The organism is Corallococcus silvisoli (genome assembly GCF_009909145.1).
Classification (GTDB): Bacteria; Myxococcota; Myxococcia; order Myxococcales; family Myxococcaceae; genus Corallococcus; species Corallococcus silvisoli.
The window spans coordinates 394096-449981 of the sequence record NZ_JAAAPJ010000006.1; the positions used below are offsets into that span (position 1 = coordinate 394096).

Genomic DNA, 55886 nt, shown 5'->3' on the forward strand with positions numbered 1-55886 from the left:
CCCACTTCACGGAGGGCTGGTACTGCGCCGCCACCTGCGTGCGCACGGACGCGCCCAGCCGGAAGCCCTCGCGGCCTCGCGTGGGCAGGAAGCCCAGGGCGCTCGCCAGGAACGACCAGTTGCCCCGGAAGCCCTGCCACGCCAGCCCCGCCATCGGGTCCACGGAGCCGCTGCCCGGCTGCGCGTCGATGCCCAGCGCCGTCCCGTCCCGCGCGTTCAGCCGCGGGCCCGTGGGCAGCTTCAGCCCGCCCACCACGCTCACCAGGTGGTCCGGCGAGAACTGCTTGTCCTTCCACACGAACGCCTTCGCGCTCACGTCGATGTCGCCCAGCCCCCAGCCGCGCTCCCGCGCGAGGCTCACGTCCCGCACCTCGCGGGCCTGGAGCGGCAGGTTCACCGCCAGCACCAGCCAGGGCCGGGGCGCGTACGCCACCGCCACGTCCATGCGCAGCTCGCGGAGGCGCTGGGCATCCACGCCCTCCCGGCCCTCCGTGTGCCCCCAGGCGCGCAGCATGGTGGACAGCCGCAAGCGGCCCTCGAAGGGCTGCTCGCCCCCCATGGAGGTGAGCGTGGGGTCACCACACGCGCAGCTCGCGCACGCCCACGCCCTCGAGGCGGGCATGAGCAGGAGCGCGACGCACAGGACGGCCAGGGACAGGGTTCTCAAGGCGTGGCCACACTAGCCTCCCCCTCTCCTGGCGGACTGCGGCGTGTTGTCGCAGTCCGAGGGGACGTCACCCCGGGGACGGAGCCCCCGCCCCCAGGTACGGGGAGCGGGCGGGAGAGCGGGGCCGCCTGTGCGTCCCCCCGTCCATGCCTATCTGGAGAATGACACCCGCCCGTCCGCGTTGGGGCGGGGCACGCCGGAGGCATGGAGGTCATTCATGGGGTTGCTCGCGCCGCTGGGACGGCTGCTGTTCTCGGTCATCTTCATCACCAGCGGACTCAATCACTTCATCCAGCTCCAGGCGCTCACCGCCTACGCCCAGGCCTCCGGCGTGCCCGACGCGCGGCTCGCGGTGCTGGTGTCCGGTGGCGTGCTGGTGGTGGGCGGCCTGTGCGTCCTCTTGGGCGTGTTCGCCCGCCTGGGCGCCGCCATGCTCGCCGTGTTCCTGGTGGCCTCCGCCTTCATGGTCCATCACTTCTGGCGGATGGCGGATCCGGTGCAGGCGCAGAACAACCTCATCCACTTCATGAAGAACCTCTCCATGGCGGGGGGCGCGCTGCTCATCGTCTACTTCGGGCCTGGCCCCTTCAGCCTGTCGCGCAAGAAGCGCGAGGCCTCGCTCGGAGGGATGAAGCTGGGCGCGCCCCTGCGCTGAGCGTCCTCAGGGCGCCCCGACGTGGGCCGCCCGCGCGGTGCGCAGCGTGAAGAAGGCGACCTCCGGCGTGCTGCCCCGGCGCAGGTACGGGCCTCCGAAGCCGAAGCCCAGGCCCTGGTTCACGTACAGGTGGTTGCCGTTCACCCGGTAGTGGCCGCGGATGTACGGCTGCCCCGCGCGGCGGAAGAGGGCCTCCGTCAGGCCGCGCACGACGAACTGCCCGCCGTGGGTGTGCCCGGAGAACTGCACCAGCCCCGCGTGCGCCGGCAGCTTCTCCGCGGTGGGCGGCGTGTGGGCCAGCACCAGCCGCGTGCCGGACGTGGGCGCCCCCCGGAACGTGGCCTCCACGTCGTCCATGCGCGTGAGCCCGTCGTCGACGCCCAGCACCGTCACCGGCGCGCCCTTCACGTGCACCACCCGGTGCTCGTTCTGGAGCACCGTGTAGCCCAGGTCCTCGAAGCCCGCGCGCAGGTACGCCGCGTCCACCCAGTGGTCGTGGTTGCCCAGCACCACGAAGACGGGACCCTGGAGGCCCTGGAGCAGCTGGCGCACGCGCGGCAGCGGCTTGGGGCTGTGCGTGACGTAGTCGCCCGTGAGGAACACCAGGTCCGGCGCCGCCTCGTTCACCGCGGCCACCGCGCGGCGGATCCGCACGTCCGACGTCGCCTGCCCCACGTGCACGTCCGACAGCTGCGCGATGCGCAGGCCGTCATGCTCCGCGGGGATGCTGTCCAGCTGGAGCAGGTGCTCCGTCAGCACGAAGTGGTCGCGCCACCGCAGGCGCTGGTCCGGCCGGAAGGGATCCGGTCCCCGCGCCTGGAGCTCGTTGCGGCCGTGGGGCTCCAGCGCTTCGGCCTCCGCCTGGGCGACGGTGGAGGCGGCACCAGCGGCGTGGCGGCGGCGGGCGAGTCTCAGGCGCATGCTTTCGGATTCCTCCTGCGAGACGAGGGCGATTGTAGAGAACGGCGCGGACATGCGTGAAGCCCGGCCGCCCGGCCCGCCTGCTCCCTCGCGGTCAGCAGGAGGGCGGAAGCAGAACCGGGCCGGTTTCTGGAACATTTCCGCGCGCTTCCAGGCGAGCTCGCCGCGCCCCTCCGGTGCGACATGCGCCGCGCCCCGGCGCCAGGGTGGGACCCGTCTTCCGCCGGGGAGGCCCCCTCGGCGCCAGCGCGGCGTGCCGAGGGGCCCTTGATGGCGGTGGCGCGCGCCGCCGCGGTCAGTTGCCCCGCAGCACCGTCAGGCCCTCCGAGGTGAGCACCAGCAACATGCCGGGCGTCGCGGAGCCGTCGTAGACGAGCTGGAGCACCTTGCTGCCTCGCACGCCCGTTACCTTCTCCAGCGTCTTCGCGGGGGTGAGCCGGTACAGGCCGCCCGCGTTGGTGCCGATGAAGAGAGAGCCGTCGTTGGTGGACGCCAGCGAGTTGATGGCGTCCAGCGCCGACACGTCCGCGCCGATGCGGGTGCCCTTCTGGTAGGGATTGCCGGCGGAGATGATGGTCATCTGCCACAGGCCCAAGGACTTGCTGCCCAGGTAGTAGACCCCGTCGGTCGTCTGCTGGAAGCCGCGCCACGAGTCGAACTCCGCCTGCGAGTTGACCTCCGGCAGGAAGGAGGACTTCACCTTCTGCTGGTTGATGGTGGGCGTCTGCGTGTCGTCCCAGGTCTCCACCTTCGTGGAGGGCGTGACGGTGCCGAAGTTCCACTCGTTCGCGATGAGCACGTCGCCGTCCGGCGAGATGCCCAGGCTGTACGTGTAGCCCGCGTACTGCGAGCCGTGCGAGTCGAACCACACCGGGTGCCGGTGCGCGTTGTACGTCAGGCCGCGGATGCGCACGACGCCGTGGTTGGTGCCGAAGAAGACGTCGCCCTTGTTCGCGCCGCGCAGCACCGACGTGCAGCTGAGCATGGCGCGGTCTTCATCGAAGTGGTGGTCGTTGCTGTTGCGGATGCCCAGGCTGACGCCGTCCACGACGCGGGGGCCGGTCTGGAGGATGGGGTTGCCCTGCGCGTCGGTGTTGGCGCGCACCGACTGGTTGATGTGCTCCTCCAGGACGACCTGGCCGCTGGCGTCCAGCTTCACCGCGTCCACGTCGCCCTGCCGGTAGAGCTGGAGTCGACGCTCGCTGAAGGGGTAGCAGGTCTGGGTGCTCACCGGGACTTCACACGGCTTCGCCGTGACGATGAAGTTGGTGTGCAGCCCCGGGAACTCGGGATCCACCTGGAGGTCCGGCGCGCCGTAGCCCACGTAGGCCCGCCCCGCCTCGCCGCCGCAGATGACCGTGGAGCTGTTGCCCTGGGCCGCCTGGCCCACCGCGCCGGACACCCAGACCAGCTTCTGCGTGTCCGCGCGCACCACGCCGATGCGCTCTCCGTCCAGCACCCAGATGTTCCGGCCCAGGTCCATGCCCACCGACCGCACCCGGCCAATGCCATAGCGGTCCGAGTAGTTCATCACCGCGTCCGTCGGCCACGGGTCCTCGGTCGTGCCCCCGTCGCTGCCGCCGTCCGTCCCCGCGTCGGTGCCCGCGTCCGTGCCCGCATCCATCCCCGCGTCGGTGCCACCGTCCGTCCCCGCATCCGTGCCTGCGTCGATGCCACCGTCCTCCGTGCCCGCGTCGGTCCCCGCGTCAGTCTCTGGCGGAGGATCGATGGGGTCCGTGCCCTCCGCCGGGTTCGAATGCACATCCCCCCCGCCACATCCCCCCGCCGCCAGCAGCATCGCCCCCATACACACGCCCAACAATCGTCGTTTCACCATGGTCTCCCCACACAGCGGCTAAGCAAGCGGTGTACCCACCCACGGAGCGACCGGGCGTGCGGGTCTTGGTCGGTCGCGGGGCAATCCCTTTCCCAGGAGGGCGTCTCGGGTGCCCAGGCTGGGTAGCAAAAAAGCCGGGCCCGCTTCTCCGTGGAGGGGAAGCGGGCCCGGCGGTGCGTCACGAGGAGACGGTCTGTGATTACTTCTTCGGCGAGCTGGCCCTCAGCTCCAGCGCGACGGAGTCATCCCCCTGCAGCTGGAACTTCGCGCGCACGCTGGCGCCCTCCGGCAGCTCGTTCGCCTTCACCGTCTTGCCGTCCAGGGTCACGACCGTCGCGTCACGCACCTCCAGCTTCACCTCCGGAAGCGTATCGGTGCGGGTGATGGTGATGTCTCCCTTCTCCGGCTTCTTCACGGTGCCGCTCAGGCTGTAGGCGTCCTTCATCTTCCACACGCCGGTCTTGTTCGCGGCGTCCGCCTTGTCCTTGGACGTGTCCGCGCCCACCGCCGACTTCGCGGCGTCACCGATGGCGGGGCCCACCTGCTGGGCCTCCACGCCCGTGGAGGGGCCATTGTACTGCTGCGCGCTGGGCGCGGTCGGGGCCGGGTTCTGCGGCGTGCCGGTGCGCTCCTGCGCGAACGCGGCCGTTCCCAGGCACAGCACAGTCGCGACGATGAGCTTCTTCATGGTCCGCTCCCTTTCGTGGATGGAGGCGATGTCTGGCCAGAAGGGTGGGGCGGACATGCTGCCGCGCCAAGCGGCCCCTCGTGGCCAGTCCGCCCCGTCGAGGGGGGAGCAGGCAGGCGTTCAGACCGGCAGGCAGAGCTGCTTCACGGTCAAGAGCAGCGCGGACAGGTCCAGCGGCTTGCGCAGGTAGCCCGCCACGCCCATCCCGTCCACGGTGTCCCGCACGTCCAGGTCCGCGCTGGCCACCAACACCGGGATGTCCGAGCACGCGCGCTCGTGGCGCAGGGCCTCGCGGAAGGCGACGCCGTCCATGCGCGGCATCATCAGGTCCAGCAGGATGAGCTGGGGCCGGGGCTCCGAGGAGCGCAGCCGCTCCAGCGCCTCCAGGCCGTCCGCCGCCAGCTGCACGGCGTACCCTTCCAGCTCCAGCGCGTCCTGGAGCGCGTCCCGGATGTCCATGTCGTCGTCGACGACCAGCAGCGTGTGATGGGCTTCCATCAGTCCCCCCTGTGAGCCTGGGAGCCGCCGCTCCGTCCCCCGAGCCAGGACGGCGGGGCCCCGCCTTCGCCAGAACGAATCTGTGCCCGGGTCCAACGAAGCGGAAGTTCTGGTGTGGGCGTGTGCCTACCAGTGAGCACACCCTGAACGGGCGTCTCCATGCCTGGCGGGAGGGGGAGGAGGGGGGACTACTCGCAGCGGTCGCAGAGGCCGCGCAGCTGCACTTCCACGGCGCGCTGGGACACGGCGCGAGGGACGCCGCGGGCGGTGGTGAGGCGCACGGACTCCTCGGGGAGGCAGGCCACGGTGCCGCAGTCGGTGCAGGTGAAGTGGGGGTGGCTGTTGGCGTGCTCGGTGCCGCCGGCGCGCTTGAGCTCGAAGCGCCAGACGTGGTCGCCCAGGTCGGCGCGCACGACGAGGCCCGCCTCGGTGAGGTCGGTGAGGTTGCGGTAGATGGTGACCCGGTCGTAGCCCTCGCCGCCCAGCTCTTCCACCAGGTCCGCGTGGCTCATGGGCGCCGTGGCGGTCTCCAGCTTGCGCAGCACGGCCACCCGAGGCGCGGTGCTGCGCAGCCCCGCGGCGCGAATCCGGTCCTGGAACCCGGTCAGTTTCTCCTGCGCGGTGACTTTCTTGGCACCCATGCGCGGTCGAATAACACACCCACCGCGTTACGTCCCGGTGCCAGTGCAAGTCAGGTGTACCTGTAGCCCGGTTGTAGCTGTGACGCGCCGAGCCAGCCGTGGGCCGACTCCCCGGTCCGTGCCCTTCCAACTTCCAACACTTCCGCACGGTTGCCTTGACTCAGGGGGCCTGGTCCCCACACTGCGCCTCTTCCCAGCCTGGACGTGGGCCGTTGGGGTCCCACCTTTCCAGCACGACCTGTCGCCCGCGCCCGTTCTTCTGGTTCCCCGCCCCGATGAAGCCCACCCTGCTGCTCGTCGAAGCCCCCGGACCCCACCGGGAGCTCTTGTCCCTGGCCTTCCAGAGCCAGGGTTGGAGGGTGCTCCTGGCGGTGGGGCTGGAGCCGCTGGTGCGGGCGCTGCGGGAGTCCGCGCCGGTGCAGCTGGTGCTGGTGACGGCGGGCCTGCTGGCGTCCGCGGGCGGGCCGCTGACGGCGCTGCGCGAGGCGCTGGGGGCCTCTGGCGCGAGCCTCTGGGTGGAGGCGCCGCTGGCGGAGCAGGAGGCGCTGGGCCGCCTGGACGTGCCGGTGGCGGGCTTCCTCACGCCGCCCCTGTCGCTGGGCGCGCGGGTGGAGGCGGTGCGCCAGGCGCTGCCGCCCGAAGCGCGGGACGCGGGGGGCGCGCCTCCCTGGCGGGTGCTGGTGGCGGAGGACGACCCGGTCTTCCGCAAGCTCCTGCAGCTGGCGCTGGCTCCGTTCCGCTTCGAGGTCCTGCTGGCGGAGGACGGCCTGTCCGCGCTGGAGCTGGCGCGGCGGCGGCGGCCGGACATCGTGCTGGCGGATGTGTTGATGCCCCGGTTGGATGGCTTCCGACTGTGTCTGGCATTGCGCCAGGACCCAAAGCTTTCACGGGTGCCCGTCGTCCTCACGCACGCCACCGCGCCGGACGAGCTGGACCTGCGCATGGCGGCCAACGTGGGCGCCAACGGCTTCGTGCGGCGCGCGCAGGGGGATGACGCGCTGGTGGCGGTGCTGCTCCGGGAGTCCGGCGCGGAGGGGCCGCTGCCCGCGCCCGTGCCGGGCGAGCTGTCCACCGAAGCGCACCTGTACGCGATGGTGCGGCAGCTGGAGCGGCGGGTGGGACTGCTGGAGCAGGCCGAGCGCGTGGCGCGCGAGAGCGAGGAGCGCTACCGGCTGGTGGTGTCCGGCTCCTACGACGGTGTATGGGATTGGGATGTGCGCCGCCAGACGATGTACTGGAGCCCGCGCCTGCTGGAGATGCTGGGCCTGAAGCCGGAGGACTTCCCGGGCACCCCGGACGCGTTCCTCGCGCGGGTGCACCCGGAGGACCGGGACGCGGTGGCGGCCGCGTTGACCCAGCACCTGGAGCAGGGCTCGCCCTATGACGTGTCCTTCCGGCTCAAGCACGAGGCGGGGGGCTACCGCTCGTGCGTGAGCCGGGGGCGCGCGCTCCGGGACGGACAGGGGCGGCCCGTGCGCATGGCGGGCATCATCGGCGATGTGACGGAGCAGCTGCGGCTGTACCGCGAGACGCGTGAGGCGGTGCGCGCGCGGGACGAGTTCCTGTCGGTGGCCGCGCACGAGCTGCGCACGCCGCTGGCCGCGCTGCGCCTGCGCGTGCAGGGCACGGCGGCGGCGCTCAAGCACGAGCAGCACGTGGGGCCGGAGCGGCTGGAGCGCGCGCTGGTGGCGGCGGACCGGCAGGTGCAGCGGCTGGCGGACCTGGTGGAGGGGTTGCTGGACGTGTCGCGGCTCCAGAGCCACGCACCCCGGCTGAACCTGGAGGCCGTGGACCTGGGGCGGGTGGTGCGGGACGTGGTGCTGCGCTCGGAGGAGATGGCGTCGCGCGCGGGGTGCCTGCTGGTGGTGCGCGAGGCCCAGCCGGCGGTGGGCCGCTGGGACGCGCTGCGGCTGGGGCAGGTGGTGACGCACCTGTTGTCCAACGCGGTGAAGTTCGGGCCGGGCAGGCCGGTGGAGCTGGAGATCCAAGCGGACGCGGACTCGGCGCTGCTGGTGGTGCGCGACCACGGCATCGGCATCGCGCCGGACCGGGTGGATGGGCTCTTCCGCCGCTTCGAGCGCGCGGTGCCCGCGCGAAACTACGGTGGCCTGGGCCTGGGGCTGTACCGCTTGCAGCGCATCGTGGAGGCCCACGGCGGTCAGGTGACGGTGTCGAGCACCCCTGGAGCGGGCTCCGCCTTCAGCGTGCGCCTGCCGCTGGCTGGACCTCCCGTCGCCGCCGCCTGATTCACGGCCTGACGGAAGGTGTCGGGCGCCGCTCTGGGACTGGCTACAGCGAGGCCGTGATCCCGGCGAGGATGAGGTCGATGCCGGCGAGGAACTCGGCGCGGTCGTCGTGCTCGCGCAGCTGGGCCGCGACGCTCCGGGTGAACGGATACGCGTGGGCGTCGAGCTCCTTCCACTGGGCCGACACCGTCTCGAGGAAGTCAGCGCGGTCCACGGACGGCTCGAACAGGCGGCCGTTCGCGGCGTTCTGGACGCTCACGCTGATGATGTAGCTCAACAGCGCCGACGCCGACGTGAACCAGGCGCCGCGTGGGACCCGCAGCGCCTGGAGCTGGCGCCCGATGCGCTCGAAGAGCTGCAGCATCGCGGTCCGCCACGGAGCGTGAGAGAGCTGCGCGCCCACCCACGGATGCGCGTCGATCATCTCGAACACCCCGACGGCGATCCCGCGGATCGCCTTGTGCGGCGTGGCGAAGGCGGGGACCTCGCTCATCGCGCGGGCGACGACCGCGTCACTGGCGGCGACGAGCAGCTCGCTCTTGTTCGCGATGTGCCAATAGATCGCCCCGGGCCCCGTCGCCAGCCGCGTGGCCAGCGCGCGGAAGGTCAACCCGTCCTCGCCCTCGTCGTCGAGCAGCTGGATCGCCGCGTCGACGATCCGCTCGCGTGAGAGCGCGTCCTCACGTCGTTCCGACCCGCGCGTTGCCTTCGCCATGGCCTCATCTTGACAGGTCTGGAACGGCGTTCCAGTATGATTCATGGAACGGCGTTCCAGAGTCCGGCGGACGTGCCGGCGAGCGGCCTCTCCTTCGAAAGGAAGCACGATGACTTCGATTGCCATCATTGGCGCCGGCCTCGGCGGGCTGACGCTCGCGCGCGTCCTCCAGGTCCACGGCATCGCCGCCACGGTCTACGAGGCCGAGGCGTCCGCGGGGGCGCGCACGCAGGGCGGGATGCTCGACATCCACGACTACAACGGGCAGCTCGCGCTGAAGGCGGCCGGACTGTTCGACGAGTTCCGCCGGATCATCCATGAAGGCGGCGAGGCGACGCGGGTGCTCGACTCACACGGCACGGTCCTCTACGACGAGCCCGACGACGGCGGCGGCCGTCGCCCCGAGGTGCATCGCGGTGAGCTGCGGCGCATCCTGCTGGACTCGCTGCCCGAGGGAGCCGTCCAGTGGGGACGCAAGGTCACCGCCGTCCGCCCGCTCGGCGGCGGGCGTCATGAGGTGACGTTCGCGGACGGGTCGACGGTCACGACGGGCCTCCTGGTCGGCGCGGACGGTGCCTGGTCGAAGGTTCGGCCGCTGCTGTCCGACGCGAGGCCCGAGTATGTCGGCCTCTCGTTCATCGAGACCTACCTGCTCGACGCCGACGCGCGTCACCCGGCCAGCGCGAAGGTCGTCGGAGGCGGGGCCATGCTCGCCCTCGCGCCCGGCAAGGGCATCCAGGCCCACCGCGAGACCCACGGCGCCCTGCACACCTACGTCGCGGTCAGCCAGCCACGGGAGTGGATCGCGGGCATCGACTTCACCAACGTGAAGGTGGCGAAGGCTCGAATCGCGGCGGAGTTCGACGGCTGGGCGCCCGAGCTCACCGCGCTGATCACCGACGGCGAGACGGACCTCGTCCCCCGGATGATCCACACGCTCCCGGTGGGACACCGGTGGGAGCGCGTGCCCGGCGTGACGCTCCTCGGCGACGCCGCGCACCTGATGCCACCGTCCGGTGAGGGCGCCAACCTCGCGATGTATGACGGCGCGGAGCTCGGCAAGGCCCTCGCCGCGCACCGGGGTGACGTTGAAGCCGCGCTCGCCGAGTACGAGGAAGCCATGTTCGCCCGGAGCGCGAAGGAGGCTGTCGACTCCGCGAACATCCACCGGTTGTGCTTCGGAGACGACGCTCCGCACGGGCTGATCGCCTTCTTCACCGGCGCGGAGCCGACCGCGGCACCGCCCACCGCGGAGCACGGTCGTCCTGTCCCCGGCAGCGACTAAAGGCGCATCAGGCAGGCAGTCCCTTTCCCGATGGCGTCCCCCCGGAGTCTTCAGGGCGTGACACATCACGCCCGGAGGAGGCGGGGGATTCCCCCTGGCTGACTGAGCGCGGAGGACGGGGATGCGTCAGTGGCGGTTGTCGTACTGGATGCCATCCCGGACGGAGGTGATGGCCTGCTCCGTGAGGCTGATGGCCTTCACGCGGTAGCCGCCCTTGTCCGCGCTCGCGGCGCGCAGGTCGGCCAGGGCGGACTCCAGGTGCGCGAGCGCGTCGCGCATGCGCGGCTGACGCTCCGCGTACGCGTGGTTGGCGGCACAGCCCAGGAAGAAGGCGACGGTGGCGGTGGCGGCGACAATGGAGCGGCGCATGGGAACTCCGGAAGGGGCGGAGGAAAATCCGCGGGGTCTTCCAGGGTGAACACGCGACCGCCGGAAGAGTTGCGGGGCATCGTCTACGATGGGCCCCCAACCCCCGGGTTCGCCATGAATACAATCCCTTCCGGTCCCGCCTACACCGTCCAGACCGAGCACGCCCGCCTGTGCTGCTGGTCCCCGGCGGATGCGGGGCTGGCGCTGCGCGCCATCGAGTCCAGCCTGGACCACCTGCTCCCCTGGATGGAGTGGGCCAAGAGCTACCCGATGGATGTCACGCGGCAGGCCGGGCACCTGCGCCGCATGCGCGGTCTCTTCGACCTGGGGCAGGACTACGCCTATGGCGTGTTCGCCCGCGACGGCATCGAGGTCCTGGGCGGCACCGGCCTGCATCCCCGCGTGGGGGAGGGGGCCCTGGAGATTGGCTACTGGATCGCGGCCGCGCACGTGGGCCGCGGCCTCGCGACCGAGGTGGCGGGGGCGCTCACCCGCGTCGCCTTCGAGGTGGAGCGGGTACGAAGGGTGGAGATCCACTGCGACCCCCGCAACGTCCGGAGCGCGGAGGTGGCCCGCAGGTTGGGGTTCACCCACGAGGCCACCCTCCAGAAGCGCCTGGTCGCGCCCGACGGCCTGCTCCGGGACACGATGATCTGGACCTTGTTCGCGGACGCGTATCCCGGCAGCCGCGCCGCCGGGATACCGGTCCAGGCCTTCGACGTGCTGGGGCAGCCCCTGCCGGGCTTCACGACAGCCGCACGACCTCCTTGATGCCGCTGCGCTTGCGCAGCATCCCCGGCGCCTCGTCGATGGTCCGGTGCGCGGTGATGATCCGCCGCACGCTGTCGGGGAACAGCGCCATGCACTGTCCCAGCAGGCGCAGGGCCAGGGCATACGCGCTGCGGCTGGCGTTGACCGTGCCGAAGATCAGCTGGTTCTCCAGCACGATGTTCCGCATGAGCTGGTCCGCCGGCAGCGGCGAGGGGCCGCCCAGCGGCGGGATGCCCGTGAAGATGAACAGCCCGTTGGGCCCCAGCGACTCCAGCGCGGTGAACGCCAGATGAGAGCTGCCCACCGCTTCGTAGATGAGGTCGATGTTGCCCAGCCGCTTGCCCAAATCCTCCGGGGCGCAGTCCTGGCTGCAGATGTAGCCCGCGCCAAACGAGCGCACCAGGTCCGCCCGGTCGCTGTCGCCGCTCTCCATCGAATACACGTGCGTTTCGAAGTTGTTCGCCACCATCGTCATCGCGCCCAGCAGCCCCACCGGCCCGGCGCCCAGCACCACGGACCGCTGGCGCGACGGCTCCCAGGGCAGCCGCTGTTGCAGCGTCTTCACCTGCTGCATCGCCTTCGCCGCGATGGTCAGCGGCTCCGTGAGCACCGCGACGTCCGCCAGGTCCGGAGGCACCAGCGTGAGGTTCGCCTCGTCCTCCACCGTGGACTCCGTGAGGAAGCCGTGCGTCTGCTTGATGCCCCGCTCCCGGAAGTCGCCGGTGACACAGAAGTCCTGCCGTCCGGAACGGCAGGCCAGACACTCCGCGTGCAGACACGGCCGGCGCACGGAGGGGATCACCAGGTCCCCCGGCCGCAGCTTGGTCACCTCCGGCCCCACCGCCACCACCTCGCCCAGCGCCTCGTGCCCGATGATGAGGTGGTCCTCGCCCGGCGGCGGTTCGCCGTACTCGAACGCGGCGACCTCCCGGTCCGTGCCGCAGATGCCGACCTCCCGCATCCGCAGCAGCACCTCCGTGCCCCGGATCACCTGGGGCTGCGGCTCGTCAATCACTCGCACCTCATGGGTGCCCGGAAACACGGCAACGGCCTTCATGGCGGCCCTCCTCGTTCATCCATCCGTGAGCGCAACAACACACGTGCCGGCGCCCCGTCTCCATCCGCGAGCCGCAAGGGCAGACACATCATCTCGTAGTCGCCGGGCTCCACCTCCGTCAGGTCCAGCCCTTCGATGATGCACACCCCCGCCTCCAGCAGGAGCCGGTGGGTCGTCTCCCCTTCGTCCATGCCCGCGATGGACAGGTAGTCGATGCCCACCGTGCGCACGCCCGTCTCCACCAGGTAGCGCGCCCCGTCGCTCGACAGGTACGTGAAGCCCGGCTGGAAGTCCGCCGCGTGCCACGGGTGAGAGGAGTTGCGCGTCTTGAAGAGCAGGCGCTCGCCCCGCCGGGGCGCATGGGCCTTCAGGGCCTCCACCGTGATGGCCGGGCCTCGCGGCAGGGACACCACCCGCACGTCGCCGAGCAGCCGGTCGAGTGGCATCGCGTCCACCCCCATCCCGCCTGGAATGAAGTGCACGGGCGCGTCCACGTGCGTGCCGGAGTGGACGCCCAGGGACAGGTGCGAGACGTTGGCCGCGTCCCCCTTCGACAGGTCCAGGTGGTGGCGCACCTGGATGGGCGGGTTGTCCGGCCAGTGCACCATCCCGTCGTGGACGGGCACCGTCACATCCACCCAGGGGGCGGCGTTCCCGATGACCTCCAAGGTCGAATGCGTGGGCATGTCCCAAGCCTAGGCACGCGGTGTCACCGGATGGACGCGGCGGGGGATGGCGTGCTCCAACGGTTGCCCTGGACCCAGGGGACGCCCGGCCGTGCGGCCTCATCCCCCGTCCGCCTGCCCGTCCCGTCCTCGCGGAGGACGCACGTCATTGCTGGCGGCAGTGGGGCGGCCTGCGTAGGCTGTCCGCCGTGGTGACCCCGTCTCCTCGCTCCACCATCCTCATCGTCGACGACGAGCCCGACCTGCGCGAGGTCGTCGCGGAGCTGCTGGAGATGGAGGACTACACCGTGCTCCAGGCCGCCAATGGTCAGGCCGCCCTGGACGTGCTGGCCGCCACGTCCCAGCCGTGCCTGGTGCTGCTGGACCTGATGATGCCGGTGATGGATGGACATGAGTTCCTCCACCGGCTGCGGCAGGACGACCGCTACCGCGAGCTGCCGGTGCTGATGCTCACCGCCCACTTCTCCGCCAAGGCGCCTCCGGGCACGGTGGGCCTGCTGCGCAAGCCCGTGGACATCGCGGAGCTGCTGGCCACGGTGGCCCGGCACTGCCCCGCCGCCTGAGCGGGCCCGCGCGCGCGGCGTCCGCTCAGGCTCCCCCTCGCGGCAGGGTGAGGGTGAAGACCGTCCGCTTCGCGTCCGAGGCCACGTCCAGCGTGCCCCGGTGGCCGCGGATGATCTGCTCGGAGATGAAGAGCCCCAGGCCCAGGCCGGACGGCACGTGGGCGCCCGTGTGCGCGCGCTGGAAGGGGTGGAAGAGCAGGGCCAGGTCCTCCGGGGCGATGGGCTCCCCGGGGTTGCTCACCCAGGCCACCACCCGCTCCGCTTCGCCCCGGAGCGTGAGCTCCACCGTGCTCTCCGCGGGGCTGTACTGGAGCGCGTTGCCCAGCAGGTTGCTCAGCACCTGCGCCAGCCGGTCCGCGTCCCACCGTCCCGCCAGCGGCCCCATGGCCGTCACCTTCACGGTGCGGTTCGGGTGCGCCAGCTCCAGCTCCTCCACCACCTGACGCGCCACCTGCCCCAGGTCCGTGGCGCCCGGCGTCAGCGGGATGCCGCCGCCCAGCCGGCTGCGCGTGAAGTCCAAGAGCTCGGTGATCATCCGCGTCATCCGGTCCGTGCTGGTGATGATGCGGCTGGCGGTGCGCACCAGCGCGGCGGGCATCTGTTCACTGGCCAGGAGGAAGCTGGCCGCCATGCGGATGGCGTTGAGCGGGTTGCGCAGGTCGTGGCCGACGATGCCCAGGAAGCGCTCGCGGAACTCCGCGGACGCGCGCAGCTCGCCTTCCGCCTGCATGTGCCGGGTGACGTCCACCACCACCGCGCCCACGCCCAGCACCTCGCCCCGCGCGGTGCGCACCGGGTGGTAGCTGCCCATCAGGTGCAGGTCGCTTCCCGGCCCATCGGGCGGCACGCCCGGCCGCCTCTGCGTGAAGGGCAGCTCCTCGGTGGCCTCGCCCGTCTCCAGCACGCGGCGGAGGACGGGCTCCAGCCTCGGGGCCCGCAGGGGCAGCACCTCCGCCAGGGTCCTGCCTCCGTAGGCGTCCACCGACAGCCCGTCCATCCTCGCCATCCGCGCGTTGACGCGCATGAAGCGCAGGTCCCGGTCCAGCAGCGCCATGCCCACGGGCGCGGACGTGAGGAGCGCCTCCAACTGCGCGAACACCTCCGCCTTCTCCCGGTCCGCGCGCCGCACGTCGTCCATCAGCCGCTTGGTGCGCACCAGCGCGTTCACGCGCGCGCGCACCTCCTCCGTGCGGAAGGGCTTGGCCACGTAGTCGTTGGCGCCCGCGCGCAGGCCCTGCACCAGGTCCTCCGGCCGGCCATGCGCGGTGAGCAGCAGCACCGGGAGTGCTTGCGTCTCCGGCTCGCCGCGCAGGAACTGGCACACCTCCAGACCGGACATCCCCGGCATCTCCCAGTCCAGCACCACCACGTCCGGCGCACGCCCGGCGTGCAGGCGCTCGAGCATCCCAGCGCCATCCGGGAACGTCTCCACCTTGAATCCCGTTCCCAGGGCCGACGTGATGAACCGCGCCTCGCTCGCGCTGTCATCCACCACCCAGACGCAGGGTGGGGTGCTGGTGTCACCGGAGGGGGCTCCCGGAGGGCGGGGGAAGAAGGTGTCGGACGGTGGAGGCATGGACGGGGGTCGATTCGCGGGATGGACGCGGCGGGTGCGCGAGGAGGGGGGGATGTTCACGCGACAGGCGTCATCCAGTAGGGGGCCACGGGGATTCGTCCGGAGCATGCGTGGAGAAGCCAACGTTCACCGTGCCCTCCATGACTCATTTCTTTCAGCGGGTTGGAATCGGTCTAGCTTGGCCGGTCGTTTCCAGAGGACGCCATGCCCGAAGTACTCGTCGTCGATGACAGCAAGGTGATGCGCGACATGGTGGTCGCCTGCCTGCGCCCCTACCCGGAGAGCCGCTTCACCCAGGCCTCCAGCGGCCTGGAGGCCATCGAGCAGCTGTCGCTCAAGCCCTACGACCTGCTCGTCCTGGACCTCAACATGCCCGATATCGGCGGCATCGAGGTGGTGGAGTTCGTGCGGGGGCAGGATCACCTGCGGGCGCTGCCCATCATCATCGTCACGACCCGAGGCGACGAAGCCTCCCGCGAGCGCGCCCTGCGGGCCGGCGCGGACCGGTTCATGACCAAGCCCTTCACGCCGGACTCCATCCAGGGCGCGGCCCGGGAACTCCTGGAGAAGCGCCCGGCCGAGGCGCCGCGCGGGTGACGGCATCCGGGGAGTTCGCGGAGTTCCTCCCCGCCTACCTGGCGGAGGTGGATGAGCTGCTGGCCTCCGCGCAGAAGGACCTGCTCGCGGTGGAGGAGGCCGTCCGCCGGGGTGCCGCCCAGCCCCGCGCCGTGCGGGAGCTGTTCCGCGCGGTGCACACCCTCAAGGGCCTGTCCGCCATGGTGGACGTGGAGCCCATCGTCGCGCTGGCGCACTGGATGGAGGCCTCGCTGCGGCTGGCGGATCAAGCCGGTGGCCGTCTGCCGGAGGCCAGCGTGGAGCCGCTGGTGGAGGGCCTGCGCGCCATCGAGCAGCGCGTGCGGCAGCTGGGCGCCGGGAAGCCGGCCTCGCCCGCGCCGGTGGGCCTGCTGGAGCGGCTGGAGGCGCTGGGTCCCCAGGTGTTGGAGTCCGCGCCGCGCCGGACCCGGGCCGTGGCGCTGGACGTGGAGGCCGCGTTCGCCTCGCGCCTGACGCCGTCGGAGCGCGAGCAGCTGGAGGGCGGACTGTCCGGAGACCAGCGCGCGGTGCGCCTGGACTTCGTGCCGTCCGCGGAGCGCGCCGCGAAGGGCCTCACCATCAACACCGTGCGCGAGCGCGTGGCGAAGCTTTCGGACATCGTGAAGGTGCTGCCCCTGTCCGGCGCCGCCGCGGCGGGCGCGTCGCTCGCGTTCGCGCTGCTGCTCGTCACCCGCGCGGAGGACGCCGCGCTGCTGGAGGCCGTGGGCGGCCCGCCCGCCACGGTGCGCTCGCTGGCCGCCGCCGCGCTGGAGGAGGCCGAGCCGGTGGCCTCCGTGGCGGCCCTGGCCTCGGGTGGGGTGGACACCCCGGCCCCGCCCCTGGCCTTGGACGACGCGCTGAACGACGAGCCGGAGGCGCGCCGGGGCGGGGGCCTGCTGCGCGTGGAGGTGTCGCGGCTGGACGAGGCCATGGAGTGGCTGGCGGCGCTCGTGGTCAACCGCTCCCGGCTGACGCGCGCGGTGGCGGCGCTCACCCAGGCGGGGGCCCCCACGCGGGAGCTTGTCGCCATCCTCCAGGAGAATGGCCGGCAGCTGCGCGACCTGCGCTCGGCCATCCTGCGGCTGCGCATGGTGCGCGTGGGCGACGTGCTGGAGCGGCTGCCCCTGCTGGTGCGCGGCCTGCGCCGCACCACGGGCAAGGCGGTGCGCCTGGAGCTGGACGTGGGCGACGCGGAGCTGGACAAGGCCGTGGCGGACCGGCTCCTGCCCGCGCTGGTGCACCTGGTGCGCAACGCGGTGGACCACGCGCTGGAGCTGCCCGAGGAGCGTCAGGCCCTGGGCAAGCCGCCGGAGGGGCTGGTGCGCCTCACCAGCCACGCGCGCGCCGGGGGCCAGCTGGAGATCACCCTGCGCGACGACGGCCGGGGCGTGGACGCGAAGGCGGTGGCGAAGGCGGCGAACGCCCCCGTGCCGGAGTCGGTGGACGCGCTGCTGGACCTGCTGTGCCGGCCCGGCCTGTCCACGCGCCAGGAGGCCACGCGCACCAGCGGCCGGGGCATGGGCATGGACATCGTGCGGCGCATCGTCGTGGAGCAGCTGGGCGGCGAGCTGCGGATGGAGACGCGCAAGGGCGCGGGCACCACCTTCAGCCTGCGCGTCCCGCTCACGGTGACGCTGCTGGACGCCATCGTCTTCGAGTGCGCGGGCCTCAAGTACGCGGTCGCGGTGGGCACGGTGGAGGAGCTCATCGACGTGGGGAGCGTGGTGCGCCCCGCGGGCGTGGACGGCGTGGGGCTGGTGGAGCGGCGAGGCGCGGCGGTGCCGCTGGTGTCGCTGGCGCGGCTGCTGGACCCGGCGGCGCGGCGGGCGCCTTCGGAGGCGGACGCGGGCCCCACCCGGGAGTGCAAGGCGCTCATCGTGCGGCAGCGCGGGGAGCCGGTGGCCTTCGCGGTGGACCGGCTCCTGGGCCAGCAGGAGATCGTGCTGCGTCCGCTGGAGGATCCGCTGGTGCGCGTGCCGGGCGTGGCGGGCGCCACGGACCTGGGCGACGGCCGGCCCACGCTGGTGCTGGACCTGGGGGCGCTCGGCGCGGCGCACCTGGGCCGCCGCGGGCGCAAGCCCAGGGCAGGGGAGTGGGTGTCATGAGCGTGTTGCACGTGTTGTTCAAGGTGGACGGGACGGAATACGCGATGCCCGCGGCGGACGTGGTGCAGATGGAGTCCTTCACCGGCGCGACGCCGGTGCCAGGGGCGCCCGCGCACGTGGCGGGGCTGGTGCAGGTGCGCGGCCGGGTGGTGCCGGTGGTGGACGCGCGGGCCCGCTTCGGGCTGCCGGCCGGGACGCCGTCGCTGGACTGGCGGGTGGTGGTGGGCCAGCTGGGCGAGCGCACCGTGGGGTTGCTGGTGGACAGCGCCCGCGAGGTGCTGAAGCTGGACCCTCGCACCATCCAGCCGCCCCCGCCCATGGTGGTGGAGGGCGCGAAGGGGTTCGTGAAGGCCGTGGCGCAGGTGGGCCCGCGGCTGGTGATGCTCATCGATTTCCCCCGCGTGGTGGGGGAGGAGGCGGCGGATGTCGACGGACAAGGGTAGCAGCGGACTGCGCCTGGAAGACGCGCGCGCGCTGGCGGAGCGGGCCTCGCTCCAGGTGGAGGAGGGCGCGGGCCTGGTGAAGTCCACCGAGCAGCTGGCCACGCGGCTGGCCTCCGCGGGCAACGAGCAGGCGGCGGCGGGCGAGCAGGTGCGCATCGCCATCGAGTCCGTGGCCGCCCAGGTGGAGCAGACCAGCGCGGCGGTGCAGTCGCTGGTGAAGAGCCAGGGCGCGGTGGGCACGCTGGCGAAGGGCGTGCAGCAGGAGGTGGAGGCCACCGCGGGCACGATGCAGGAGATCACCGCGTCGGTGTCCGGCGTGCGCAAGGACGCGGGCGTGCTCGCCACGAGCGCGGACGCGACGGCCACCACCCTGGAGGAGGTGGCGCGCTCGGTGAAGGGCGTGAGCGCCAACGCGGAGGAGCTGGCCGCCTCCAGCGAGGAGCTGCTGGCGAGCATGCAGGAGATGACCGCCACCGTGGAGGACCTGGTGGTGCGCAACCAGACGAGCGCCGCCACCACGGAGCAGGTGGGCGCCACCGTGGAGGAGATGTCCAAGGGCATCACCCGGCTGTCGCAGGACGCGCAGGGCGTGGGCGAGCGCATGGGGCAGGTGTCCGGCGCCGTGGTGTCGCTGGGCAAGGCGCTCCAGGAGGTGGGGCGCGACGCGGCCACCATGGCCGCCAGCGTGGAGGACACGGCGGCCACCACCGAACAGGTGGCCCGCAGCGCGCGCGGCGTCGCGGACCACGCGCGCACCCTGGAGGCGAGCGCGGTCGCCACCGCGTCCACCGTGCAGGAGGTGGCCGCCAGCGTGGAGGAGGTGGCCGCCACCGCGGAGAAGAACGCGGCCGTGGTGGACGCCAACGCGGCCACCATCGAGCAGCTGTCGCGCTCCGCCCAGGCGGTGGCGCGCGCCGCGGAGAGCATCAACGGCCTGGCGTCCACCAGCGCCACCGCGTCCGCGCAGCTGGAGGCGTCCACGCGCCGCGCCGCGCAGATGACGGAGGAGGCGCGGCTGGCCGCCGAACGGGTGGGCACGAGCGCGCGCGAGGGCGGCGCCACGGTGGCGCGCTCCATCGCGGGCTTCGGCCGCATCCGCCAGTCCATCGTGGAGTCCTCCGGGGTGATGAAGGAGATGGGCCGGCGCGCGGAGGAGATCGGCGACATCGTGCAGGCCATCAACCTCATCGCGGACCGCACCAACCTCCTGTCGCTCAACGCCAGCATCGAGGCGGCGCGCGCCGGGGAGCACGGCCGCGGCTTCGCGGTGGTGGCGGAGGAGATCCGCGCCCTGGCGGACCGGGCGGCGGTGGCCAGCGCCGACGTGGCGAAGATCGTCCGGGGCCTCCAGACGACGGCGCGCGAGGCGGCCGTGGCCACCGGCGAGGGCGTGCGGGCGGCGGACGAGGGCGCGGCGCTGGCGGGGGACGCGGAGCGGGCGCTGGGCACCATCCTCAAGGGCGTGGATGACCTGGGCCAGAGCGTGCGCGAGGCGTCGCGCGCGTCGGCGGAGCAGGTGCAAGCCGTGCAGTCGCTGGTCCTGGCCACGGCGAAGGTGAGCGAACAGGGCCGGCTCATCGCCGCGTCCTCGGTGGAGCAGGCGCAGGCCGCGCAGGCCCTGGCCCAGGGCGGCACGGAGATGCGGCGCATGGCGCGGCAGACCACCCAGGCCACGCAGGACCAGGCCAAGGCGCTGCGCGACGCGGTGCGCTCCAACCACCAGCTGACGGAGGTGGCGGAGAAGGTGTCGCGCGCGATGCAGGAGCAGGCGCAGGCCGCCACGGACCTGGCCCGGGGCACGGTGCAGATGCGGCAGCTGGTGCAGGGCGTGAGCGGCGCCGTGACGGCGCAGGGGCAGCAGGTGGCCGTGATGGGGGCCACGGCGCAGGAGGTGGCGTCCTCCACGCAGCGCACGCTCACCGGCGTCGCGGAGCAGGCCAAGGCCGCGCAGGAGGTGGCGCGCGCCATGGAGGCCACGCGCAAGGAGGTGGCCCAGTCCACGCGCGCCATGGCGGAGCAGGCCCGCGCCCTCAAGCAGGGCGAGGTGGCCAGCCGCCAGGTGGCGAACCTGGCCAAGGAGGTGACGCGCGCCACGGGGGAGCAGGCCCAGGCGCTGACGTCGCTGGTGCGCGGCGCGGAGGACGTGCGCCGGGTGGCGAAGATGACCGCGCGCGCGCTGGATGAACAGACGGAGGCCCTGAGCCTGCTGTCCACGTCGGCCGCGAAGCAGGCCTCGGGCGCGGCGGCGGTGGCGAAGGCCGCGCAGGAGCAGGCGTCGGTGACGGAGCAGCTGGGGCGGTCCGTGGAGGAGATGCGCACGCGAGCGCGGGAGATCGCCGTCACCACCGCCGAACAGGCGCGCTCCACGGCCGTCAGCGCCCGGGAGGTGCGCGAGGTGGCGGGCCGGCTGGGCCAGCTCACGCGGCTGCAAGGCGAGCAGGTGGAGGGGCTCTCTCACTTGAGCGGGCTGTTGGGCGCGGCGGAGCCGGCCGCCGCCCGGAACCCCCGGGAGCAGCCCACGTGACGGGCCCGAGCACGCGGCACCACCCGCTGTCGCTGTCCGCGGAGGACCGCGCCCGGGTGGAGGAGGTGGAGCAGCTGGCGCGCCGGGGCCCGGCGAGCCTGCCGGTGCTGGTGGCCGGGCTGGACGCGCCGTCGTGGGCGGTGCGCCGCGCCGTGGTGTCCGCGCTGGCGCGGCTGGGCACCCCCGCGGTGGAGCCCCTGTGCGACGTGCTCCGCCACTCGCGGGACAACGAGGCGCGCCTCGCCGCGGCGGTGGACGCGCTGGTGGCCGCCACCGGCGACGTGGAGCGCCCGGTGGAGGCCCTGGGGGAGAACGCCAACCCCGCCATCGTCTGCGACGCCGCCCAGGTGCTGGGGCGCCGCCGCAGCCGCCAGTCCGTGCCGCTGCTGTCGCGGCTCATCGTGCACCCGGACGACAACGTGGCGGTGGCCGCCATCGAGGCGCTGGGGCGCGTGGGCGGCGGCGCCGCGGTGGACGCGCTGCTGGAGTCGCTGGGCAGCGGCAACTTCTTCCGCATCTTCCCCGCCATCGACGTGCTGGGCCGCTCGGGCGACCCCACCGTCGTGCCGGCGCTGATGGCGCTCCTGTCGGACCCCTTCTACGTGCTGGAGGCGGCGCGCGCGCTGGGCCGCACCGGCCAGGAGGCCGCGGTGCCCGCGCTCGTGGGCCTGCTCCAGCGCGGCAACGACGCGGTGGTGCGCGTGGCGGCGGTGGCGCTGGTGGAGATCCACGACGCGCAGGTGCAGCGCTTCGGCGGCGCGCGCACGGTGCCGTCGGTGCTGCGCTCCGCCTCGGCGGAGCCTCACCCCACCGGCCGCCGGCTGGCCCAGGTCATCGCGGGCGCGGACGCGGGGGAGAAGACCTCGGTGGCGCGGCTGCTGGGCTGGGTGGGCGGCGCGGACGCGGCGACCGGGCTCCTGAAGCTGCTGGACTCACAGGACCTGGGCGTGTCGCGCGCGGCGGCGGCGGCGCTGGGAGAGCTGGGCGCGGACGCGGACGCGCAGATATTGCAGGCGCTGCGCGACGGCGACAGCTCCCGGCGCCGGGTGCTCCTGCCATTGGTGGGCAAGCGCTCCGCCGCGGTGCCGGACGTGCTCCTGTGCCTGGAGGACCGGGACGCGACGGTGCGCGCGCTGTCGGCGGAGACGCTGTCGCGCATCGGGGACACGTCCGCGGTGCCCGCCCTCTTCGCGCGGCTGTCGGACGAGGACCCCCGCGTGTCGCAGGCGGTGGTGGGCGCCATCCAGTCGCTGGGCAGCGACACGACGGAGGCCCTGGCGCTGGAGGCGGCGCGCTCACCGGACACGCGCCAGCGGCGTGCGGCGCTGCGCATCGTGGCGTACTTCGGCTACCCGCGCGGCCTGGACGCGCTGCTGCTGGCCATGCGGGACCCGGACGAGCGCCTGCGCGACGCGGCTATCTACGGCCTGCCCTTCATCGACGACCCGCGGGCGGTGGACGCGCTCCTGTCCGCCGCGAGCCACGAGTCGGAGCGCACGCGCGCCACCGCCATGCGCGCGCTGGGCCAGACGGACAAGCAGGCCCGCATCACCTCCACGCTGCTGGGCGGCCTGAACGACCGCGACCCGTGGGTGCGCTACTACGCGTGCCAGTCGCTGGGGAAGCTCAACGAGGAGGCCGCCGCGGACGCCATCGTCGCGCTGGCCAACGACGACGCGGGGCAGGTGCGCGTGGCGGTGGTGGACGCGCTGGCGCACCTGCACACGGAGAGCGCCATGGCGGCGCTGCGCCGGGCCGCCGCGTCCGCGGACGCGGACGTGCGCCGCGCGGCGCTCCTGGGCCTGGGCGTGGCGCGCCGTCCGGACGCGCTGCCGGTGCTGCTGGAGGCGGTGCACTCGGAGGACCCGGCCACGCGGCTCGTCGCCCTGTCGGCGGTGGCGGAGTACGACGCGCCGGAGACGCTGCCCGCGCTGCTGCGCGCGGCGGGGGACCGGGACGACAGCGTGCGGAGCGCGGCGGTGGGCTTCCTCGCCACGCGCACGGGCACGCACGCCACGCAGTCGCTGGTGTCGCTGCTGGGGGACGTGATGCTGCGCGAGCAGGTGGTGGGCGCGCTGGCGCTGCCGGTGGACGGGCGGCTGCCCGGGCTCTTGTCGGCGCTGGAGGTGGCGGACGACGCGACCGCGCCCCTGCTGGTGGCGGCCCTGGCGCGCATGCGCCGGGCGGACGCGCGGGCGGCGCTGATGCAGGCGCTGGCCTCCGCGAGCTCCTCCGGACGGCGCGCGGCGGCCCCCGCGGTGGCGGCGCTGGGCACGGTGGAGGCGCGCGAGGCGCTGGACCGCGCGGCCCACCGCGACGAGGACGCGGACGTGCGCCGCGCCTGCCTGCTGGCGCTGGGACGTTGAGCCCCCACCGCCCATGAGCACGCTGCCGTTGTCACCGCAGGTCCTGGCCATCCTCGCGATGCTCATCGAGCAGCGCGCGGGCCTGCACTATGGCCTGGAGGACCGGGAGCTGCTGGCGGAGAAGCTGTCCACGCGGGCCATCGACGCGGGGTTCGACTCGCTGCTCGACTACTACTACTTCCTCCGCTACGACCCGAAGGGCACGGAGGCGCTGGACGCGCTGGTGGAGGCGCTGCTGGTGCATGAGACGTACTTCTTCCGCGAGCCCCAGGCGCTGGAGGTGCTGGTGGACGAGCTGCTCGTGCCCCAGGTGCGCGCCGGCCGCCGTCCCCGCGTGTGGTGCGCGGCGTGCTCCACCGGCGAGGAGCCCCTGACGCTGGCCATGCTCCTGGACGCGCGGGGCGTGCTGGGCGACGTGTCCCTCCTGGCCACGGACCTGAGCGCGCGGGCGCTGGAGCGCGCCAGGACGGGGGAGCACAACCTGCGCTGCATGCGCGCGCTGCCCCAGGGCGTGGAGGGCCGCTGGCTGGACGTGGTGAACGGCCGTCCGCGCGTGCGGCCGGAGCTGGTGGCCGCGGTGGAGTGGCGGCAGCTCAACCTGGTGGACACCGCGGACTTCCCCCCGCCGGAGAGCTGCGATGCGGTCCTCTGCCGCAACGTGCTCATCTACTTCCAGGACGCCACCGCGCGCCGCGTGGTGGACGGCATCACCCGGACGCTGAAGCCCGGCGGGCACCTGCTGGTGGGCACGTCGGAGTCGCTGATGCGCTTCGGCACGGCGCTGCGGTGCGAGGAGCGTCGCGGCGCGTTCTTCTACGGCAAGGCGGGCCCATGACGTTGCGCGTGCTGGTGGTGGATGACTCGGCGTTCGCGCGCAAGGTGCTGCGCAAGGTGCTGTCGGAGGCGGAGGGCCTGGAGGTGGTGGGCACCGCCCGCGACGGGCTGGACGCGCTGGAGCGCGTGGCGGAGCTCAAGCCGGACGTCATCACGCTGGACCTGGTGATGCCGGCGCTGGACGGCCCGGGCTTCCTGCGCGCGCTGTCCGGGATGCCGGACGCGCCCCGCGTGGTGGTGGTGAGCAGCGCGGACGCGGACAGCGACCTGGCGGTGGCCGCGCTCCAGGCGGGCGCGGTGGACCTGGTGCACAAGCCCACGGCGCTCGCCACCGACCGGCTCTACGAGCTGGGCGCGGAGCTGGTGGAGAAGGTGCGCATCGCGGGCCGAGCGGTGCCGCGCTACGCGCAGGAGCTGGCGGCCGTGGGCGCCCGGGCGGCGAGGCCGCTGTCCCCGGCGGCGTCCCCGAAGCTGCTGGCGGTGGGCACGTCCACGGGCGGGCCGCAGGCCCTGACGCGGCTGTTGGCGGCGCTGCCCCGGGACTTCCCCGCGCCGGTGGTGCTCGCGCTGCACATCCCCGCCGGCTACACGGAGGCCGTGGCGAAGCGGCTGGACTCCCAGAGCGCGCTGGAGGTGGTGGAGGCGACGGACGGCCTGGAGCTCCGGCCGGGCCGCGTGGTGCTGGCCCGCGCGGGGTTGCACCTGCGGGTGCAGCGGCACGGGGCGCTGGACCTGGCGCGCCTGGACCGCCAGCCGCTGGGCACGCCGCACCACCCCTCCGTGGACGTGCTCTTCCAGAGCGCGGCGGAGGGCTGGGGGCGGGACGCCGTGGCGCTGGTGCTCACCGGCATGGGCGAGGACGGGCTCCAGGGCGCCCGGGCCGTGCGCGCCGCGGGCGGCGTGGTGCTGACGGAGGCGGAGTCGTCCTGCGTGGTGTACGGCATGCCGCGCGCGGTGGCTGAGGCCGGGCTGTCGCACGGCAGCGCGCCGCTGGATGAGCTGGTGCCCCTGCTCGGGCGGTACATCCCCTGAGGTGTGGCCTCGCGGGCGCCGGCTTCAGGGCCGGTGCGCGGGGGGCGGGGGAGGCGGCTCGGGCGGCGGCCCCTTCTTGGGCGGCGCGCGGCGCGGCAGCGTGACGGTGAAGGTGGTGCCGTCGTCCTCGGTGGAGGTGACGTCGATGGTGCCGCCGTGGGCGTGGACGATCTCCCGCACGATGTAGAGGCCCAGGCCGTAGCTCATCTTCAGCGTGCGCGTCTGCTGCGGACCCTGGCGGAAGGGTTCGAAGAGGTGGGGCAGGGTGGCCTCCGGGATGGGGCGGCCCTCGTTGTGGACGCTGACCACCACCTTGTTGCGCAGGCCCCGCGTGGACAGGCACACGGGCGCGTCCGCCGGGCTGTACTTGAGGGCGTTCTCCACCAGGTTGGACACCACCTGGGCCAGCCGGTCCGGGTCCCACTGGCCCTGGGTGTTGCCCTTGTGCTCCACCTCGATGTGCCGCTTGGGGAAGGCCACGCGGAACTCGTGCGCCACCTTGGCGAGCAGCTCCTGCGTGTCCGCGCCGCGCGGTTCAATGACGACGCCGCCCACCAGCCGCGCGCGGGTGAAGTCCAGCAGCAGGCGGGTCAGCCGCTCGATGCGCACCGCCGCGGTGGCGATGCGCTGGCTGGTGCGCGCCGTCTCCTCCGCGGGGCCGCCCGCCGCCAGCACGCGCGACCAGTTCATGATGGCGCCGAGCGGGCTGCGGATGTCGTGGCTGATGATGCCCATCAGGTGTTCCTGGAACTCGGAGTGCCGGCGCACCTCTTCTTCCGCCCACTTGCGCTGGGTGATGTCGCGGCTGATGCCGAACAGGCCGAACACGTTGCCTTCGGGGTCGCGCAGGGGGCCCTTGGTGGACAGCCACACGCGCACGTCTCCGTCGGGGCCCTGCTGGGAGTCCTCGTAGGTGAGCGGCTGGCCCGCCTCCAGCACGTCCCGGTCGTGCCGGAGGTTGACGCGGGCCTCCTCGGGGGGGAACAGCTCCGCGTCGGTGTGCTCGCGCACCTCGGACACGGTGCGGCCCAGGGCCCTGGCGCCCGCGGAGTTGATGACCTGGTAACGGCCGTCCAGGTCCTTGATGTAGATGGCGTCGGTGGTGCCCTCCATCACCGCCTGGAAGAGCTGGCCGGCGCGCTGGAGCTCCTGCCGGGCCATGTATTCGCGGCTGATGTCGCGGCAGTGCACCAGCAGGCCGCCCTCCACGGGGCGGGCGCTCACGTCGAAGCAGAGGTCGCCTTCGGGCCAGCGGTGCTCGTAGCGCACGGCGGGCTGTCCGGTGGCGGGGGCCTCCAGGCGCAGGTGGGGCCCCAGGCCCAGCAGGTCCGCCACCTTCTTGCGCACGTCGTCCCCTGGCTGGGCGCGATCCGCGAGCAGCTCGCGCATGCGGGGGCTCAGGTAGGTGACGCACCAGTCGGCGTCCACGCCGAGGAAGGCCTCCGGCAGTCCCTCCAGCAGTGCGAGCAGACCCAGGCCAGGCGCGTCCGACGAAGGCGGAGCGGAGGAGCGGGAGCGCGGGCGGGCGGGGACGTGGGCCATCGTGGGGTCGGCGGGAACTTGGGGAGCAGGCCCCTTCAGGGAGGAAACACGGCGCGTGGGCGGAGCGTGCCCGGCATCAGGTCCGGGGAGCGGGAGGCAGGGTTGCGTCCAGACAGGCCGTTACGGGAAGGGCACGCTGGTGGATTTCCGAGGGTAGGCAGAAACCTCCGGGATGAAACGGGTCGGCGGTGCTCCTGTCGCTCCCTTTCCGCACGAGGTCACTCAGGCGACACACGGAACGGGGCTGGAAGGGGACGGGGCGCATCCGTCTGAACCATACCGCGCCCAAGGCGAAGCGGGGGCTTCAGCCCGGGGGACGGCTGGCTTCCGCACGGTGCGTCCCACCCAGGGCCTTCAGCCGTGCGCTGATGGCGGACGGTTGCGGCGGGAGCGGATGAAACAGGGCCGCTCGGGTGCCAGGGATGGGCGGGGTCCAGGAAACCCGGGTCAGAGGTGTCGCCGGAAATACCGCCCGATGGAGAGCAGCCGCATCGTGCGGAGGTCCACGGCATAGAGCACGACCTCCTGGAGGGGCTTTCCGGTGGTGGCCTCGACAGACTGAGTGGGCTCTGGCGGACAGCGTTGAGCGTTGGCGACGAGTTGCACCAACACCACACCCTCGGGACCTGGCGCCGCGGTCACGTCATAGGAGTCCCGCTGATCCAGGCACGCGGGCTGACGGGATGAAGGCGCATCCCACGGCAGGAAGTGCTCCATGGCGAGCTGGATGGCGGCGGTCGTGTTGCCATCGATGTGGAGGAGCCCCTGGCGCGGCAGCTCGATGGGGAAGGTGAATCGCGCTGCGTCCTCGGCGGAGGCGTGGGGAATCCCCCCAGCCGTCCGGCAACCCCCCAGGGCGAGCAAGAGCAGGCACGGCATCCAGGGCTTCACGGAAGGCTCCTTCTTGTTCGGAGGCTCACGGGCGTTGAACCGCGATGATGCGTCCGTGTCGTGGATCCACGGCATAGGTCGCTCCCATGTCCGTGACCGGGCCTTCTTCGATGCATGCACCCGGGCTCAGGGAGAAGCGCACCAGCACGACGTCTTCATTCCAGGGCGCCGCCTGCACGTCGAACGACTGACGCTGGAACAGGCATGCTTCGACGGGATCGCCTCCACGAGGAGGCTTCGTGCCAAGAGGCCGGAAGTCTTCGAGCGCCAGCTGGATGGCGGCGGCCGTCGCCGCCGGTACCACGACCTGTTCCGACTCATTCAAGGTCGAGGGGAACTTGAACCAGGCTGCTTCCCTGGCGGGAACCCGCGCGGGAAGCGACGGCCGGGGAGCGCATGCGCCCAGGAGCGCGCAGAGCAAGAGCATCGAGGGCTTCATCGCCGACCCCCGTGCATGTCGTCCGGGCCGGGCCCGGGATGCGGCGAGTTCCTCATGGCTCCTCCACGGCGGTGATGCGTCCAGTGGCCTTGTCCTCCGGGAGGATGCTTCCGACGCGCCTCCAGCGGCGCCCTTCGCGGACATAGATTTCGCCTGGCAGGTTGTCGTCCGCATGCGGCACCAGCTTGTGGATGATGCAGTGGGTGTCGAACTGGATCCGGAGGGAGTACCACTGTGTATCCGACTTCCGGTCCTCCTCGGAAAGGCTCGAGGGGAACCAGGGGTGGCTGTGGAAGTCAGCGAGGATGGAGGCCCTGCCCCGGGGATCCCGGACCTCCATGGGAGGACGACAGGATTTGCGCCGGCTCGTCCCCACCTGGACCCGCGTGGCGAGGGGAGAGGGATTGCTCGCGTAGTAGACGCCCTGCCCCAGGCTGTAGATGACGCCGCAGTACTCCATCCCGTAGTCACCCAAGGTGGCGGCGGGCAGGGTCATGATGGCGGGGCAGAGTTGATCGATGACGTCATCGACGTCGCGTGAAGGTTGGACGCGCTCCCAGGGGCCGCGCGCCCACACGCGACGAGAAGTGGCGTCCACGAAGCCGTAGTCGCTCCTGCCCTGTTGAGTGCTTCCACCAGCGCAGCCTGACAGCAGGGCGCAGAGGGTCAGGCCCTTCCGCGCTCGTTGTGGAAGACGCATGGTCCGCTCCCGCGGTCCGCAGAGCGTGGGAGCATAGCAGGCTGCCGTCGCGGGAGATGCCGGGCCTCACCCCTCCCCGATGAGGCGCGTCACCGCTCCGCAGAGCACGTCCAGGTCGAACGGCTTGTCGAAGACGAACGCGGCGCCCAGGCGCATCGCCTCCGCGTGGGTGGCGGCGTCGCCGAAGGCGGTGATGAGGATGACCGGCGTGGCCCAGTCCACCCGGCGCAGGCGCGCCAGGGCCTCCAGTCCGGTGACGCCCGGCATGCGCACGTCCGTGATGATGACGTCCGGCGCCGCGCCCTCCACGCCCGCCAGGCCCCGCGTCAGCGTGCCCAGCAGCTCGCGCCCGTTGGGCACCTCGTGCACGTCACAGCCGCGCCGCTGGAGCGCGCGCACCAGCATGCGGCGCATCTCCCGGTCGTCCTCGGCGATCAACACCCGGGGCCGCGTGGCGGGGGCCTCGTAGCCCGGCGCCCACGGCGTCTCCTCCTGCTCCGCGTCGTGTGTCGTGTCCTGGAACGCCATGGGGTGCTCCTCCGGGGTCGCGCTGTCCGACCGCGAAGAGGAGCATCCGCCGTGCCAGCGTCAGGGCTTCTTCGCCTCGCGCGACTCCTTCGCCTCCGCGTCGCCGCGCTCCAGCTTGCGGTAGAGCGTCTTGCGGTCCACGCCCAGGATGCGCGCCGCCAGCGTCCGGCTGCCGCCCACCGCCTCCAGCACGCGGTGGATGTAGCGGCGCTCCAGCTCCTCCAGCGTCACCAGCTCCGACGCGTCCGTGTTCTCCGGCACCACGCGCGGCGTGCTGTAGTTGCGGATGCGCTCCGGCAGGTCGTCCACCGTGAGCTGCTCGAAGGACGTGAGCGCCACCGCGCGCTCGATGCAGTTCTGCAGCTCGCGCACGTTGCCCGGCCACCCGTACGCCAGCAGGCGCTGCGCCGCCGCCGGTGACAGCCCGTCCACCTTCTTGCCCGTGCGCGACGCGAACTGCTCCACGAAGCGCTGCGACAGCAGCAGCACGTCGTTGCCGCGCGCGCGCAGCGGGGGCAGCTCCAGGCCAATGACGTTGAGCCGGTAGTACAGGTCCTCGCGGAAGCGGCTCTCCTCCACCGCCAGCTCCAGGTCGCGGTTCGTCGCCGCGACGATGCGCGCGTCGAACGGCGTCTCCGTGTCCCCACCCACCGGACGCACCACGCGCTCCTGCAACGCGCGCAGCAGCTTCGGCTGGAGCGTCATGGGCAGCTCGCCCACCTCGTCCAGGAACAGCGTGCCGCCGTTGGCCTTCACGAACAGGCCCGTGCGCGAGGCCTTCGCGTCGGTGAAGGCCCCCTTGGCGTGGCCGAACAGCTCGCTCTCCAACAGCTGCTCCGGCATCGCCGCGCAGTTGATGGCCACGAAGGGCCCCTCCTTGCGCCGGCCGCGCGCATGAAGCGCCCTCGCGGCCACCTCCTTGCCCGTGCCGCTCTCACCGGTGATCAGCACCGTGGCGTCCACGTCCGCCACCCGGTCGATGAGCGCGTACGCCTGCTTCAGGGCGGGGCTCTCCCCCACGAGCACGCCGTCGTCCTGGCGTTGATCCAACGCCTGGCGCAGCCGCCGCACCTCCGCGCGCAGGGCGCGGTGCTGCACGGCGCGCTCCAGCACCAGCACCAAGGCGTCCAGGTCGATGGGCTTGGTGATGAAGTCATAGGCGCCCGCGCGGATGGCGGCCACCGCCGTCTCCAGGCTGCCGAAGGCCGTCACCACCACCACCGGGATGTCCGGCCGGTTGAGCACGATGCGCTCGCACAGCGCCAGGCCGTCCATGCCCGGCATGCGCAGGTCGGTGAGCACCGTGTCGAAGTCCTCGCCGGACAGGCGCTGGAGGGCCTCGTCCGCCGCGGCCACGGCCACGGGCTGGAAGCCCCGGCGCTGGAGGCCCTTCTCCACCATGGCGCGCATCTCGCGCTCGTCTTCGACAATCAGGATGCGGCCTGGCATGCGTGCGTCCCCGGCGGCAGATAGATGGAGAAACAACTCCCACGGCCCGGCTCGCTCTTCACGTCAATCCAGCCGCCGTGGTCCCGCACCATCCCATAGGAGACGGACAGACCCAGGCCCGTTCCCTCGCCCACGTCCTTGGTGGTGAAGAAGGGCTCGAAGACGTGGGGCAGCACGTCCGGCGCGATGCCCGTGCCCTCGTCCTCCACGTCCAGCCGCACCCAGTCCTGCTCCGGCCCGCCCACGTCCGCGGGCGGCGTGGCGCGCAGCACCTGCGAGCGCACCCGCAGGGTGCCCGGCCGGTTCATCGCGTGGAGGCCGTTCATCACCAGGTTGGTGAGCACCTGCTGGAACTGCCCCGCGTCCACCTCCACCGTGAAGCCCTGGGGCACCTCCTGCGACAGCGCGACGCCGCGCTTGGTGGCCATGGGCTTGAGCAGCGCCAGGGTGCGCTCGGCCAGCAGCGACAGGTCCTCCGGCGCGCGCGACGGCGCCCTCCGCCGGGCGAAGTCCAGCAGCTGGCGGATGATGCCGGTCATGTGCTGCGCCTGCTGGAAGATGATGCGGGCGCACTCGCCCACCTCCTCGCCCTCCGCTTCCCCGGAGGACACCATCTTCGCGCGGCCCATCACCACGTTGAGCGGCGTGCCCAGCTCGTGCGCCACGCCCGACGCCAGCTTGCCCACCGTGGTGAGCCGGTCCGCGTGGCGCAGGTGCTCCACCGTGGCCAGCCGCGCCGCCGTCTCCGACGCCAGCCGCGCCCGCGTCTCCTCCAACTGCTCGCCCATCCGGTTCATGGCCACCGCCAACGTCGTCAGTTCGTCGCCGCGCTCGTTGCGCAAGGGCACTCGCGCCGTGAGGTCGCCCTCTCCAATGCGCCCCGCCAGATGCACCAACTGCTCCACGGGCTGCCCCACCAGCTTTCGGCCCATGGCCATGGCGGCCAGCAGGAAGAACACGGAGAGCGCGGCGGTGGCGATGACCGTGCCCACCACCGTGGTGTGCACGTGCTGCTCCTGCTCGGACAGGGACTCGGTGATTTCGATGGCGCCCGCGCGCCGGCCCAGGAACACCGGCGTGTACGAGCGCAGCACGCCCGGGCTGCTGGACGTGTCCATCAACCAGCCGTCGTGGCCCGCGCGCAGGCTGAGCAGCAGCGCGGGGGGCAGCGCCGGCGCGAAGCCGGAGCCCGGCCCGCCGTCCAGCCACACCCAGCGCAGCCGCACCTGCTCCTGGAAGCGGTTGGCCTGGTTGAGGAGCGTGAGGGCCTCGGCCTCGCCCGCCAGCTGCCACGCCTTGCCAATGGAGCCGGCCAGCGTGTGGCCGAGCAGGCGGTGGTCGTGCTGCGAGTCGATCTCCGACCGGGTGAGCTCCTGGTGGACCTGGAACGCCTGGAGCCCGGCCATCACGGCGACGGCGAGCAGCACGAGGGCCAGGGTGAATTTGCGAGCGAGCTTCACGGAAAAGGCAACCCCCGGTTCGTGCGTGAGGGGGAAGGAACACACGGACCGGGGTGGTACGCTACGGGTACCGCGGGTGCTGCGTCACTGCGACAGATGGCTAGTTGCTGCCCGAGCTCTCGGACGGGGTGGTGGCCGCCTTCTGGCTGGCCGCCGGCTTCGCCTTCTTCGCCTTGGTGGGCTTCGCCTGGGTGGTGGGGGCAGCGGCCTTGGGGGCCTTGGGGGCCGCGGCGAAGGCGCCCATGGAGGCGAGGGACAGGGACAGACCGAGGACGAGGGCGGAAGTGCGCTTCATGGAAGACTCCGGTTCAGGCCCGCGAGAAGTTGGGTGCGGGGCTGACCGGGCCTAGAGCATTGCTCGTGCCAACTCCCGCTCCAGAGGGACGCACGGGCGGACGGGGGGCCTGATACCCGCGAAATGCCTGGGGCGTATTGCCCCGAGAGGGGCAGGATGCCCCGGAACATGCGGGGCCGGACGGATCCCCGGACCCGGAGGGTGCGTGGCATGGGCCATGCTCCTGGGGGGCGAAATGACCAACGCCCCCCCGCATGAAGCAGCCGCGTCCCCCGTGCGCATCCTGGTGGCCGAGGACGACGACGCGATGCGGGCCATGCTCGTGCGCACGCTGGTGCGCGCGGGCTACACGGTGGTGGAGGTGGAGGACGGCTTCGAGCTGGGGGACTACGTGGCCATGATGCAGGGCCAGGGCGGCACGCTCGCGCCGCCGGACCTCATCGTCAGCGACGTGCGCATGCCGGGCCGCAGCGGCCTGGAGGCCCTGAAGCGGCTGCGCGAGCAGGGCATCGCGTGCCCCGTCCTCCTGCTCAGCGCCTTCGCGGACGACGAGACGCACGCGGAGGCCCTGCGGCTGGGCGCGCGCCAGCTGCTGGACAAGCCGGTGGACCTGGACGTGCTGAAGGCGGCGGTGCGTGAAGCGGTGGCGCGGCCCTAACCGGGCATCTCCTCGGGCTCGGCGCCGGGCGCCTGGGGGGCGGGCAGCGGCTGGCCGTGGAGCTCGGCGTGGAGCCGGTCGCGGTCCAGCTCCCCCTCCCAGCGGGAGACGACGATGCTGGCGACGCCGTTGCCGATGAAGTTGGTGAGCGCGCGCGCCTCGCTCATGAACCGGTCGATGCCCAGGATGAGCGCCAGGCCGGCCACCGGCACGGACGGCACCACCGCCAGCGTGGCGGCCAGGGTGATGAAGCCCGCGCCCGTCACGCCGGAGGCGCCCTTGGACGTGAGCATCGCCACGCCCAGCAGCGTGGCCGTCTGGGTGAGGGTGAGGTCCACGTTGAGCGCCTGGGCCACGAACAGCGCCGCCATGGTCAGGTAGATGTTGGTGCCGTCCAGGTTGAACGAGTAGCCGCTGGGCACCACCAGCCCCACCACGGACTTGGAGCAGCCCAGCCGCTCCAGCTTCTGCATCAGCGGCACCAGCGCGGACTCCGACGACGACGTGCCCAGCACCAGGAGCAGCTCCGCGCGGATGTAGCGCAGGAACTTCAGGATGGAGAAGCCCGTCAGCCGCGCCACCACGCCCAGCACGCCCACCACGAAGAGGCCGCACGCCAGGTAGAAGCAGCCCATCAGGCGCAGCAGCGGGCCCAGGCTGGTGACGCCGTAGGCGCCCAGGGTGAAGGCCATGGAGGCCCCCGCGCCAATGGGCGCCAGCTTCATCACGGTGCCAATCATGTGGAAGAAGGCCTTGGACAGCGCCTCCAGGAGGACGACCACGGGCCTCGCGGTGGCGCCCAGCGCGGTGAGGGAGAAGCCGAACAGCAGCGCCAGCAGCAGCACCTGGAGCAGGTCGCCCTCGCCGGTGAAGGCGTCCACGAAGGTGCGCGGGATGATGTGCAGCAGGAAGCCCGTGGTGGACTGGTCGTGCGCCTGCTGGGCGAAGCGGGCCACGGCGCTCGCGTCCAGCGTGCGGGGATCCACGTTGAAGCCGGACCCGGGCTTGAGCACCGTCACCACCAGCGCGCCGATGAGCAGCGCGAACGTGGAGATGACCTCGAAGTAGAGCAGCGCCTTGCCGCCCACCCGGCCCACCTTCTTCATGTCCGCCACGTTGGCGACCCCCAGCACCACGGTCAGGAAGATGACCGGGGAGATGAGCATCTTCACCAGCGCGATGAACGCGTCGCCCAGCGGCTTGAGCTTCACCGCCGTGGCCGGGAGGAGGTGACCCAGGAGGCCCCCGGCGAAGATGGCCGCCAGGACCCACAGGTAGAGGCGCGAGGAGGACTTCGGGTGTCCGGCTTCCGCGGTGTCGGCGCTCATGGTCCTGTCGTCCTCAGGCTGACTTCTGTTCGGCTTCGTCCTTCTCGAACAGCTGCTCCAGCTCGCGGCGCGCGCGGACGATGACCTCCATCATCTTCTTCTCGTCGCGGAACACCTTCGCGCTCTCCAGCATCAGGGCCTCGTCGTGCTCGCGGAAGCGCTCCACGGAGCGGCGGGCCTCCCCGAAGGTGAGGCCCATGGCCTGGAGCACGTCGTTGGCCATCACGAGGCTGGCGTCGAACGTCTCACGCACCAGGTGCGTGACGCCCAGGTCCAGCAGCCGGTACGCGTGCTCGCGGTTGCGCGCCCGCGCGTAGATGGTGAGGTTGGGGAAGTGCTCCTGGACCATCTGCGCGGTGCGCAGGGACGCGGCCATGTCGTCGATGGCCAGCACGAACACCTTCGCCTTGTCCGCGCGGGCCGCGCGCAAGAGGTCCAGCCGGGACGCGTCGCCGTAGAACACCTGGTTGCCGAAGCGCTGGATGAAGTCGATGTGCTCCGCGCTCGCGTCAATGGCGGTGAAGCCGATGCGCCGGGCGCGCAGCAGGCGGGCCACCACCTGCCCCACGCGGCCCATGCCCGCGATGATGACCGGGTGGTCCTGGTCCGGGGACACGTCGTATTCGCGCTGCGGCCCCTTCTTCTTGAAGCGCGGCGCCACCCAGCGCTCGTGGATGACGGACAGGAACGGCGTCACCGCCATGGACATGCCCACCACCAGCACCAGCAGGTCCGCCTGCGGGCGGTCCATCACGTGGAAGGCCACCGCCAGGGAGAAGAGGACGAAGGCGAACTCACCGCCCTGCGAAATCACCACCGCCAGGTTCAGCGCGGAGCCCGGCTTCTTCAGGCCCACGCGCCCCAGCCCGTACAGCACCAGCGCCTTGAGGAAGGTGAGGCCCAGCACCAGCGCCAGCACGCGCAGCGGCTCATGCGCCAGCAGCGTGAGGTTCACGGACATGCCCACCGCGATGAAGAACAGGCCCAGCAAGAGGCCCTTGAACGGTTCGATGTCCGCTTCCAGCTCGTGGCGGTACTCGGACTCCGACAGCAGCACGCCCGCGAGGAACGCGCCCAGCGCCATGGACAGCCCCACCGCGCTGACCAGCGACGCGGTGCCCACGACCACGAGCAGCGCCGTCGCGGTGAACAGCTCCTGGCTGTGCACGGACGCCACCGCGCGGAACACCGGCCGCAGGAGGTAGCGGCCCGCCACCACCACCAGCACCACCGCGCCCGCGGCCTTCAGCGCCGTCAGCCAGCCGGCCTCCGTGGCGGGCGCCTCGGAGACGCCCAGCAGCGGCAGCAGGGCCAGGAGCGGGATGACCGCCAGGTCCTGGAACAGCAGGATGCCGAAGGCCAGCTGCCCGTGCTCCGCGGCGAGCTGGTTCTTCTCCCCCAGCAGCTGGAGCGCGAACGCGGTGGAGGACAGCGACAGGCCGAAGCCCGCGATGATGGCCGCGCCCCAGGCGAGCCCCAGCGCCCGCCCCACGCCCGCCAGGAGCAGCCCCGTCAGCACCACCTGCGCCCCGCCCATCCCGAACACCGACCGGCGCAGGCTCCACAGGCGCGACGGCTGCAGCTCCAGGCCAATCACGAACAGCAGCAACACCACGCCCAGCTCCGCGATGTGGAGGATGTTCTCCACGTCGGAGATGAGGCCCGCGCCATACGGCCCGATGGCCGCGCCCGCCGCCAGGTACCCCAGCACGGAGCCCAGCCCCAACCGCTTGAAGAGGGGCACGGCGATGACCGTGGCGGCCAGGAACACCAGCGCCTGATGCAGGAATGACATAAGGCGCCTGCATGGCACGCTTAAGGCGGTGCGGCAACTGGAGCCGAGGGGGCTCTCACCTGCTGGGTGGGCAACAGGGTGAGGGGCGCGGACGCGGGCGCGTCAGTGCTCGTAGGCGTCGCGCGGGCGCGTCAGGGGGCCGCCGGCTCCCGCCTGCTGCGTGACGGTCGCGGGCGCGGCGAGGTGCGCCACGGGCAGCGTGAAGGTGAAGACGCTGCCGGTGCCCAGGGTGCTCTCCGCGCGGATGCCGCCGCCGTGGGCTTCCACCAGTCCCTTGGCGATGGCCAGGCCCAGGCCGGTGCCCCGGCTGGCCGCGTCGCGCGCCTGCCAGTAGCGGTCGAAGATGTGCGGCAGCGCGTCCGGGGTGATGCCGTTGCCCGTGTCGCGCACGTCGAAGGACACCTCGTTGCCGCGCACCGTCGCGCGCATCGACAGGGTGCCGCCCGGCGGGGTGAACTTCACCGCGTTGCCCAGCAGGTTGCCCATCACCTGGAGCACGCGGCTGCGGTCGCACTTCACGCGCAGCGACTCCGGGGGCAGGTCCGCCTCCAGGTGCAGCCCCTTGGCCTCCGCCAGCGGACGGATGGCCTCCAGCGCCTCGGTGGCCAGCGACGCCGCGGGGTACTCGCCCAGCTCCAGCGGCAGGTGCCCGGCTTCCAGGCGGCCCCAGTCCAGCAGGTCGGAGATGAGCCGCGACATGCGCTCCGCCGCGTCGTTGATGCGCGTGGCCTGCTTGGCCACGGCCTCGCCGCCCGGCTTGCCCGCCGTGCCGCGCAGCAGCAGCGCCGCGCCCAACTGCACCACGCCCAGCGGGTTCTTCAGGTCGTGCGACACGACGGCGAGCAGGTCCTCGCGCGCGCGGGCCGCCCGGCGCGACTCGCCCACCAGCCGCGCGTTGTCGATGGCGAGGCTCGCGCGCAGGCACAGGTCCTCCGCCAGCGCCAGGTCATCCGGGCCGTACCGGCGCCCGGAGCCGGAGCTCACGAACGTCACCGCGCCCAGCGTGTGGCCGCGCGCGCGCAGCGGGATGATCATGTACGAGCGCGCCTGGAGCGCCTCCAGCATCGCCGGGTGCGCGGGCTCCGCCGCCGCGGCGCGCAGCAGCGACTCCGTCACCGCCGGCACCAGCTCCGGCTCTCCGGTGCGCAGCACGCGCAAAAGGCCCACCGGCGCGTCGTCGCGCACCTCCGTGCGCATGGGCAGGCCCCGGGCGCGCTCCTGCTGCGTCGGGTCCAGGCACGCCACCGCCGCGCGGCCCACCCACGGCCCATGCTCCAGCGCGTCCACCAGGCACCAGTCCGCCAGGTCCGGCACGGCCAGGTGCGCGAGCAGCGTGTACATGCCCTGGGGATCCGGCGGGTGGGTGAAGAGCGTCGTCATCGCCTGGTAGAGGAACGAGCGGCGGCGCTCGGCCGTCTCCACCTCCGCGCGCGACGCCAGCTCCAGCTCCAGGGCGCGCGAGTAGACGGCCTCCGCCTCCGTGAGCGCCCGCGCGGTCACCAGGACGGCAGGGGACACGTCCGCGTCCGTCCCCAGCGGCGTGAGCACCAGCGCGTGCGGCCGCAGGCCCTGCATGCCCGGCCAGGGCGCCTCCACGGTGGTGGACTCGCGCAGCGTCATCACCCGGACGCGCGCGGCCTCCAGCGCCCTCAGCGCGTCCTGGGGCAGGCCCAGCTCGCTCCAGTGCCGGCCGGCGAGCTCCCCCTCGGTCCGCCCGAGCGCCCGGGCGCCCGCGGCGCTGCACGACACCAGCCGCCCCGAGCCATCCAGCAGATAGGCAGGATCGGGGATGGCGGCGAAGGCCGCTTCATAGGCCGGACCAGTCGTGGGAGCGCTCATCGGGGAGGAGGGGACGGGGAGATGTCCCATTGGACTCGATATTGACACTCCGTGCCAGGGACGCCATTCCGCCCCGGAATCCAACCGGATGAGTTTCACTCAACCAACACTTCAGGGCGTGCGGCCCGCCGGCTGGTAGAGCGCCTGCAACCTGCGAGCGATCTGCCCCAGGGGGAGGACTTCGTGCGCCAGGTTGGCGCCCACCACCACCGCGGGCATGCCGTAGACGACGGACGTCGCCTCGTCCTGGGCAATCACGCGCCCGCCCGCCTGGTGCACGTCCCGGATTCCGTCCAGCCCGTCCTGGCCCATGCCGGTGAGCACCACGGCCAGTGACGTCTGCCCATACGCGCGGGCGACGGCGCGGAACAGCCAGTTGGCGGAGGGGCGGAACCCCTGGATGGGGGCGGCGCCGGACACCTGGACGCGGTGGTCCGTCGTCACGCCCAGGTGCTTGTCGTCCGGGGCCAGGTACACCGTGCCGGGCAGGAGCGGCTCGCAGTCCTCGGCCACCTTCACCCGCAGCTTCGTGGCCGTGCCCAGCCACGTCGCCAGCCCCGACCCGAAGCCCAGCGCGATGTGCTGCACCACCAGGATGGGCGGCGGGGGCGTGTCCCGGCCGTTGAGGTCGGACAGGATGCGGTGGAGGGCGGCGGGGCCGCCGGTGGACGCGGCCATGGCCAGCACGGACGGCGGGCGCGGCTGGGGGGTGGACGTGGGCTCGGCCGGGGGCGGCGGCGGGGCGGCGCGGTCCGGCCAGCGGCGCACCACCTTCACCTGGGCCATGGCCTTGAGCGTGTCGCGCAGGCGGCGGCTGTCCGCCTCGAAGTCCGGCGACTCCGGGCCCACCGGCTTCTGGAGCACCGCGAGCGCTCCGGCCCTCAGCGCGGCCATGGATGTCTGGATGTCGCGCTCCACCAGCGTGGACACCACCACCACGGGCGTGGGCACCTCCGTCATGATGCGGCGGGTGGCGTCCAGGCCGTCCATGCGCGGCATCTGGATGTCCATCGTCACCAGGGAGGGCTGGAGGCGCTGGCACAGCTCCACGGCCTCCAGGCCATCCTTGGCCTCACCCACCACGGTGAGCGCCGGGTCGGTGCGCAGGATCTCCACCAGCAGCCGCCGGGCGGTGGGCGAGTCCTCGGCCACCAGGATGCGCAACGGTTCGGTCTTCATAGCAGTCGCCTCAGCGTCTCCAGCAGGCTCGTCGGGTCAAACGCGCTCTTCACGATGTAGGCGCTGGCGCCGGCCTGCAGTCCGCGCGCCTTGTCCTCGGGCTTCTCGCGCGACGTGACGAGCACCACCGGCACCCGCCCGAAGCGGGGCGACGCGCGCACGGCCTCCGTGACCTGGAAGCCATCCATGCGCGGCATCTCCACGTCCAGCACCAGCGCGTCCGCGCCGCCCGCCTGGAGCCGCTCCCACGCCTCCGCGCCATCCGCGCACGCCGTGACGTCGAACCCGGCGCCCTCCAGGATGCTCTGCTCCAGCATGCGCGTGGTGGGCGAGTCGTCCGCCAGCACCACGCGCTTGCGCACCGCCTTCTCCCGGGGCGTGGGGAAGAAGTGGGCGGACGGGCGCCCGCCCGCGGCCCGCACCAGCGAGGCCGGGTTGAGCAGCAGCGCCATGCGGCCATCCGGCAGCACCGCCACCGCTGCCACGTGCCGCGCGCGCTTCACGCGGCCGCCCAGCGAGCGCACCAGCACCTCCTGCTCGGCGATGACCTCGTCCACCACCAGCGCCGCCTGCGCGGTGCCCGCGGACAGCACCACCGCGGACGGCCGCGCCTTGGGCGCGCCCGCGGGCAGGTCCAGCACGCCCGCGAGCGACGCCAGGGGCACGAGCGCGTCCGGCGTCACCCAGGACATGCGGCCCTCCACCTCGCGCACGTCGGAGGGGGACAGGCGCAGCAGCCGGTCCACGCCCTCGCTCGCGAGCGCGAGGATCTGCCCGCCCGCGGTCACCAGCAGCACGCGCAGGGTGCTCAGGGTGAGGGGCACGTCCAGCGTGAAGCGGGTGCCCTGGCCGGCCTTGAAGGCCACCTCCACGCTGCCGCGCAGGGCCTCCACCTGGGCGCGCACCACGTCCAGGCCCACGCCCCGGCCGGACACCGCCGTCACCTTCGCCGCGGTGGACAGCCCGGGCATGAAGACGAGCCGGGCGGCCTCCTCGTCGTCCTCGGGCGCCTCCAGGCCCCGGGCGCGCGCGCGCTCGCGCAGCGCCTCCAGGTCCAGGCCGCGCCCGTCGTCCTCCACCGCCACCTCCACCCGGCTGCCGCGCAGCCGCGCGGACAGCACCACGCGGCCCTCCTCGGACTTGCCGTGGCGCACGCGCTCCTCGGGCGCCTCCAGGCCGTGCGCCACCGCGTTGCGCACCAGGTGCAGCAGCGGCTCGCGCAGGGACTGGAGCAGCGAGCGGTCCAGCTCCAGCCCGCCGCCGTGCACCTCCATGCGCGCGCGCCGGCCCAGGCCGTGCGCCACGTCGCGCGCGGCGCGCTCCAGGCCCGTGCAGCCCTCCTCGAAGGGGAGCATGCGGGCGCGGCGCACCTCGTCGTCCAGGCCGGTGGAGGACTGGAACAGCGCGCGGCGGTCCTGCGCCAGCACGCGCGCCACCCGCGCCAGCTCCATCTCCACCCGGCGCAGCGTCGTTTCAGAGGAGGTGCCGCGCACCGTCCCGCGCAGGCTGGCGGCGTCGTCGCGCAGCTGCTCCAGCGACTCGGCGTGGCCTTCCAGGCGCAGCATGGCCACGCGCAGCTCGCCGCTGCGGCTCAGGAGCGCGTCCAGCTTCTGCCCGGACACGCGCACCGGCAGCGCCTCCCCGCTGGCCTGCGCCGGGACCGCGGGCTCCGGCTCCGGCTCCGCGTCCGCGGCTTCGGGCGAGGGGGGCCTCGCGCCGGCCCGGGGGGGCTCCGGCGCCCGTGCGGGCATGCCGTGCGCGGCCTGCTCCAACTGGGGCAGCAGCGCCTCCAGCGGCGAGCCGGGCAGCTCCTGGCGCGACGCCAGGCGGCGGCCCGCGTCGTCCAGCGCGTCCACGGTGGCGAAGCACAGCTCGAACAGGTCCGGCGTCGGGGCGCGCCCGTGGAGGAGGGACTCCAGCACCTCCTCCATGCGGTGGCAGGCGTTCTCCACCATGCTGGCGCTGGCCGCGCGCGACGCGCCCTTCACGCTGTGCAGCGTGCGCAAGAGGCCCGGGATGAGCTCCCGCGCGCGCGCCGGGGCCTGCTCCAGCGCGAGCAGGTCCCGGTTGAGGGACACGACGTGCCCCTCCAGCTCCTCCAGGAACGAGTCCAGCAGTGCCTGCGCCAGCCTGTCGCGATCCATGATTTAGCGCCCGAACTCCCCGAGCAGCCCCTTGAGCTTCTGGCCCATGGCGTTGATGTCCTGCATCGCGCGCTCCGTCTGCCGCGACGAGGTGAGGCCCTGCTGCGTGGCCTGGTTCACGTCGTGCATCGCCTGGCGGATCTGCCCGATGCCGGTGGCCTGCTGGTTGGCGGACGCGGCGATCTGCGCGGCCGTGAGCGAGGCCTGCGTGAGCAGGTCCGCCAGCTGCTGGATGGTGGTGCCGGCCTCCGTGACGACGCGGGTGGCGGACGACACGCTCTTGGTGCCCTCCTCCGTGGTCATCACCGCGCCGTGGGTGGCCTTCTGGATTTGACCGAGGATCTGCCGCACCTGCGCGGTGGCCTTCTTGGACTGCTCCGCCAGGGCCTTCACCTCCGAGGCGACGACGGCGAAGCCGCGGCCGTGCTCGCCCGCGCGGCTCGCCTCGATGGACGCGTTGAGCGCCAGCATGTGCGTCTGTTCGGAGATGTCGTTGACGGTGGTGATGATGTCGCCAATGGCCTGGGCCTGCTCGGCCAGGGCGAGGATGCGCGACGCGATGGACTCCACCTGGTCGCGCACCGCGCCCATCGCGGACACGGCCTCCTCCACGGCGCGGCGGCCGGAGCGGCCCACCTCCTCCGAGTGCCGGGCGGACTCGCTCACCGCGCGGGCGCGGCCCGCGGCCTCCTCCGACGTCTTGGTGATCTCCTCGATGGTGCTCACCGTCTCCGTCACGGCGGTGCCCTGCTCCTGGGCGCCGGCCACCTGTTCGGTGGTGCTGGCGAGGATTTCGGAGGACGCGCCCGCGAGCTGGTTGACGAACTCCGCCACCGTCTTGAGGGTGTGTTCGCGCTGTTCGGCCTGCCGGGCCAATTGGACTTCCGCTTGCTGGCGGCGGTCGGCCATGGCGTTGAAGGTGTTCGCCAGGTCCGCCATCTCATCACGGCCGCGCACGTCGATGCGGTGGGTGAGGTCGCCCTTGCCCAGCTGTTCGGCGCCGAAGGTGAGCTTGCGCAAGGGACCGGTGATGCCCCGGGTGATGACGAAGCTGCCCACGCCCACGATGGCCAGGCCCAGCAGGGTGCCCAGCGCCAGCACCCAGATGCTGCGCTGCGCGGCCCGGGTGGCGGCGTCGGAGTGTTGCTGCCAGCGCTCCTCTTCGGTGTCGCGCATCTCGTAGATGATTTCGCGGATGGCATCCATGTCGCGCTGGCCGCGGTTGGTCTTCACCAGGGCCAGGGCCGCGTCGAAGCCCTGCTCGCGGCGCAGGCGGATGGTCTCCGACATCTCGTCCAGCTTGTTGGCGACCAGGGGCTCCAGCTTCTGGAGGCGCGCGCGCTGGTCCGGGTACTTCGCCATCGCGGGGCGCAAGGCGTCCAGGTCCGAGCGCAGCTCGCCCAGGGCGCTCTGGTACGGGCGCAGGTAGGAGTCGTCGCCGGTGAGCACGTAGCCGCGCTGGCCTGTCTCCGCGTCCACGACGAGCGCGCGCACCTCGCGCAGCAGCTTGTAGTTGTTGTGGGACTCCAGCAGGCCGTCGGTGGTGGCGGTGAGTTGCTGCGCGCCCTGGAAGGCCACGCCCGCGATTACCAGCAGGACCAGCAGGGACAAGCCGAAGCCCAGCGCGATGCGATTCCCGATGCTCATGCGACTCCTTCTTCGGACAGCTCGAACACGAGACGCTCGTCACCGAGGAGGGCTTCTCCCTCCAGGACGAGCGTGCCGTCGGGGCTCACGCCGGACACCAGCGCGCCCGCTTCCTCTTCCAGGGAGGGGGGCGCGGGCAACAGCTCCGTGCCCGTGAGCACCGCCACCTCCGACACCTCGTCCGTGCGCAGCCCCAGCTCCGCCCGCGCGGTGCCCACCACCAGCACCGGGCCGCTCGCGTTGGCGGCGGGCCGGCCGAACAGCGGCGCCAGCTCCACCACGGGCAGCACCTCGCCGCGCAGCAGGGTCAGGCCGCGCAGCAGCGGCGGCGAGCCGGGCAGCGGGGTGAGCTCCGGCGCGCGCATCACCTCCAGGATGAAGCGCGACTCCAGCGCGTACGTCTGGCCCGCGGCGCGGAAGCGGACCACCTCGCGCTGGCTGCCGGGCAGCGCGGGGACTTCCGGCGGACGCGCGAGGGTGAGGGCGCGCGCGTCGAGCTGGGCTTGGGCCGCCGCGTCCGTGAGGGAGTCGCGCGCCTCGGTGGCGCGCTCCAGCGCTTCCAGCCGGGCCCGGACCTGCTGCCAGTCGATGACTCCCTCGCGCTTGACCATCAGCTCGCCTCTCCGCCTTCAGTCCCGGACCGCTCCAGGCGCCGCCACTCCGCGCGGGCCACGTCCGCCAGGGCACCTGCCCGTTCTCCCTCCGCCAGCGGCACCAGCGCCTCTGGCGGCAGCTTCCGGCACAGCGCCTCGGCTTCGCGGTAGGCCCGGGCCGCGGCGGCGGCCTGGTCCTGCTGGCGCAGCACGTGGCCCAGGAGCAGGTGGCCCACGGCGAGCCCCGGCTCCAGGTAGAGCGCCTGCCGGACGGATTTTTCCGCGTCGGTCAGCCGTCCCTGTCCCAGCAGCAGCAGCGCCTCCAGATAGCGCAGACCGGCGACCAGCGGGTGACGAAGCGAGGCCTCACCGCACGCGAACACCGCGGCGCGGGAGTCGAGGTTGGCCAGTGCACGAACCGCCGCCACGGAGTGGTCGGGGTCGGCGGCCTGGGCCCCCGCCCGCCGAGCGGCTTCGCGCCAGTCGCCTCGGGCCAGGGCCTGCCGCACCGCCTCCAGGGCCTCCACGCCCAGGGTGAAGCGCGCCGCCGGCCGCGTCGCGGGAGCCCCGCCGGAAGAGGGCACGCCTCCTGGAGTCCCGGTGGCCGAAGGCCCGGGGCCCGGAGCGCCCGTGCTGGAGGGGCCGCCGCTTGAGGATGCGGAGGAGCCCGAGCCAGACGGCCCGCGCCCTGGAGACACGGGAGTCGCCGTGGCCGCGGGTCCGGGTCCCGAGGCGCCGGAAGGCCCGCTGCTGGAGGACGCGGAATCTCCCGAGCCGCGAAACCCGCCGCCCGAGGATGGCCGAACCGCGCCAGAAGGCCCTGCGCCCGTCAGCGCTGACGTTCCCGCGCCGGGGCGGATCCCGGGCGTCGTCGGCGCGCGCGGGGCGTGCGGCGTGGACGCGGCGGGGGAGGTGTCAGGCCGGGGAGGCGCGTTTGGAGGCGTGGCCGGAAACGGCGTGCCGTCCGCGCGCAGGGGCGCCAGGGGCTGGAGCGGAACGAAGTGCCCGGCGTGCTGTCCGGCCAGGGGCTTGCGGTACAGCACGCCCCACTCCGTGAGGACGGGCTCGAGCGGGGCATAGTCGCCCAGCGGCGGGTCGGAGGGGCCGGTGAAGAGATAGCCACCCTCATCCAGCGACGCGTGGAGCCTGCGCGCCACGCCCTCGATGGTGGCGCGGTTGAAGTAGATGAGGACGTTGCGGCAGAAGATGACATCCAACTGCCAGATGCCGCTCTCCGCGGAGGGCCACGTCTCCAACGCGAGGTTGAGGTAGCCCAGCTGCACGTGGCGCTTCACGGCGGGGGATAGCAGGTAGTGGCGGCCCTCCTGCTTGAGGTGGGCGCGCATGCGGTCCGCGGAGGGGCCGCGCAGGGACCAGTCGGTGTAGCGGCCCTGCTGGGCGCGGGCGAGCGCCGTGCGCGACACATCCGTCGCGCGCACCAGCATGTGGTCCTCCCAGCCCTCGGCCATCAGCAGCGCGGCGATGGAGTAGGGCTCCTCGCCGGAGGCGCAGGCCGCGCTCCACGCGCGCAGCAGGTGGTCCGGGCCCTTGCGCTCGCGGAGCTCCGGCAGCACCACGCGGCGCAGGTGGTCGAAGTGCTCGTGGGTGCGGAAGAAGTACGTCTCCCCGATGGTCAGCTCGGTGAGCAGGTCGTCCAGCAGGGAGCTGTCCTGCGCCAGCTCCCGCAGGTAGACCTCCACGTCGTCCTGGTTGGCGCGGGCCATGGCGCGCTGGATGCCTTCCAGCGCCGCGGCCAGGCAGCTGGGCGCGGCGAGCCCCGCGCGCTCCTCCACCAGGGTGAGCACTTCCTTGAAGCCCGGGGGAAGGACGCCGCCTATCAAGCGGGCTCCGGAAGGGCTCCGAGCGCGGTGTCCAACTGCATCGCTTCGGCCTCGGAGAGGAAGGAGCGCAGGTCGTGCACCAACACCAGACCGTCCGCCAGCTTCGCGGCCCCCGCGACATAACCCACGCCGGGCAGCGCCCCGGGGGAGGCATCCCATTCGCCAGGGGTGATGGGGTGCAGCCCCTCCGCGCGGTCCACGCGCAGCGCCACCGGACGTCCGCCCGCGCTGGCGACGATGAAGTGGTCCATGGGCGACAGGGGCCGCGCGGCGTGACGGAAGCGGCGGCGCAGGTCCAGCACGGGCAGCAGCTCGCCGCGCAGGTTGAGCAGGCCCTCCACCACGTCCGGCGCCTGGGGCAGGGGCGTGAGGCGCGCGGCGCGCACCAGCTCGCGCACGTCCTCCATGGGCAGGCCGTAGCGCTGCCGCTCCAGGGTGAACAACAAGACTTCCAGTGGGCGGGCCTCCGCGGGGGGATTCATGGATGCGCGTCGCAGGCTACAGGACGGAATGCACCCTGGGGATTCAGGATGGTGTCCCGTCCTCTAGAAGACGCTCCGTGGGAGAGGGAGCGCTTCGGCCCGGAATCAACCGCTGGCGCGCGGCCGGGAATCCCAGGCGGAAACGCTTTTTCGGGATGGCCGTCCCGATGGGGCAATCGCAAGCCGGCGTGGGGCCGGGCATCGTGAGGCACATGGTTCAGCACGTCATCGTCGTGGGCGCGGGGCCGGGGGGCCTGTCGGCCGCCATCAACCTGGCGGGGCAGGGCTTCCAGGTCACCGTGGTGGAGAAGGACGCCATCCCCGGTGGCCGCATGAAGGGGCTGCGGCTGGGGCAGGACGCCGAGTACGCGGTGGACACCGGCCCGTCCATCCTCCAGCTGCCCGGCGTGCTGAGGCAGATCTTCCAGCGCGCGGGCAAGCAGCTGGAGGACTACGTCACGCTCACGCCGGTGGACCCCAACACGCGCGTGCACTTCTGGGACGGCACGCACCTGGACACGCGGCGCGACCTGGAGCGGATGGGGCAGGAGCTGGAGAAGTTCGGCGCGGGCAAGTCGCGGGCGCTGAGGGATTGGATGGCGGACGGGCGGGAGAAGTACGCGCTCGCGTATGAGAAGTTCATCTGCACCCACGCGGGGAGCCTGAGCTACTACGCGCCCTGGCGGCTCGCGCCCACGCTGCGCTTCAAGCCGTGGCGGACGCTCTACGCGCAGCTGGACGGGTTCTTCCACGACGACCGGATGACCTACGCGCTGGCGTATCCATCCAAGTACCTGGGGCTGCACCCGACGACGTGCTCATCGGTGTTCAGCGTGATTCCGTTCATCGAGCTGGCGTTCGGCGTGTGGCACGTGCAGGGCGGCTTCCGGGAGCTGGCGCGCGGGATGATGAAGTGCGCCCAGGACCTGGGGGCCACCTTCCGCATGGGCACGGCGGTGGAGCGGGTGCGGACGGAAGCGGGCCGCGCCGTGGGCGTGAAGCTCGCGAACGGCGAGGTGCTGGACGCGGACGCGGTGGTGGTGAACGCGGACCTGGCCTACGCGGCGCGGACGCTGCTGGCCCCGGAGGTGCGCGAGGGCAGCCGGCTGACGGACGCGGCGCTGGAGCGGGCGAAGTATTCGTGCAGCACGTTCATGGCGTACTACGGCGTGGACACGACGTACGCGGACCTGCCGCACCACCTCATCTACCTGTCGGAGAGCGCGCGGCGGACGGACCGGGACGCGCTGGAGGACAGGATGGTGGACGTGGACGACCCGCCCTTCTACGTGTGCAACCCGGGCGTGTCGGACGCATCCGGGGCGCCCGCGGGGCACTCCACGCTGTACGTGCTGGTGCCCACGCCCAACACCGCGAGGCCGGTGGACTGGGCGAGGACGGAGGCCACGCTGCGCGAGCGCATCCCGAGGATGCTGGAGAAGGTGGGCATCCGGAACCTGCGCGAACACGTGAAGGCGGAGCGCTACTTCACGGCGGAGACGTGGCGGGACGACTTCAACGTGTTCCGGGGCGCGGTGTTCAACCTGTCTCATACGTGGCTGCAGCTGGGGCCGCTGCGGCCCCGGGTGAAGAACGGGCAGGTGGAGGGCCTGTACTTCGTGGGCGGCGGCACGCACCCGGGCAGCGGGCTGCTCACCATCATGGAGAGCGCGAACATCGCTGCGGACTACCTCACGCGCGAGGCGGGCAAGGGTCCGCTGAAGGGCTGGCCCTACGTGCCGCCGCTGGAGGACGACGTGGCGAGCGCGCCGCCCCGGCCGCGCGCGGCCTGAGGCGGCTGTCGGTCATGACGCGGGAGCGCCGCCGGGGCTCAGGCGGCGCCGGGGCGGCAGCTCACTTCCACGAGGAGCCCGCCCGGGGCACGGCAGTAGACGAGGGTGCCCCGGTTGTTGCGGATGACGTCGGACACCTCCAGGCCGTCGGCCTTCACGCGCGCGTGGAAGTCGAGCACGGGGGCTTCGGAGTCCTGGAGGAAGCCGACGTGGAAGTCCTCCGGAAAGGTGTCGGTGTCGCGCTTGCGGCGCTGGAGGATGAGCGCGAAGCCATCCTGTCCGGCGAGCATGGCGATGGCGGGCGAGTCGTGGTTCTTCGCGTGCGACGTGAAGCCGCAGTAGCGCGTGAAGAAGCGGGCGGTGGCCTGGACGTCGGGGACCTGCAGATCGAGGTGATTCAGTTTCATGGCGAGCCTCGCGAAGGCACACGCGTGCCTTCGAAGGGCCGGGGGTCCTGACTCCCGAGGGAGACGGACAAGTGCTTCCACCATGGAAGTGACCGGGGCTCACCGAACCGGTCCGCCGTTTTTCGACCGGGGTGGACGCTAACGGTGGGCAGGGACGCGTGGCAAGCCATCCCGCACGGACGGCACCTCAGGCCACGTACCGCTCCGCCAGCTCCGACACCTGCCCGGTCGCCTGGGCCACCGCCGTCGCTGCTTCCTGCGTGGTGTCCAGCTGGCGCAGCGTCGCGGCCATCAGCTCGTCCATCTCGCTCACCGCGACGAAGAGCTGATCCACGCCCGCGTGCTGCTGCGCCACCGCTTCGGCGATCTGCCGCACCACCGTCGCGGACTCCTGCGCCAGCGAGATGAGCTCGCGCAGCCGCTCGCCGCTCTTGCGCAGCGGCACCAGCGCCGCCTCCACGCCCTGGGCGCTCTTGTCCGCCGTCGTCACGGCCTCGCCCGTGGCGGCCTCCATGCCCTCCAAGAGCCCGCGCACCTGGCCCGTCGCCTTGATGGACTGGTCCGCCAGCTCGCGCATCTGCCGCGCCACCACCGCGAAGCCCCGGCCCTGCTCGCCCGCGCGGCTCGCCTCGATGGCCGCGTTGATGGCCAGCATGTGCGACTGGTCCGCCAGCGACTTCACCACCTCCGACACCCGGCCCACCTCGCGGGCGCGCGTGCCCAGGTCGCTCACCTGCTGGTTCAGGCCGTGCGTCAGGTCGCGGATGTCCGCGAGCCCCTGCTCCGTGCCCGCCAGCGACTCCGCGCCCAGCCGGCCCATCGCCGCCGCGCGCTCCGCCACCGCGAGGATGCTCCCCGCGCGGCTGGCCGCCAGCTTCGACGTCTGCTGAATCTCATGCGCCGTGGAGCGCGCTTGATGGATGGCCGCCGCCTGCCGCGACAGCGTGCGGTTCTGCTGGTCGCTCGCCTCCGTCAGCCGCGTGCCCGCCTTCGCCAGGTGCCCCGCCGACGAGCGCAGCGACCGGGGCAGCTCCTGCAACTGCTCGTAGAGCAGCCACGTGCGCGCCGACAGGTCGCCCAGCTCGTCCGTGGACACCCACTGCGGCGGCGACGCGCGGCCCTCCACCAGCGCGTCCAGCGACGCGCCCACCGCCTTCGCTCCCTGCGCCAGCCGCCGCGCCGCCCACGCCGCGGTGAAGATGGCGCCCAGCGCCGCGAACCCGCCCAGCAGCGCCACCGGCGTCGTCAAATCCTCCTGCAGCGGCTGGATGCGCGCGCGCACCCGCGCCGCGCCCCGGGGGTCGCCCGACAGCTCCAGGTCCTCCGCCAGCGACGAGAGGTTCCTCTCCAGCCGCAGCTGCAACGTGGCGATGCTGGTGATGCAGGTGATGAGCAGCGCGGACACGACGATGGCCGGCAGGAACCAGCTCTGCCGGGGCAGGAACAGGCCCTCTCCGGCGGGGCGCTCATGCGGCGCGCGGCGGAAGGCCTCCAGCGTCACCCCGGCCAGCGCCCGCTCGTAGAGCATGTACATGATGGGCGCGCTGAAGAGCCCCGCGCTCATCGCCACCGCCACGCCCACCAGGATGACGCGCGGCGGCCGGTCCAACGCCAGACCGATGGCGCCGTTGAAGAAGATGCCGCCCAGGAACCAGCCCGCCTGCGCCTCCACGAACGTGAGCACGCCCGGCAGCCGCAGCAGCCGCCGGAGCCGCTCCGGCGGGGCGGCCTCCTCCTGCACCGCGTGCCGCAGCAGCGCGCCCACCGCCCCGATGGGCACCACCAACGCCAGCCCTCCAATCACGATGGGCGTGACCACCCCCAGCACGAACCCCATCGCGCTCCCCACGTCCAACAACTGCATGTCGACGTAGATGGCGGGAGCCACCGCCACCGTGACGACCAGGGTGCGCAGCATCAGCAGCTTGAAGAGCAGCGCGTTCGTCGACGGGGTCGGAGGTGGATTCATCGGGCAGCGGATCCGGGAAGTGCTCGCAAGCCTGTGCGCGAAGCACGGGTGCGTCAATGCAACGTCCTCGTCTTGTGACAATGACTCCAGGGGCTCCCTGAATAACAGGGACGCCACGGGTAGGGGGGGCGGGGAGCGTGTCGGACCCGCGCGCGTCGCGTGTCGTCCGTTGCCTTGACCTCCATGGATGTCCTGGCCTCGCCCGACTCCGGGCAGGGCAGCCGTGCGGGCGGGCCCGCGTCGCCTGCCGGCCGCGGACGACATGCGCACGTTGCCTTCACTAACGCTTCAAACACCGAAGTCAGGAGGACGCCATGGGTGAGTGGACTGACAAGGCCAAGGGCAAGGTGAAGGAGACCGTGGGCGCGGCGACCGGCGACCGTTCGCTGGAAGCCGAGGGCAAGGCGGACACGCTCAAGGGGAAGATCAAAGGCGTGGTGGAGGACGTGAAGCACGCCATCAAGGACAAGCGCGACGAGCGCGAGGCCGCGCGCCGCGACGCGGATCCGCACCGGCGCTAGGCCAGCATTCCAGGGCTGGAACCGTTCGGGCCGCGGAAGCCTGTGTGCTTCTTCGCGGCCCGGGCTGTTTGCTTCGGCGGGCGCCTACTGCCGCAGCTTCTCGCAGGGGCACGCCACTTCGAGGAAGGTGGTGGACTTGCCGCTGACCATCACCCAGAGACAGCGCAGCACACAGGCTGTTCCAAACTCCCGGTAGATGAGCCCCAGGTTGGCAACCACCTCACGTCCGGTGATGACGCCGCGCATGTCCCGCTCCCTTGCTTCCTGCCGTCCGACCCGCCACCCACGGCCACGTCACCGGCCAGACCGAGGCCTTTGCAAAGGGCTGGCCGAGCCTCGGAAAGCGCCCCCGTTCGTCAGGGTCCAGCTGTGAACGTCCCAACGCCTTGATGTGCCTGCCCTGACCGCATGCCTGCCCCGGACCCGTTGCACGAAACGGAGCCATGCCCTGAAAACGTTACAGCAGGGGAGGTGTCGCACTGACACGTGCGTCCCGTCCGGACGACCTGGCCCGCCGCCCGATGACGCCCTGCGCTCGCCTGCCCGGCCGCGGGAGTGGCGTCCCTGCGAGACGGGTGGCACATCCGGCGGGCGGCCTGAATGTATGTGCATGAGGGCCTGCGTGAGGCGGAGCCCGTGAGGCCGTACGTCGGCGGTTCCGCCCGCGCGCGTGAGTGGCAACGCCGCCACGCCCCGGACGTCCATCAGGTGGTGGAAGGAAGGGTGCCGAGATGAGAGCGAACGTGTCTTCCAGAGGGGGCGGCCTGCCCCTGTTGCCCGAAGGGCTGCTGCGCGCCCAGCGCGGCCTGAAGCGGGTCGTGGTGGGGGTGGACTTCTCCCTCCAGTCCGAGTTCGCGCTGGCTCGAGCGCTGCGGCTCCCCCTGGCGCACGGGGCATCCTTCATCGTCCTGCACGCGAGCCCGCCGCTGGACGGCCACACCGGGCCGGATGGCACGCTGGCCGGAGAGCGCTGTCTGCGCCGTTCGGTGGCGTCGGCTGTCCGGCGGCTGCGGCAGCGCCCGGACGTGGACGTGCGCGAGGAGCTGCGCACCGGTGACGCGCCGCACGTGGCGGCGGCGCTGGCGAAGGACGAGGGCGTGGAGGTGCTGGTGGTGGGCCGGCCGCATCCCACGTATCCCGCGAAGCCGCTGCCCGACACGTCCGTGGTGATGCGGCTGGTGCGCGAGGTGGACGCGTCGGTGCTGGTGGTGGTGCCGCACCCGGGCCGCGTGTACCACCGGCCCCTCGTCGCGGTGAACTTCTCCCGCGAGTCGCGCCGGGCGCTGGAGCTGACCATGCGCCTGTGCCCGGCCTCGACGCCCATCGAGGTGCTGCACGTGGTGGACCTGCGGGAGGAGGACGCCGCGCCGCCCGACCAGGCGGCCCCGCTGGCGCAGTGGCTGCGGTCGCGGCAGGAGCGCGAGGACGCCGCCCGCGCGGCGCTCGGGCGCTTCCTGGCGCCCTACCGCGAGACGGGCCGGGCCCTGGAGCTGCGCGTGCGCATGGGCGACCCGCTGGAGTGCATTCACGCGGAGTCCATCGAGCGCGAATCCGACCTGCTGACGCTGGGCATGTCCACGGCGAACCCGCCCTCGCCGCTCACCGAAGGGGTGCTGGCGCGCTCGCACTGCGACGTGCTCATCTCGCGTCACGCCGCCCCGCCCGCCGCCCTGGGGGACGGTGAGGCGCCGTCCCGCCCCATCGTCCACGACTGAGGCGGGAGAAGCCCGGGAGCCCAGCGCGGCGGGCGTCGGCGCGTTATGAGGGGCGGCACCTTGCCACCTCCCTCGCCGCAGACACCGCCGTCGCTCCGCGCCCGCCTGAAGAACGCGGGCGTCCTGTTCAAGCAGCTGCCGGGCACCTTCCGCCTCTTCTGGCAGGCGAGCCCCCGGGGCGCGGTGGTGCTGGGCGCGCTCACGCTGGTGGCGGCGGTGCTGCCGGCGAGCATCGCGTGGGTGGGCAAGCTCATCGTGGACACGGTGGTGGCCGCGGCGAAGGGCGACGCCCAGGCGCACTCGCGGGTGCTGGGGCTGGTGGCCACGGAGTTCGGGCTGATGGTGGGCTCGGCCGTGGTGGACCGCGCGCTGACGCTCACCCGGGACCTGCTGCGCGCGCACCTGGGCAACCTGCTCAACGAGCGCATCCTCCAGAAGGCCCTGGAGCTGGAGCTCCAGCACTTCGAGGACTCGGACACCTACGACAAGATGCAGAACGCGCGGCGCGAGGCGAACGCGCGGCCGCTGTCGCTGGTGATGCAGGCGTTCAGCATCGTGCGCAACGTCATCACCCTGTCCACCTACGCGGTGCTGCTGGTGTCGCTGTCGCCGTGGAGCGTGGGCGTGCTGCTGCTGGCGTCCATCCCCGCGTTCATCGCGGAGGCGCGGCTGGCGGCGGAGGGCTTCCGGCTGTACTCGTGGCGCGCGCCGGAGGGCCGCAAGCTCAACTACCTGGAGTGGATCCTCACGCGCGACAGCACCGTGAAGGAGGTGAAGCTCTTCGGGTTGGGGCCGCTGGTGCTGGGCCGCTACCGCGCGCTGTTCCAGAAGTTCTTCGCGGAGGACCGGGCGCTCGCGCGCAAGCGCATGGCGTGGGGCCTGGGCCTGGGCCTGGTGTCGCTGGCGGCCTTCTACGGCTGCTACCTCTTCGTGGCGAGCCGCGCGGCGGCCGGCGGCATCACCGTGGGCGACATGGTGCTGTACCTGTCCGTGTTCCGGCAGGGGCAGGCCGCGTTCCAGGGCATCCTCACCAGCGTGGGCTCCATGTACGAGGACGCGCTCTTCATGAGCAACCTCTTCGCCTACCTGGACATCCCCACCCTGGGGGAGACGCCGAAGGTGCTGCCCGCCGTCACGCCGCCGCGCGGGCGCGGCAACGCCATCGAGCTGAGGGACGTGTCCTTCCGCTACGCGGGCAAGGATGCGTGGGCGCTGCGCAACGTGTCGCTCACGCTCAAGCCGGGCCAGAAGCTCGCGCTGGTGGGGGAGAACGGCGCGGGGAAGAGCACGCTGGTGAAGCTGCTGCTGCGCATGTACGAGCCCACGGAGGGGACCATCCTCTACGGCGGCGTGGACACGTCCTCGATGGAGGCGGGCGACCTGCGCAGCCGCTTCGGGGCGGTGTTCCAGGACTTCGTGCGCTACCAGTTCAGCGTGGCGGAGAACATCGGCCTGGGGCACGTGGACGCGCTGGAGGACCGGCCGCGCATCCACCGCGCGGCGGAGCAGGGCGGGGCGAACACGGTCATCGCGGCGCTGCCCGGCCAGTACGACACGATGCTGGGTGGCTGGTTCGAGAAGGGCCAGGAGCTGTCCAGCGGCCAGTGGCAGAAGCTGGCGGTGTCGCGGGCCTTCATGCGGGACGACGCGGAGGTGCTCATCCTGGACGAGCCCACCGCGAGCATCGACGCGGAGGCGGAGCACGCGCTCTTCGAGCGCTTCCAGGCGCTGGCCGCGGACCGCATCGCCATCGTGATTTCGCACCGCTTCTCCACGGTGCGCATGGCGGATCAGATCGCCGTGCTGCACAACGGGACGGTGCAGGAGCTGGGCAGCCACGACGAGCTGATGGCGCTCGACGGGCGGTATGCGCACCTGTTCCGCCTCCAGGCGCGCGGCTACCGGGAGTAGGGCAAGCCGGGCCGTCAGGCCCCGGCCGCGGCGCCCCCGGGCAGGTGGTCGCGGATGACGCCCAGGAAGTACGGCTTGCCGTAGTACTGGCTCATCTTCCCCAGCAGCTTCCCGTTGCGGAACAGCAGGAAGGTGGGGATGCCGAACAGGCCGAAGCGGGTGGCCAGGGCCTCGTGCTCGTAGGCGTTGACCTTGACGACACGCAGGGGCGCGCCGTCCAGCTCCGCCAGCAGGTCGGGTTCGGCCGCCGCGTAGATGTCGCAGTTGGGGCAGCCGGGGCCCCAGAAGTCCACCACCACCAGCTCGTCGCGGGGTTCCATGACGAGCGAGTCGAAGGTCTCGGTCGTCGCCTCGTAGCTCACGGGATGCGCCATGGCGTCCTTCCTAACCCCCTGGGGGCCGGGCTTCCATCCAGCCTGGAGGCCCCCGGGGCAGGCGGGCAGGGGGGATGGAGGGGGCGGGCGTGTCAGGTTCTCCAGATATGTCTACAGGTGTCGGGTCGACGAAACCCGACATGCACACTGCGCACGGGGGCCCAGGCGCCATAAGGTGCGGACCCCGGTGGCTGTCGATGTCATGGAGGGGTCATGCACGAGTGGTTGGAGGCACTGCGCAAGTCGGCGAAGGCGACCTCGGAGGGGGTGCTGGCGGAGGAGGTCCGCCGCGCCGAGACGGAGTGCGGCGTCCCGTTCCCCGCGGATCTCGCGGACCTGTACCTGGCGCTGAACGGCGGTGAGTTCCAGGGCGAGGTGCGCCTGTATCCGCTGCGCGGCGAGGCGGGCGCGCCCAGCGTCCTGGAGAAGAGCCGGCTGATGGTGGTGGGGCTCCCGGCCGCGGGCGTCTGGCGCTTCGGGCTGAAGGGGGCGCACCGGCACCTGTTCGTCGCGCGCAAGTCCGCGATGGAGGAGCAGGGGGATGGTGGTGGGCCGCTGCCCGGCTGGATGAGCGCCCTGGACGGCGACGACTGGGTCTTCGGCACCTGGGACGGCGAGAAGCGGGAGATGCGGCTGTACCGCACGCTCAAGGACATGCTCGAGGTGCTGGTTCCGCCGGTGGAAGAGGTGGAGAGCTTCGGGGAGCGGACCTTCGCGCGCGCCATGAACGCGGTGCTCCAGGGCGCGCTGTCTGGCGCCGCGGCCGACACGGGGGACGAGGACGAGGGCGGCGCTGGCTCCGCGAGCGACCTGGAGGCCCTGGCTCGTGACGAGGATGAGGAGTCCGAGGCCGTCGAACAGGAGGAGCTGTTCACGGAGACGGAGGTGACCCGCCCCGCCGTGAAGAGGGCCGCCCCGGCGCCCTTGGAGGCTCCGCCCGTGGCCGCGAGGCCCCGTGGGGCCACGGTGAAGAGGCCGACCGTGACGAAGCCCGTGTCCACCGGCGAGCCCGTGGCAGGCGCGGGAGCAGGCAAGGTGGCCGCGAAGAAGCCCACTGCGAAGGGCTCCGTGCCCGTGGGTGGGTCCGCGACGGGGACGGCAGCGAGCAAGGCGGCTGCGAAGTCCGCGCCCGCGCGCGGTGCCGCGAAGAAGGCCCCGGGCAAGACCGCTGTCCCGACGCGTGGAGCCGGCGCCGCGAAGAACGCCGCCAAGAAGGGCGCTACTTCGACGCGCGGGGCCCCCGCCGCGAAGAGCGCCACCGAGAAGAACGCCGCCGCGAAGAGCGCCGCCGCCGAGAAGAGCGCCGCCGCGAA

At 72.6% G+C, this 55886-nt stretch carries 50 protein-coding genes (2 of these 50 only partly in view); 18 read left to right on the plus strand and 32 right to left on the minus strand.

The genetic code is table 11. The annotated features are described in order from the left end of the window. Positions 1-667, minus strand: partial view of a transporter gene (locus GTY96_RS13310; protein ID WP_328700862.1) — the 5' portion only. 224 nt of this gene lie to the left of the window's left edge; 667 of the gene's 891 nt are visible here — the first part of the coding sequence; it begins with the start codon at positions 665-667; its stop codon lies off the left edge, out of view. 217 nt (positions 668-884) lie between these two features. Between GTY96_RS13310 and GTY96_RS13315 the strand changes: the two genes are divergently transcribed. Next, on the plus strand, positions 885-1322 hold the full coding sequence (locus GTY96_RS13315) for a DoxX family protein (protein WP_143909170.1): 438 nt from the start codon (positions 885-887) through the stop codon (positions 1320-1322). Positions 1323-1328: 6 nt separating this feature from the next. On the opposite strand, the gene GTY96_RS13320 is transcribed toward GTY96_RS13315, so the two are convergent. The 5 genes from GTY96_RS13320 to GTY96_RS13340 all read right to left on the minus strand — a co-directional run bounded on the left by GTY96_RS13320 (position 1329) and on the right by GTY96_RS13340 (position 5907). Next, positions 1329-2243 carry a metallophosphoesterase gene (locus GTY96_RS13320; protein WP_143909168.1) on the minus strand — a complete coding sequence of 305 codons (915 nt, stop codon included), beginning with the start codon at positions 2241-2243 and terminating at the stop codon, positions 1329-1331. A 295-nt stretch (positions 2244-2538) separates the two neighbouring features. Beyond that, positions 2539-4080, minus strand: coding sequence for a hypothetical protein (locus GTY96_RS13325; RefSeq protein WP_143909166.1), 1542 nt, complete (start codon positions 4078-4080; stop codon positions 2539-2541). A 199-nt stretch (positions 4081-4279) separates the two neighbouring features. Beyond that, positions 4280-4768: a hypothetical protein gene (locus tag GTY96_RS13330; protein WP_143909164.1), complete on the minus strand. Its 489-nt coding sequence runs from the start codon at positions 4766-4768 to the stop codon at positions 4280-4282. Positions 4769-4888: 120 nt separating this feature from the next. Beyond that, a complete protein-coding gene (locus GTY96_RS13335) occupies positions 4889-5266 on the minus strand; it encodes a response regulator transcription factor (RefSeq protein WP_143909162.1) in 378 nt (125 codons plus the stop codon). Positions 5267-5454: 188 nt separating this feature from the next. Further along, on the minus strand, positions 5455-5907 hold the full coding sequence (locus GTY96_RS13340; RefSeq protein ID WP_143909160.1) for a Fur family transcriptional regulator: 453 nt from the start codon (positions 5905-5907) through the stop codon (positions 5455-5457). Between the two features lie 275 nt (positions 5908-6182). Here GTY96_RS13340 and GTY96_RS13345 point away from each other — a divergent pair, with 275 nt between their 5' ends. After that, positions 6183-8153: a sensor histidine kinase gene (locus tag GTY96_RS13345; RefSeq protein ID WP_161664919.1), complete on the plus strand. Its 1971-nt coding sequence runs from the start codon at positions 6183-6185 to the stop codon at positions 8151-8153. A 43-nt stretch (positions 8154-8196) separates the two neighbouring features. Here the strand turns inward: GTY96_RS13345 and GTY96_RS13350 are convergent, their stop codons facing one another. After that, positions 8197-8868, minus strand: a complete 672-nt coding sequence (locus tag GTY96_RS13350) for a TetR/AcrR family transcriptional regulator (RefSeq protein WP_161664920.1) — start codon at positions 8866-8868, stop codon at positions 8197-8199. A gap of 109 nt (positions 8869-8977) precedes the next feature. On the opposite strand from GTY96_RS13350, the gene GTY96_RS13355 reads away from it, so the two are divergent. Continuing rightward, complete coding sequence (locus GTY96_RS13355) at positions 8978-10153, plus strand: FAD-dependent oxidoreductase (protein ID WP_161664921.1); 1176 nt, start codon at positions 8978-8980, stop codon at positions 10151-10153. Positions 10154-10279: 126 nt separating this feature from the next. Here the strand turns inward: GTY96_RS13355 and GTY96_RS13360 are convergent, their stop codons facing one another. Continuing rightward, on the minus strand, positions 10280-10522 hold the full coding sequence (locus tag GTY96_RS13360; RefSeq protein ID WP_143909152.1) for a hypothetical protein: 243 nt from the start codon (positions 10520-10522) through the stop codon (positions 10280-10282). A 114-nt stretch (positions 10523-10636) separates the two neighbouring features. Here GTY96_RS13360 and GTY96_RS13365 point away from each other — a divergent pair, with 114 nt between their 5' ends. Continuing rightward, positions 10637-11293, plus strand: coding sequence for a GNAT family N-acetyltransferase (locus GTY96_RS13365; RefSeq protein WP_143909150.1), 657 nt, complete (start codon positions 10637-10639; stop codon positions 11291-11293). Here GTY96_RS13365 and GTY96_RS13370 read toward each other — a convergent pair. Continuing rightward, the gene (locus GTY96_RS13370) at positions 11268-12350 is read right to left on the minus strand and encodes a glucose 1-dehydrogenase (protein ID WP_161664922.1); all 1083 of its coding nucleotides are present in this window, start codon (positions 12348-12350) and stop codon (positions 11268-11270) included. The genes GTY96_RS13365 and GTY96_RS13370 overlap by 26 nt on opposite strands. Then, on the minus strand, positions 12347-13036 hold the full coding sequence (locus tag GTY96_RS13375; RefSeq protein WP_201756031.1) for a cyclase family protein: 690 nt from the start codon (positions 13034-13036) through the stop codon (positions 12347-12349). Before GTY96_RS13375 ends, GTY96_RS13370 begins: the two co-directional genes overlap by 4 nt. Positions 13037-13224: 188 nt before the next feature. On the opposite strand from GTY96_RS13375, the gene GTY96_RS13380 reads away from it, so the two are divergent. Next, a complete protein-coding gene (locus tag GTY96_RS13380) occupies positions 13225-13599 on the plus strand; it encodes a response regulator (protein ID WP_143909145.1) in 375 nt (124 codons plus the stop codon). A gap of 25 nt (positions 13600-13624) precedes the next feature. Here the strand turns inward: GTY96_RS13380 and GTY96_RS13385 are convergent, their stop codons facing one another. Further along, on the minus strand, positions 13625-15175 hold the full coding sequence (locus tag GTY96_RS13385; protein ID WP_161664923.1) for a response regulator: 1551 nt from the start codon (positions 15173-15175) through the stop codon (positions 13625-13627). A gap of 204 nt (positions 15176-15379) precedes the next feature. On the opposite strand from GTY96_RS13385, the gene GTY96_RS13390 reads away from it, so the two are divergent. Genes GTY96_RS13390 through cheB (GTY96_RS13420) form a run of 7 tightly spaced genes read left to right on the plus strand, consistent with a single transcriptional unit; the run spans position 15380 to position 25073 of the window. Next, positions 15380-15772 carry a response regulator gene (locus GTY96_RS13390; RefSeq protein ID WP_143909141.1) on the plus strand — a complete coding sequence of 131 codons (393 nt, stop codon included), beginning with the start codon at positions 15380-15382 and terminating at the stop codon, positions 15770-15772. Beyond that, positions 15769-17874: a chemotaxis protein CheA gene (locus GTY96_RS13395; protein ID WP_143909139.1), complete on the plus strand. Its 2106-nt coding sequence runs from the start codon at positions 15769-15771 to the stop codon at positions 17872-17874. The genes GTY96_RS13390 and GTY96_RS13395 overlap by 4 nt, the downstream gene beginning before the upstream one ends. Beyond that, positions 17871-18317 carry a chemotaxis protein CheW gene (locus tag GTY96_RS13400; RefSeq protein WP_143909137.1) on the plus strand — a complete coding sequence of 149 codons (447 nt, stop codon included), beginning with the start codon at positions 17871-17873 and terminating at the stop codon, positions 18315-18317. The genes GTY96_RS13395 and GTY96_RS13400 overlap by 4 nt, the downstream gene beginning before the upstream one ends. Beyond that, the gene (locus tag GTY96_RS13405) at positions 18298-20841 is read left to right on the plus strand and encodes a methyl-accepting chemotaxis protein (RefSeq protein WP_161664924.1); all 2544 of its coding nucleotides are present in this window, start codon (positions 18298-18300) and stop codon (positions 20839-20841) included. The genes GTY96_RS13400 and GTY96_RS13405 overlap by 20 nt, the downstream gene beginning before the upstream one ends. Further along, positions 20838-23207 carry a HEAT repeat domain-containing protein gene (locus GTY96_RS13410; protein WP_143909133.1) on the plus strand — a complete coding sequence of 790 codons (2370 nt, stop codon included), beginning with the start codon at positions 20838-20840 and terminating at the stop codon, positions 23205-23207. The genes GTY96_RS13405 and GTY96_RS13410 overlap by 4 nt, the downstream gene beginning before the upstream one ends. Positions 23208-23220: 13 nt before the next feature. Continuing rightward, positions 23221-24042 carry a CheR family methyltransferase gene (locus GTY96_RS13415; protein ID WP_161664925.1) on the plus strand — a complete coding sequence of 274 codons (822 nt, stop codon included), beginning with the start codon at positions 23221-23223 and terminating at the stop codon, positions 24040-24042. Beyond that, positions 24039-25073: a chemotaxis-specific protein-glutamate methyltransferase CheB gene (cheB, locus tag GTY96_RS13420; protein ID WP_161664926.1), complete on the plus strand. Its 1035-nt coding sequence runs from the start codon at positions 24039-24041 to the stop codon at positions 25071-25073. Before GTY96_RS13415 ends, cheB (GTY96_RS13420) begins: the two co-directional genes overlap by 4 nt. A gap of 24 nt (positions 25074-25097) precedes the next feature. On the opposite strand, the gene GTY96_RS13425 is transcribed toward cheB (GTY96_RS13420), so the two are convergent. From GTY96_RS13425 to GTY96_RS13460, 8 genes are all read right to left on the minus strand, one after another. Further along, positions 25098-26615, minus strand: coding sequence for a PAS domain-containing sensor histidine kinase (locus GTY96_RS13425; protein WP_161664927.1), 1518 nt, complete (start codon positions 26613-26615; stop codon positions 25098-25100). Positions 26616-27062: 447 nt separating this feature from the next. Next, positions 27063-27506, minus strand: coding sequence for a hypothetical protein (locus GTY96_RS13430; protein WP_143909125.1), 444 nt, complete (start codon positions 27504-27506; stop codon positions 27063-27065). Between the two features lie 25 nt (positions 27507-27531). After that, the gene (locus GTY96_RS13435) at positions 27532-27927 is read right to left on the minus strand and encodes a hypothetical protein (protein ID WP_235685574.1); all 396 of its coding nucleotides are present in this window, start codon (positions 27925-27927) and stop codon (positions 27532-27534) included. 70 nt (positions 27928-27997) lie between these two features. Next, complete coding sequence (locus tag GTY96_RS13440) at positions 27998-28543, minus strand: hypothetical protein (RefSeq protein WP_255443017.1); 546 nt, start codon at positions 28541-28543, stop codon at positions 27998-28000. Between the two features lie 168 nt (positions 28544-28711). Further along, complete coding sequence (locus GTY96_RS13445; RefSeq protein WP_143909118.1) at positions 28712-29173, minus strand: response regulator; 462 nt, start codon at positions 29171-29173, stop codon at positions 28712-28714. A gap of 60 nt (positions 29174-29233) precedes the next feature. Further along, a complete protein-coding gene (locus GTY96_RS13450) occupies positions 29234-30622 on the minus strand; it encodes a sigma-54-dependent transcriptional regulator (RefSeq protein WP_143909116.1) in 1389 nt (462 codons plus the stop codon). After that, entirely contained in the window at positions 30604-32082 is a 1479-nt protein-coding gene (locus GTY96_RS13455; RefSeq protein ID WP_143909113.1) for a sensor histidine kinase, read from the minus strand. Before GTY96_RS13455 ends, GTY96_RS13450 begins: the two co-directional genes overlap by 19 nt. A gap of 100 nt (positions 32083-32182) precedes the next feature. After that, the gene (locus GTY96_RS13460; RefSeq protein WP_143909111.1) at positions 32183-32377 is read right to left on the minus strand and encodes a hypothetical protein; all 195 of its coding nucleotides are present in this window, start codon (positions 32375-32377) and stop codon (positions 32183-32185) included. A 235-nt stretch (positions 32378-32612) separates the two neighbouring features. Here GTY96_RS13460 and GTY96_RS13465 point away from each other — a divergent pair, with 235 nt between their 5' ends. Beyond that, a complete protein-coding gene (locus GTY96_RS13465; RefSeq protein WP_235685575.1) occupies positions 32613-33035 on the plus strand; it encodes a response regulator in 423 nt (140 codons plus the stop codon). Here GTY96_RS13465 and dctA read toward each other — a convergent pair. From dctA to GTY96_RS13510, 9 genes are all read right to left on the minus strand, one after another. Further along, positions 33032-34363 carry a C4-dicarboxylate transporter DctA gene (gene dctA / locus GTY96_RS13470; RefSeq protein ID WP_161664928.1) on the minus strand — a complete coding sequence of 444 codons (1332 nt, stop codon included), beginning with the start codon at positions 34361-34363 and terminating at the stop codon, positions 33032-33034. The two genes, GTY96_RS13465 and dctA, sit on opposite strands and share 4 nt — an antisense overlap. A gap of 13 nt (positions 34364-34376) precedes the next feature. Next, positions 34377-36158, minus strand: coding sequence for a monovalent cation:proton antiporter-2 (CPA2) family protein (locus GTY96_RS13475; RefSeq protein ID WP_143909106.1), 1782 nt, complete (start codon positions 36156-36158; stop codon positions 34377-34379). Positions 36159-36260: 102 nt separating this feature from the next. Beyond that, complete coding sequence (locus GTY96_RS13480) at positions 36261-37997, minus strand: sensor histidine kinase (RefSeq protein ID WP_143909104.1); 1737 nt, start codon at positions 37995-37997, stop codon at positions 36261-36263. 111 nt (positions 37998-38108) lie between these two features. After that, positions 38109-39176, minus strand: a complete 1068-nt coding sequence (gene cheB, locus GTY96_RS13485; protein WP_143909102.1) for a chemotaxis-specific protein-glutamate methyltransferase CheB — start codon at positions 39174-39176, stop codon at positions 38109-38111. Continuing rightward, positions 39173-41320 carry a hybrid sensor histidine kinase/response regulator gene (locus tag GTY96_RS13490; RefSeq protein WP_161664929.1) on the minus strand — a complete coding sequence of 716 codons (2148 nt, stop codon included), beginning with the start codon at positions 41318-41320 and terminating at the stop codon, positions 39173-39175. Before GTY96_RS13490 ends, cheB (GTY96_RS13485) begins: the two co-directional genes overlap by 4 nt. 3 nt (positions 41321-41323) lie before the next feature. Next, positions 41324-42967 carry a methyl-accepting chemotaxis protein gene (locus GTY96_RS13495; RefSeq protein ID WP_143909098.1) on the minus strand — a complete coding sequence of 548 codons (1644 nt, stop codon included), beginning with the start codon at positions 42965-42967 and terminating at the stop codon, positions 41324-41326. Further along, positions 42964-43578, minus strand: coding sequence for a chemotaxis protein CheW (locus GTY96_RS13500; RefSeq protein WP_161664930.1), 615 nt, complete (start codon positions 43576-43578; stop codon positions 42964-42966). Before GTY96_RS13500 ends, GTY96_RS13495 begins: the two co-directional genes overlap by 4 nt. Continuing rightward, positions 43578-45401, minus strand: a complete 1824-nt coding sequence (locus GTY96_RS13505) for a CheR family methyltransferase (RefSeq protein WP_161664931.1) — start codon at positions 45399-45401, stop codon at positions 43578-43580. The genes GTY96_RS13500 and GTY96_RS13505 overlap by 1 nt, the downstream gene beginning before the upstream one ends. Next, positions 45398-45883, minus strand: coding sequence for a chemotaxis protein CheW (locus GTY96_RS13510; protein ID WP_143909092.1), 486 nt, complete (start codon positions 45881-45883; stop codon positions 45398-45400). The genes GTY96_RS13505 and GTY96_RS13510 overlap by 4 nt, the downstream gene beginning before the upstream one ends. Positions 45884-46095: 212 nt before the next feature. Between GTY96_RS13510 and GTY96_RS13515 the strand changes: the two genes are divergently transcribed. Then, on the plus strand, positions 46096-47676 hold the full coding sequence (locus GTY96_RS13515) for a phytoene desaturase family protein (RefSeq protein ID WP_161665010.1): 1581 nt from the start codon (positions 46096-46098) through the stop codon (positions 47674-47676). A 38-nt stretch (positions 47677-47714) separates the two neighbouring features. Here the strand turns inward: GTY96_RS13515 and GTY96_RS13520 are convergent, their stop codons facing one another. Continuing rightward, entirely contained in the window at positions 47715-48083 is a 369-nt protein-coding gene (locus tag GTY96_RS13520) for a VOC family protein (protein WP_143909090.1), read from the minus strand. Positions 48084-48270: 187 nt separating this feature from the next. Then, a complete protein-coding gene (locus GTY96_RS13525) occupies positions 48271-50052 on the minus strand; it encodes a methyl-accepting chemotaxis protein (RefSeq protein ID WP_143909088.1) in 1782 nt (593 codons plus the stop codon). A gap of 314 nt (positions 50053-50366) precedes the next feature. Here GTY96_RS13525 and GTY96_RS13530 point away from each other — a divergent pair, with 314 nt between their 5' ends. Next, a complete protein-coding gene (locus GTY96_RS13530) occupies positions 50367-50573 on the plus strand; it encodes a CsbD family protein (RefSeq protein ID WP_143909086.1) in 207 nt (68 codons plus the stop codon). Positions 50574-50657: 84 nt separating this feature from the next. Here the strand turns inward: GTY96_RS13530 and GTY96_RS37190 are convergent, their stop codons facing one another. Further along, the gene (locus GTY96_RS37190) at positions 50658-50819 is read right to left on the minus strand and encodes a hypothetical protein (protein ID WP_186001957.1); all 162 of its coding nucleotides are present in this window, start codon (positions 50817-50819) and stop codon (positions 50658-50660) included. 497 nt (positions 50820-51316) lie between these two features. Here GTY96_RS37190 and GTY96_RS13535 point away from each other — a divergent pair, with 497 nt between their 5' ends. Further along, entirely contained in the window at positions 51317-52288 is a 972-nt protein-coding gene (locus GTY96_RS13535; RefSeq protein WP_328700863.1) for a universal stress protein, read from the plus strand. 45 nt (positions 52289-52333) lie between these two features. Continuing rightward, positions 52334-54199 (plus strand): ABC transporter ATP-binding protein, encoded by a 1866-nt coding sequence (locus GTY96_RS13540; protein ID WP_143903240.1) that lies wholly within the window; start codon positions 52334-52336, stop codon positions 54197-54199. Positions 54200-54213: 14 nt separating this feature from the next. Here GTY96_RS13540 and GTY96_RS13545 read toward each other — a convergent pair whose 3' ends face one another. After that, entirely contained in the window at positions 54214-54573 is a 360-nt protein-coding gene (locus GTY96_RS13545; protein WP_143903238.1) for a thioredoxin family protein, read from the minus strand. 213 nt (positions 54574-54786) lie between these two features. Here GTY96_RS13545 and GTY96_RS13550 point away from each other — a divergent pair, with 213 nt between their 5' ends. Next, positions 54787-55886, plus strand: partial view of an SMI1/KNR4 family protein gene (locus tag GTY96_RS13550; RefSeq protein ID WP_161664933.1) — the 5' portion only. It continues 385 nt past the right edge of the window; 1100 of the gene's 1485 nt are visible here — the first part of the coding sequence; the start codon lies at positions 54787-54789; its stop codon lies beyond the right edge, outside the window.

Bases quoted from the DNA above. Each gene is read 5' to 3' on its own strand.
- GTY96_RS37190 (WP_186001957.1), bottom strand. From the start codon at position 50,819: ATGCGCGGCGTCATCACCGGACGTGAGGTGGTTGCCAACCTGGGGCTC.
- GTY96_RS13335 (WP_143909162.1), bottom strand. From the start codon at position 5,266: ATGGAAGCCCATCACACGCTGCTGGTCGTCGACGACGACATGGACATC.
- GTY96_RS13315 (WP_143909170.1), top strand. From the start codon at position 885: ATGGGGTTGCTCGCGCCGCTGGGACGGCTGCTGTTCTCGGTCATCTTC.
- GTY96_RS13345 (WP_161664919.1), top strand. From the start codon at position 6,183: ATGAAGCCCACCCTGCTGCTCGTCGAAGCCCCCGGACCCCACCGGGAG.
- GTY96_RS13400 (WP_143909137.1), top strand. From the start codon at position 17,871: ATGAGCGTGTTGCACGTGTTGTTCAAGGTGGACGGGACGGAATACGCG.
- GTY96_RS13365 (WP_143909150.1), top strand. From the start codon at position 10,637: ATGAATACAATCCCTTCCGGTCCCGCCTACACCGTCCAGACCGAGCAC.
- GTY96_RS13510 (WP_143909092.1), bottom strand. From the start codon at position 45,883: ATGAATCCCCCCGCGGAGGCCCGCCCACTGGAAGTCTTGTTGTTCACC.
- GTY96_RS13480 (WP_143909104.1), bottom strand. From the start codon at position 37,997: ATGAGCGCTCCCACGACTGGTCCGGCCTATGAAGCGGCCTTCGCCGCC.
- GTY96_RS13375 (WP_201756031.1), bottom strand. From the start codon at position 13,036: ATGCCCACGCATTCGACCTTGGAGGTCATCGGGAACGCCGCCCCCTGG.
- GTY96_RS13515 (WP_161665010.1), top strand. From the start codon at position 46,096: ATGGTTCAGCACGTCATCGTCGTGGGCGCGGGGCCGGGGGGCCTGTCG.
- cheB (WP_161664926.1), top strand. From the start codon at position 24,039: ATGACGTTGCGCGTGCTGGTGGTGGATGACTCGGCGTTCGCGCGCAAG.
- GTY96_RS13520 (WP_143909090.1), bottom strand. From the start codon at position 48,083: ATGAAACTGAATCACCTCGATCTGCAGGTCCCCGACGTCCAGGCCACC.
- GTY96_RS13325 (WP_143909166.1), bottom strand. From the start codon at position 4,080: ATGGTGAAACGACGATTGTTGGGCGTGTGTATGGGGGCGATGCTGCTG.
- GTY96_RS13540 (WP_143903240.1), top strand. From the start codon at position 52,334: ATGAGGGGCGGCACCTTGCCACCTCCCTCGCCGCAGACACCGCCGTCG.
- GTY96_RS13355 (WP_161664921.1), top strand. From the start codon at position 8,978: ATGACTTCGATTGCCATCATTGGCGCCGGCCTCGGCGGGCTGACGCTC.
- GTY96_RS13350 (WP_161664920.1), bottom strand. From the start codon at position 8,868: ATGGCGAAGGCAACGCGCGGGTCGGAACGACGTGAGGACGCGCTCTCA.
- GTY96_RS13525 (WP_143909088.1), bottom strand. From the start codon at position 50,052: ATGAATCCACCTCCGACCCCGTCGACGAACGCGCTGCTCTTCAAGCTG.
- GTY96_RS13475 (WP_143909106.1), bottom strand. From the start codon at position 36,158: ATGTCATTCCTGCATCAGGCGCTGGTGTTCCTGGCCGCCACGGTCATC.
- GTY96_RS13415 (WP_161664925.1), top strand. From the start codon at position 23,221: ATGAGCACGCTGCCGTTGTCACCGCAGGTCCTGGCCATCCTCGCGATG.
- GTY96_RS13530 (WP_143909086.1), top strand. From the start codon at position 50,367: ATGGGTGAGTGGACTGACAAGGCCAAGGGCAAGGTGAAGGAGACCGTG.
- GTY96_RS13545 (WP_143903238.1), bottom strand. From the start codon at position 54,573: ATGGCGCATCCCGTGAGCTACGAGGCGACGACCGAGACCTTCGACTCG.
- cheB (WP_143909102.1), bottom strand. From the start codon at position 39,176: ATGAAGACCGAACCGTTGCGCATCCTGGTGGCCGAGGACTCGCCCACC.
- GTY96_RS13465 (WP_235685575.1), top strand. From the start codon at position 32,613: ATGACCAACGCCCCCCCGCATGAAGCAGCCGCGTCCCCCGTGCGCATC.
- dctA (WP_161664928.1), bottom strand. From the start codon at position 34,363: ATGAGCGCCGACACCGCGGAAGCCGGACACCCGAAGTCCTCCTCGCGC.
- GTY96_RS13370 (WP_161664922.1), bottom strand. From the start codon at position 12,350: ATGAAGGCCGTTGCCGTGTTTCCGGGCACCCATGAGGTGCGAGTGATT.
- GTY96_RS13425 (WP_161664927.1), bottom strand. From the start codon at position 26,615: ATGGCCCACGTCCCCGCCCGCCCGCGCTCCCGCTCCTCCGCTCCGCCT.
- GTY96_RS13405 (WP_161664924.1), top strand. From the start codon at position 18,298: ATGTCGACGGACAAGGGTAGCAGCGGACTGCGCCTGGAAGACGCGCGC.
- GTY96_RS13330 (WP_143909164.1), bottom strand. From the start codon at position 4,768: ATGAAGAAGCTCATCGTCGCGACTGTGCTGTGCCTGGGAACGGCCGCG.
- GTY96_RS13445 (WP_143909118.1), bottom strand. From the start codon at position 29,173: ATGGCGTTCCAGGACACGACACACGACGCGGAGCAGGAGGAGACGCCG.
- GTY96_RS13460 (WP_143909111.1), bottom strand. From the start codon at position 32,377: ATGAAGCGCACTTCCGCCCTCGTCCTCGGTCTGTCCCTGTCCCTCGCC.
- GTY96_RS13385 (WP_161664923.1), bottom strand. From the start codon at position 15,175: ATGCCTCCACCGTCCGACACCTTCTTCCCCCGCCCTCCGGGAGCCCCC.
- GTY96_RS13390 (WP_143909141.1), top strand. From the start codon at position 15,380: ATGCCCGAAGTACTCGTCGTCGATGACAGCAAGGTGATGCGCGACATG.
- GTY96_RS13360 (WP_143909152.1), bottom strand. From the start codon at position 10,522: ATGCGCCGCTCCATTGTCGCCGCCACCGCCACCGTCGCCTTCTTCCTG.
- GTY96_RS13495 (WP_143909098.1), bottom strand. From the start codon at position 42,967: ATGAGCATCGGGAATCGCATCGCGCTGGGCTTCGGCTTGTCCCTGCTG.
- GTY96_RS13490 (WP_161664929.1), bottom strand. From the start codon at position 41,320: ATGGATCGCGACAGGCTGGCGCAGGCACTGCTGGACTCGTTCCTGGAG.
- GTY96_RS13450 (WP_143909116.1), bottom strand. From the start codon at position 30,622: ATGCCAGGCCGCATCCTGATTGTCGAAGACGAGCGCGAGATGCGCGCC.
- GTY96_RS13340 (WP_143909160.1), bottom strand. From the start codon at position 5,907: ATGGGTGCCAAGAAAGTCACCGCGCAGGAGAAACTGACCGGGTTCCAG.
- GTY96_RS13320 (WP_143909168.1), bottom strand. From the start codon at position 2,243: ATGCGCCTGAGACTCGCCCGCCGCCGCCACGCCGCTGGTGCCGCCTCC.
- GTY96_RS13500 (WP_161664930.1), bottom strand. From the start codon at position 43,578: ATGGTCAAGCGCGAGGGAGTCATCGACTGGCAGCAGGTCCGGGCCCGG.